Genomic DNA, 56709 nt, shown 5'->3' on the forward strand with positions numbered 1-56709 from the left:
CGCAGCGAGGGGCCGCCCGCCGCGGCAGGGGGCACCGCCCAGCGGTAGCTGGGGGAGGCTGGTGTCACTGCGGCGTCGGGAGCAGGGCGCCCCCTTTGAAGACAGGCCCTAGCTCTCGGCCTGGTCGCGGGGGGCCAGGGAGGCGAATTCGCCGCGGTGGAAGAGGAGGGGGCCGGACCGGGCGGCGAGGTCGTCCGTGCCGAGGGCGCGGACGCGGCCCACGACCACGAGGTGGTCGCCGCCGGTGTGCACGGCGTGGACCGTGCAGTCGATCCACGCCGGGACGCCGGCGAGCCGCGGCGAGCCGGTCACCGGGGACGGCCGGTAGGGGACGCCCGCGAACTTGTCCGGCCGCCGGGAGCCGCTCACCGCGAAGCCACGGCACAGCTCGCCCTGGCCCGCCCCCAGGACGTTGACGCAGAAGACCCCGGCGCGGGCGATGCGCGGCCAGGTCGTGGAGGTGCGGGCGACCATGAAGGCGACCAGCGGCGGGTCGAGGGAGAGCGAGGAGAAGGACTGGCAGGCGAACCCGGTCGGGCCCGCCTCGTCGACGGCCGCGATGACCGTGACGCCGCTCGCGAAGTGGCCCAGGACCCGCCGGAACTCCGCCGGATCCAGCGGAAGGCGCTCGTCCGCGCCGACGGCGCGCAGGGCGGGGCGGCCTGGGCGGGGTGGCGCCGGGTCGGTGGGCGACAGGGGGGCGGGGTGCCGCGCGGCGGCGGTCGGCGAGCCGACCGAGCGCAGGTAGCGGACCGCGGTGGCTGCCATACCGGCGTGTCCCATCATGATTCCATTGAATCTGATGGGCTGTCAGATTGGAAGCCTCGGAGTGCAGGTGCCTGGACGGTCGCGCTTCAGCGGCCCCGGTACCGGGGCGCGCGGCGCTCCGTGAAGGCGCGGACGCCCTCGCGCGCGTCCGCCGTGGTCATGTTGATTTCCTGGGCCGCCGCCTCGGCGGCGAACGCGGCCGCGCGGTCGGCCCCCAGCGACTCGTTCACCAACTGTTTGGTGAGGGCGATGGCCCGGGTCGGGCCGCCGGCCAGGCGCTCGGCCCACTCGCGGGCGGTCCCGGCCAGATCGCCGTCCGGGACGACCCGGTTGACCAGGCCGATCCGCTCGGCCTCGGCGGCGGACAGCGCGTCGCCGAAGAACATCAGCTCCTTCGCCCGCTGCGGGCCCACCAGCCGGGGGAGGAGGTAGGCGCCGCCGCCGTCGGGCACCAGCCCGCGGCGTACGAAGACCTCGATGAACCGGGCCGACTCCGCGGCGAGCACCAGGTCGCAGGCGAAGGCGAGATGGGCGCCGAGCCCCGCGGCGGTCCCGTTCACGGCGGCGACGACCGGCTTCTCGCAGTCCAGCACGGCGGCGATCAGCCGCTGCGCCCCGCGCCGGATCAGCCGGGCCACGTCGCCGGCGACCCGCTCCTGCTCGCCGGTGCCGGTGTCTGTACCGGCACTGGCGCCCGCGCTCGTGCCCGTCCCCGGGGTCGGCCGGCCGCCGCCGCGCAGGTCGGCGCCCGCGCAGAAGCCCTTGCCGGTGGCGGTGAGCACGACGGCCCCGACCGCCGGGTCGGCGGAGGCGTCGTCGAAAAGGGAAATCAGGCGTTCGCGCTGGTCAGGGGTGATGGCATTCATCGCGGCCGGGCGGTTCAGGGTGATCCAGGCCACTCCGTTGTCAGTGGCGTGCCGTACAACGGACTCAGGTGATTCTTCGGGGGAGGACGTCATGGGTGAATTCCTCTGGGCAGGGGCTCGGATGGTGGTCCGGGCGCGCGGGCCGGGCTGCGTCTCAGCGGCACACGGCCAGCGCGTCGAGGGCCACCGCGCCCTGGCCCCGGGGCAGCACCATCAAGGGGTTGACGTCGAGTTCGGCGAGGTCGTCCCCGAGCTCCAGGGCCATCCGCTGGACGCGGAGGACGACCTCGACCAGGGCGTCCACATCGGCGGGCGGCATGCCGCGCACGCCGTCCAGCAGGGCGCGGCCGCGCAGTTCGGTGAGCATCGCGCGCGCCTGGTCCTCGCCGAAGGGCGGCACGCGGACGGCCGTGTCCCGCAGCACCTCGACGAGCACGCCGCCGAGACCGACGGTGACGGTCGGCCCGAAGAGGCTGTCGTGCGTGACGCCGACGACCATCTCCACCCCGCGTTCGACCATCTGGCAGACCAGCACGCCGTCCAGCTCGACGCCTTCGTAGCGGGCGATGTCGGTGAGGTCGCGATAGGTGTCGCGGACCTGGCTCGCGGAGGTGAGACCGAGCCTGACCAGGCCCAGTTCGGTCTTGTGGGCGAGCTGCGGGGCGGAGGCCTTCATGACGACCGGGTAGCCGACCAGGCCGGCGGCGCGGACGGCCGCCGCCGCGCTGGTCACCAGCTGCTCGCGCGGCACCCGGATGCCGTACGCCCGCAGCAGCTGCTTCGCGGCGTGCTCGCTCAGCCGCTCGCCAGGGCGCAGCAGTGCCTGGGCCTTGCGGACCGAGGGGGAGGGGGTGCGGGGGGCGTCGTCGAAGGGGGAGCGGTAGCTCGCCGTGAAGCGGTGGTGGTCCAGATAGGCGCGGACGGCGGTGATGCAGTTGGCGAAGGTCCGGAAGGTGGCGACGCGGGAGGAGCCGAGCAGGGTGGTGCGGTAGGCGGGCTCGGTGCCGACCGGCGAGCCCCACACCACGCACACCAGCTTGTCCGTGTGCTCCGCCGCGTCCACCAGGTCCTGCGCCAGCTTGTCGCTCATCGGGGGAAACGGCCCGGTGATGGGACAGATCAGCACGCCGACGGACGGGTCGGCGAGGATGGCGTCGATGATCTTCCGGCCGCGCCAGTCGCCGACGGGGTGGCCGCCGTTGTCGACCGGGTTGGCGACGCTGAGGTCCCCGGGTATCCACTGGTGGAGTTCGGCCTGCTTCTCGGGGGAGAGCGTGGGCAGCGGAAGCCCGGCGGCGGTCGCGAGGTCGGAGAAGTGGGCGCCGGTGCCCCCGGAGATCGAATAGACCACGACGCCCTCGGCGCGCGGCGGCCGGGCCCGGGCCAGCAGCGCGGCCGTGTCCTGCAGCTCGTCGAGGCCGTCGACCCGGATCACGCCGAACTGCCGCATGGCCGCGTCCACGACCGTGTCCGAGCCGGTCAGCTTGCCGGTGTGGGAGGCGGCCGTGCGGGCCCCGGTCTCGGTCCGGCCGACCTTGACGGCCACGACGGGCACCTTGGCGCGGGCGGCGCGGTCGGCGGCCAGCAGGAAGCTGCGCCCGTCCTTGAGCCCTTCCACGTACATCGCGATGGCGCCGACCTCGGGCCGGGAGGCGAAGTAGGAGATGAAGTCGGCGGTCTCCAGGTCGGCCTCGTTGCCGGTGGGGGCCCAGTGGCTGAGCCGGATGCCCAGCTCCTGGAGGGTGAAGACGGGGCGGCCCTGGTGGCCGGACTGGGTGATGAGGGCGATCGCCGGGCCTTCCAGGTCCTCGCGGAACTCCTCGAAGGCGTTGAGGTTGGTGTTGGGGCCCAGGAGGCGCAGCCCGCCCCGCCGTACGGCGGCGGACAGCCGGGCCTGGGCGGCGGCGCCCTCGGCGCCGGTCTCGGCGAATCCGGAGGCGAAGGCGACCGCGAACTTGACCTTGGCGGAGGCGAGTTCCTCGACGAGGGGGAGGGGGTCGCGGACGAGGAGGACGGCGAGGTCGACCGGTTCGGGCAGGTCGGCCACGGACGGGACGCAGGGGAGGCCGAAGACGGCGGGACGGGAGGGATGCACGGGGTGCAGGCGCGCGCCGACGCGCTCGGCCCAGGCGATCAGCTGCCGGGTGATGCCGGAGTTGGGGCGCCCCTCGGCATCGGAGGCACCGATGACGGCCACCGACTCGGGGCGGAAGAAGCGGTCGAGATCGGGGACGGTGGAATGCAGCGGGCGGCCGCTGACGTCCACGTCCTCGACGGCCGCCGACCTGCCGTGGACATGGACGGCGGGGCCGGGAGGCCGGCCGCAGGCGGCGACACGGGCGTGACGGGAGTTGGTGGTGAGGGTGCCGTGAGTCGATCCAAGCATCGGTATCCGCCACTCCTGCTCGTTGGCGACAAGCCAGATAACTGACGTCGAGTCAGATTACTCGGGAGTCAGATTAACGGAACTGACGGCCTGTCAGGAATGGGGGTGCGTGGACCAAACACAGGTGACGAGGGCCGCCCTCGGGGCGGTGAGGTGATGGTGCCCGGCGGATTCGGGGGTCACGCCGGGCGGGGGCGGCGATATCACGCCGTTGTGCGGTCGACGGCCCTGGCGATTTTGCGTGCGTCGATGGCGAGCTCGCGGAGCATGCCGCTGATCGGGTTCGTATAACCCGTGAAGTGCAGTCCCGGGGCGGAGGGGATCGTGCGCGGGCCGTGGGCCAGCGGTTTGCCCTGCCCGTCGAGCACGTCCAGGTGGCCGACCAGGTCCTCCAGGCCGCGCCGGTAGCCGGTCGCCGCGATCACGGTGTCGGGGCCGACGCGGGAGCCGTCGGCCAGCGCCACCTTGTCCTGCTCGAAGGACTCGACCGCCGCCACCACCTCCACCTTTCCCGTCCGGACCGCGTCGATGAGCCCGACATCCTGCACCGGTATCGCGCCTTGGCGCACCCGTGTGTACAGGCCGGTCTCCGGCCAGGGCAGCCCGCGCTCGCTCAGGTCCGGCATGGTGAGCCGGCACATCGCCCGGGCGGCCCGGTCCACCAGGGGCGCCGGGAGCCGCCGCACCAGGATGCCGGAGGCCTGCGTGGGCCAGCCCGCCGTCGAGCGCCGCAGGATGTGCGGGGCGGTGCGCACCGCCAGCCGCACCCGGGCCGCGCCGCCCTCCACGAGGTCGACCGCGATCTCGGCGCCCGTGTTGCCGACGCCGACGACCAGGACGTCCCGGCCCCGGTACGGGTCGGCGTTGCGGTAGCGGCTCGCGTGCAGCAGCTCGCCGGTGAAGGTGTCCCGGCCCGGCCAGTCGGGCACGCGCGGGGTGTGGTTGTGGCCGGTGGCCACGACCACGACGGGCGAGGTGGGCGTGCGCCCGCCGGTGGCCCGCAGCACCCAGCCCGCGCCGTCCGGCGCCCGGTCGATCCGCGAGACCTCGACCCCCGTGACGATCTCCAGCCGGTGGTGCTCGACGTACTGCTCCAGATAGCGCACCAGGTCGTCGCGGGCGACCCATCGCCCGTAGGCGCGCGGGATCGCGAGCCCGGGGAGGGCGGACATCCGGCGTGTGGTGTGCAGGTGCAGCCGGTCGTAATGGGCGCGCCAGGAGGCGGCGACCGCGTCCGACTTCTCCAGGACCACGGTTCGGATGCCGCGCTGGTGCAGGGCCGCCGCGGTGGCGAGCCCGCCCGGCCCGGCGCCGATCACGTACACGGGGGAGGAGTGCTCGGGGAAGGTCTCGGCCATGGGCGTGAGCGTAGTGAGGAAATTGGCAGGTTTCCGTCAAAACGATTCCGAATCGATTGCGGATCGGTCACGGCCCGCGCCGTGCGGCCTCTGGGGCGACCCCTTGCGCTCCCTGGCGTTCGTCCGGTGAACTGACATACCGTCAGACAGGGTGGTTGGCGGTTGGCGGTAGGTGGTTTCGGCGGACGAGAGGGGGAGCGGTGCGTACGATCTGGCTCGGCCCGCGGTGGCTGGAGAGCCGGCGGCACAATGCGCCGGAGGCCGGGGGGCTGTTCCTGTGAGCGCGCGCCCCGCGGGCGCCCCGCGCTTCGACCTGCCCGAGATCGACGGCTTCACCCACCCCTACTGGGACGCCGCCGCCCGGGGCCACCTGCTGATCCGCCGCTGCGCGGACTGCGGGCTGGCCCACCACTACCCCCGCGAGTTCTGTCCCCGGTGCTGGAGCGAGAGCGTCGGCTGGGAGCGGGCGAGCGGTCGCGCGACCCTCTACACGTGGTCCGTGGTGCACCGCAACGACCTGCCGCCGTTCGGCGCCCGCGTCCCGTACATCGCCGCCGTCGTGGAACTCGCGGAGGGGCCGCGCATGATGACCGAGCTGGTGGGGTGCACCGGTCAGGACCTGCGCGTGGGCATGGAGCTGCGCGTGGACTTCCGCACCCTGGCCGAGGACGCCCCGGACGTGGACGCCCTGCCCGAGGGCGCCCCGGACGTGGACGCCCTGGCCAAGGACTCCCCGGCCAAGGACTCCCCGGTCCAGGACGCCCCGGCCGTCCCCGTCTTCCGGCCCGCCCCCTGACCCCGGGCCATCACGGCCACAGCAACTCCCGCCGCCAGCCGCCGTCTTCGCCCTCCCCGGCGCGTCGGTAGCGCAGCCGTACGTGCCGCCGCCGCTCCTCCTCCTGGTAGAACTCGACCTCGTCCGCGGCCAGGACGTACAGGGTCCAGCTCGGCGCCGTCGCGTCCGGCTCCCGTTCCACCCGCTCCCGCGCCGCCTCGAAGGCGCGCACCAGCTCCTCGTACGAGCCCAGGACCTCGCTCTGCCGCCCGCCCCCGGCCAGCGCGGCGGTCAGCGCCGCCGGTGAGCGCCCGCGCAGATCCGCCGCGCTCTCCTCGGGGCCGGCCGCCGTGACCCGCCCGCCGATCCGCACCTGCCGTCCCTGCTCGGTCCAGTCGAAGCCCAGCGCCGCGTACGGGCGGACGGCCAGCTCGCGGCCCTTGCGGCTGGTGCGGTGGGTGCCGAAGTGCCAGCCCTGCTCGTCGGCGTCGTGCAGCATCACCGTACGCACGGACGGGCGGCCCTCCGCGTCGGCGGTGGCCAGCATCATGGTGTGCGGGCCAGGGACGCCCGCCTCGGCGGCCTCGCGCAGCCACCGCCGGAACAGCGGCAGCGGCTCGCGGGGTGCGGTCGCGGGGTCGAAGGCGGGCAGCTCGCCGCTCTCGCGCACGCGCAGTCCGCGCAGCAGCGCGCGGAAATCCTCGGCGGCCTTGTCGTCGGTTCCACCCATCGGGTTGCCCTGCCTCCTCACTCGTGCCGGATGCACAGGTGAGCAGGGTGGCACAGGGTGCGCCGCCCGTACGGCCGAAGGTCAGCCGTGTCCGACCGCCTGGGCTCCCCGACCACCTGGGCAGCCCCGACCGCCTCAGCCGTGCCCGGCCCCCTCAGCCGCGTCCGAGCACCACCGTCCCCGAGGAGCAGAACCAGCCGCCCGTCCCCGACGCCACGGCCAGCTCCGGCAGCCGTCCGCCCGCCTTGCGGACCTGCCGTCCGCCCGCCTCCCCGCGTAGCTGCCGCACGGCCTCGACCAGCAGGAACAGCCCGCGCATACCGGGGTGGCAGGCGGAGAGGCCGCCGCCGTCCGTGTTCGTCGGCAGCTCGCCGTCCAGCGTCAGCCGCCCCTTGCCCACGAACGCCCCGCCCTCGCCCTTCGCGCAGAAGCCCAGGTCCTCCAGGGTCACCAGCGTCATATAGGTGAACGCGTCGTAGAGCTCGGCCACATCGATGTCCGACGGCCCGACCCCCGCCCGCTCGAAGGCCTGCCGCCCGGAGGCCGCGGCCGGCGAGACCGTGAAGTCGTCCCACTCGGACATGGTGGTGTGCGAGATCGCGGTGCCCGCGCCCAGCACCCATACCGGAGGCTTCGCCGTGTCGGCCACGTACTCCTCGCCCGCCAGCAGCACGGCACAGCCGCCGTCGGAGCGGATGCAGCAGTGGAGTTTGGTGAAGGGGTCGGCGATCATCGGGCCGTCTAGCACCTCGTCCACCGTGATCGGGGTGCGGAACATCGCGTCCGGGTTGTGCGCGGCGTTCGCGCGCGCCTGTACGGCGACGTCCGCGAGCTGCTCGAGCGTCGTGCCGTACTGGTGCATATGGCGGCGCGCGGCCATCGCGTACTTGGCGACCAGCGTGTGGCCGTACGGGACCTCGAACTGCAGCGGTCCGCGCGCCCCGAAGGACAGGTTGGAGGTGCGGCGGCCCGCGCGGATGTCGGCGCGGGCGGTGGAGCCGTAGACGAGGAGCACGGCGTTCGCGTGGCCCGCGGCGATGGCGTCCGCGGCGTGGGCGGCCATGACCTCCCAGGTGGAGCCGCCGACGGACGTGGAGTCGGTCCAGGTGGGGCGCAGGCCGAGGTACTCGGCCACCTCGACGGGGGCCAGCGTGCCCAGCCCGGCCGACGCGAGGCCGTCGACGGCCGACCGGTCGAGCCCGGAGTCGGCGAGGGCGCGGCGGGCGGCCTGGGCGTGGAGGGCGTAGGGGGTCGCGTCGTCGACGCGGCCGCAGTCGGAGAGGGAGACGCCGACGACGGCGACCTTGCGGGCGCGCTTGCGCTTCGCTGCGGGCATGAATCTGACGGTACATCAGATACATCATCAGATGCATCGGGTGCGGGGTTGCAAGGGAACCCGTGTGCGGGGTGGGAAAGTGCGCGTCGACTTCCTAATATGACGGTCCGTCAGTAGCGGAGGTGCTTGCCGATGGACGCCGCGTTCACCGAGGAACAGGACGGGATCCGCCGTACGCTGCGCGGACTGCTGCGGGAGCGATGCGGTCCCGACGAGGTCAAGGCGGCGGTCCGCACCGCGCCCGGCCACGACCCCGCCCTGTGGCGCCTCCTCGCCCGGCAGCTCGGACTGCCCGGCCTGGCCCTCCCCCCGGAGGTCGGCGGCGTCGGCTGCGGGCCCACCGAACTGGCCCTCGCCTGCGAGGAGGCCGGGCGCGCGCTCCTCCCGTCCCCGCTCACGGCCACGGCGGTGCTCGCAGCGCCCCTCGTCGACCGGCTCGGTACGGGCCCCCAGCGCGCAGAGCTGCTGCCGCGCATCGCGGACGGAGAGCTGACTGCGGCGCTCGCGGTGCCCGGCGCGGAACTCGGCAGGGCACTCGGCCTGACCGGCGGGGACCGGGGCGGAGGCTGGGCGGGCGGCGGGCGCGCGGGGGGCGTGCAGGCGCGGGAGTGCGGTAAGGGTGGTGGTGAGGCGGGGAACTGGCGGCTGTACGGGCAGGTGGGCCAGGTCCTCGACGGGCACAGCGCCGGGCTGCTGCTCGTCGCCGCGCGCACGGGCGGCTATACGGGTGGGCGGACGCTGCTGTTCCTCGTACGGGCCGGGGCGCCCGGCCTGGCCCGTACGCGGCTGACCGCGCTGGACGAGACGCGGCCGCAGGGCCGGATCGAGCTGCGGGACGTAGCGGCCGAGCCGCTGGGAAATCCGGACGGCGGGGGCGGGGGCGGGGGCGCGGGGGGCGGCGTGGCGCCGGCGGATGCGCTGGCGCGGCTGGGCACGACGGCGGCCGCCGCGCTGGCCGCCGAGGCGGTGGGCGCGGCGGACGCCGCACTGGGGCGGACGGTCGAGTACGTGCGGACGCGCGAGCAGTTCGGCCGGCCGATCGGGTCCTTCCAGGCCGTCAAGCACCGGCTGGCGGAGGTGTACGTGAAGGTGGAGGAGGCGCGGTCGGCCGCGTACTACGCGGCGTGGGCCGCGGGTAGCGCCGCGGCGGCGAGCGGGCGGGGTCCGGACACCGGGGCGGCCGTCGCGAGCGGCCTCGCGCTGGCGACGGCGCTGGAGGCGCAGCTCGCCGCGGCCGGCGCGGCGGTGCAGCTGCACGGCGGCATCGGTTTCACCTGGGAACATGACGCGCACCTCTACGTCAAGCGGGCCGCCTCCGACGAACTGCTCTTCGGGCCCGTGCACCGGCTGCGGGCGCACGCGGCCGAGCTGGAGGGCCTGTTCGCGCAGCCGGACGGGTCCGGCGCGACCATCGACGGCCATCTGGGCTGGAAGGCGGTGACGGTGTGAAGGCGGACGAAGCGCGCCCGGGCCATGGGGTCCGGCTGATCCAGAAGGTCTCGTCCGGCCGGGCTTTTGCCAAGGTCGCGCCGCACGTCGTCCCGGCGCTCGACCGCGCCGTGCACCGGCTCACACGCGGCAAGGTGCTGCTGAGCGCCCGGATGCTGCCGGGCGTCATCCTGACGACGACGGGCGCGAAAAGCGGTCTGCCGCGGCGCACCCCGCTGGCCTGCATGCCGGAGGGCGACGGCACCTGGCTCCTGATCGGCAGCAACTTCGGCCGGCCGGGCCACCCGGCCTGGACCGCCAACCTGCTCGCCCACCCGGACGCCGAGATCAGCTGGAAGGGCCGCGACATCGCGGTCCGGGCGCGGCTGCTGGAGGGCGAGGAACGCGAGGAGGCCTGGGCGGCGGCGCTCCGCTTCTGGCCGCCCTACGCGGCGTACCAGGCGCGCGTGGAGCGCCGGATCCGGCTCTTCCGTCTGACGCGCGTGAACGCGTGAGGGCAGCGAGCGCGTGAGGCGGGTGACCGCGTCAGGCCGGTGACGCGCGTACCGCCGGCGCCGGATCGCTTCTGCGGCGCGCAGCGGCTGTTCAGGCGCGTGCGGCGCCGTCCGAAGGCGGGGCGGTGGCCGGGTGGTGCGCGCAGCGGGGTGGTGCGGGTGGAGCCCAGGGAGGGAGTGGTGCGCGCAGCGGCGTGGGGCCCGGGTGCGGGCTGCGGGGTGTGACGCGCGGGAGCGTGGTGCGGGCGCGGGCCGGGGAGTGGGCGGCGCGCGCGGCGGGGAGTGTGCGCGGGAGCGTGCTCCGGGCGCGGGCCCGAGGAACGAGCGGTGCGCGCGGGGCGGGAGCGTGGCGCCGGGCGCAGGTGGGGGCCGAGCGGAAGCGAGCCAGGAAGGCGGCCCCGGGGGGCGGGCCGGGGCGGGCCACTCGGGGGTGCCCGGTGGTCCGCCGGGGGGCGCGGGTTCCGCCGTGGGGGGTGACAGGACGTGCGGAACCGCGGAGCCGACCGACCCGCGCTGGTGGGCGAGCGGTACGGGGCCGAAGGGTCGGGCCCGGGCGCTCGCGACGCCGGCGCGCGTGATGCGTGTTACTTGGGGGGCTTTCTGCCGGTGAGACCGAGGTGGACCAGCAGCGTCAGGGCCGGCTTCAGCTCGGCCTGCTTGACGCCCCAGCTCTGGAAGCCCTTCTGGTGACCGGCGACCGCGGCCAGCATGGCGACGATCGCGCCCGCGACGGCCGCCGGGCTGACGTCCTTGTCGTACCGGCCCTTCGCCTGGAGTTCCTTGACGGCGTCGGTCAGGGAATTGGTCACGGCGTTGAGGATCTTCATGCGGATCTTGTAGAACCGCTTGTCCCCCTCCGCCGCGCCGAGATCGACCACGCGCAGGGTGGCGTCATGTTTGCGCCAGAAGGAGAGGAAGCCCTCGACGATCTCCTCCGCCGCCTGGGCCCCCGACTTCCCGGCCCATGAGCGCCCGGCGACCAGATCGGTCAGGCCCGCGCCCTCCTTCGCCATCTCCTCCGCGATCTCGAGGACGGCGCCTTCGACATCGGGGAAGTACTGGTAGAACGTCGCGGGCGAGGTGCCGGCCTTGCGGGCGACGTCGATGACCTTGACGTCTCGGTACGGGGATGTGCTGAGCATCTCGCCGAGGCAGTCGAGCAGCTTCTGCCGCGTCGCCTGCCCGCGGCGACCGGCGACCCGCCCGTCGACGGTGCGTACTTGTCCTGTCATGACGTCAGCTTACCGAGGGGTGATCGAAGCGCGATCCGGCTGCGTGCAAATGGGGCCCGCATCCCGCACGGGTCTCCCGGCACGGCGCTGATCAGCGAGAACGAGCGATCAAGAGCTGCCCGGGAGGCCGCCCGCCGGGCCATCCCCGGCTCACCCGTTCGAGTGGGGCCTATTATCAACAGGCTGTGGATAACTTCGGTGGACAGCGTGACGGCGGGGTCACTCAAGGGCATCGTCGGACGGCCTGAAATAGACGTTGGGGCTCCTTGCGGCGCGCGCCCTCGGCGGGCGCCTGCTCAATGACCCCGAATATGCGCCGTACGGGCGTTTCCCGGTGCTTGCGGACAATCGGGGCGTACTTTTCGCCGCCCTCGGCCCCTCGGCGGCGGGCCCCCGCGCACGGAAAGCGGAGCGTAGCGGGGCCGGGGGCGTGGAGTTCCACGAGGTGGAGGCCGGCCGGGCGGCGCGCCGTGACACGACGAAATCGCCCCCGGGTTCGCAACCGCCGCCTTCGCCAGAGAGAATGCAGGATGCGTGCCGCCGGTTGGTTTGTCGGTGAGACGCTGCAGCGGGGTTGTATTTTTCAAGCCCCACGGGGAGGTGGCAGGCAAGTGGTGGAGCAGCTGACGCAGCACGATCCGAGGCGTATCGGCCCGTTCGAGGTGCTCGGCCGGCTCGGCGCGGGCGGCATGGGGCTGGTCTATCTGGCGCGCTCGGCGTCCGGCCGGCGGGTCGCGATCAAGACGGTGCGCACCGAGCTCGCCGAGGACCAGCTGTTCCGTGTCCGCTTCACGCGCGAGGTGGAGGCGGCGCGAGCGGTCAGCGGCTTCTACACGGCCGCCGTCGTGGACGCCGATCCGCGCGCCGCGGTGCCGTGGCTGGCCACCGCGTACGTACCGGCTCCCTCCCTCGAGGAGATAGTCAATGAGTGCGGGCCGCTGCCGGCTCAGGCGGTGCGCTGGCTGGCGGCCGGGGTCGCCGAGGCGCTGCAGTCCATCCACGGCGCGGGCCTGGTCCACCGGGACCTGAAGCCGTCGAACGTGCTGGTCGTCGAGGACGGCCCGCGAGTGATCGACTTCGGTATCGCCTCGGGGGTCTCCAACACCCGGCTCACGATGACCAACGTGGCGGTCGGCACCCCGGCCTATATGTCGCCCGAGCAGGCGCGCGACTCGCGCAGCGTGACGGGGGCGAGCGACATCTTCTCGCTCGGCTCGACGCTGACCTTCGCGGCGACCGGGCACGCCCCGTTCCACGGCGCCAACCCGGTCGAGACCGTGTTCATGCTGCTGCGGGAGGGCCCGGATCTGACCGGCCTGCCGGACGAGCTGCGGCCGCTCATCGAGTCCTGCATGCAGATGGAGCCCGAGCGCAGGCCCTCCCCGGCCGATCTGCAGTCGCAGCTGGCCCCGCACCTGTTCGCCTCCAACGCCGAGGACAGCGGTACGGCCTCGGCCTGGCTGCCGGGCGGCGCGGTGGCGCTGATCGAGCGCAAGCGCAACGGGCGGAACCAGATCGCGCGCGCCGCGCGGGGCTCGGACGGCCGCCCCGGTGGCGACGGTGTGAGCGGCGACGGCGGGGGCCGGTCGGCCGTGCCGCTGCCGCCGGAGCGCCCGCCGACGCCCGCGCCGGGGTACGAGCCCGCGCGCGGGCCGGGCGCGGGGCGCGGCCGGCACAGCGCGCCTCCCGGCGCCTCCGGGTGGGAGCCCGTGGGCGCGGGCGACCCGCGCGGCGGCCTGCGCACCAACAACGCGAATCCGCCCCACCCGTCGAACGCCCCTCATCCGTCGAATGCCCCCCACCCGTCGAGCGCGCCTCATCCGTCGAGCGCGCCTCATCCGTCGAACCCGCCCGGCCCGCCCGGCCCGCTGAGCGCCATCGGCCCCGGGCGGCACGCCGCACCCGCGGCGGGGGCGCCGTCGGCCGCGCCGTCCGGGCCGCCTTCCGCGCAGGGGCCCACCGGACCCGCCGGCCCCGTCGGATCCACCGGACCCGCCGGCCCCGTCGGCTCCATCGGTCCTGGTCCCGCGGCCGTCGGCTCCGCGGGCCCGGCGCCCGCGGGCGCCGCGCCTGCCGGGGCCGACGCGTCGGTCCGCCTGCCCGGTTCCAAGGTGCCCATCGGCCCGGGCCCCCGGGCCACGGACGGGCGGGGCGCGCCGCAGCAGCACGAGACGGGCCCGGCCACCGGCTGGGTGCGGCCGCCGGGAGGCCATCCCGGCGGGGCCACCGGGGGCGAGGGCGGCATCGCGACGGCCGCCGTTCCGCCGCCGTCCTCCCCGCCCACCTCGGCCCCCTCGCCGGACGCCTCCGAGCCCCCGGGCGGGGGAGCGGCGCCCGGCCGTTGGCGCCCCTGGCGCTTCCGCATGTCCAACGACGTGTGGGGCACCCCGGCCGTGGCGGGCGACCTGCTGTACGTCACCTCCTTCGAGGTGCACGCGCTGGACGTGGCCACGGGCCGCCGGCAGTTCAAGACGCGCGACGTGGCCTGGGCCATGGCCGTCTCGAACGGCCGGATCCACGCCTCGGACGGGCCCACGCTGTACGCGCTGGACGCGGAGGACGGCGCCGAGCGGTGGCGGCTGTCCACGGACGGCTGGGTCTACTCGCTCAAGGTGGACCGCGGCACGGTGGTGACCGGCACGCGCGGCGGCGGCGTCCAGGCCTGGGAGGCCGCGAACGGCGAGCTGCTGTGGGAGATGCACGGCGCCCAGACCGACTTCGAGACCCCGGAGTCCGGGCCCGCCATCCACGACGGCACGGTCTTCGTGTGGGCGGACGCGCGGCTGCGCGCCCTGGAGGCGCGTACGGGGGTGGAGCGCTGGTCGTACCCGATCGGCGACGCGGCGTCCTGCGGCGGGGTGCCGGTCCGGCTGCTGTCGGCCCCCGACGGGGTGGTGTACGTCGCGGCGGGCACGCGCGTGCTGGCGATCGACATCGCGCGCGGAGAGGTGCGGTGGCGCTTCGAGGCGCCCGCCGTCTTCCTGTGCGCCCCCGCGTACGCGCCGGGGCCCGCGGTGACGGGCGGCGGCGTCTACATCGCGGACTACCTCGGCACGGTCTACGCCCTCGACGCGGCGAACGGCCGCGACCGCTGGCGGATCGCCACCGAGGCGCGCCAGTCGATCGAGCCGGTGCTGGTGGTGGACGGATCGGTGCACCTGGGCAGCGGCAGCGCGCTGTACACGCTGGACGCGGTCACCGGCACGCCGAAGTGGCGCTTCGCGGCGGGCGGCGAGGTCATCGGCTCCCCGGTGGTCGCGGACGGGCGGGTCCACTTCGGCTCGGCCGACCACTGCCTCTACACGGTCGACGCCGCGGGCGGCCAGCTGCGCTGGAAGCTCGCGACGGGTGGCGAGATCACCGGCTCGCCGGTGGCCGCGGGCGGCGTGGTGTACGCGTGCAGCAAGGACCGCTGCGTCTACGCGCTGGACGCGGTCAAGGGCACCGGGCAGTCGCGGGCGTCGGCCCGTCAGAGCTAGCTCGCGGCGCTCCTGGCGCCCGGCGGGAGAGCCGGCTCCCGGCGAGACGCAATGCTGTGTACCTGACAGCGCCTGCTACCGTGGCGGGCGCTGTCCCGGACCCGGTGGGGCCCGGGAGATCGACGCGGAATCGGGGGCTGGACACATGATGCGGCGTGGTCTGCGGCTGACGGCCGTGGTCGCGGTGGTGCTGGTGGCGCTCACCGGCTTCAAGAGCCGTGGCGGACGGCACGGTTCGGGCGGCGGAGGCGGCTGCTCCAACTCCAGCTCCAGCTCCCACCACTCCAGCTCGGGCTCCGGCTCCGGCGGCTACTCCGACTCCGACGACTACAACTCCTCGACCGGCTCCTCCGGCGCGGACTCGGGCGGCTACCGCTACAACGACCGCTACGACAGCAACGACTCCTCGTCGAGCAGCGGTTCCTCGTCCGGCTCCGCCAAGTCGGACCGGCCCGTGTCGACCGCGACCGTCGTCAGGTGCGCCGGCAAGGACAAGAGCGGCGATCCGGCCGCGACGGTGAAGGTGCGCAACGACACGGGCACGTCCCGGACGTTCGTCGTCGAGATGGAGTTCCGCGACAAGCAGGGGGCGAAGGTGACCTCGGGCAGCGCGTACGCCCGCGTCCCCGCGAAGAAGACGAAGAGCGTGAAGGTTCTTCTGGATGATCCCGGGGTTGTGGGAACCGTAGTGACGTGTGAGGTCGTCTCCGTCGACTGAAAGGGCCGTGCCGCTGAAACGGCCGTGCCGCAGCCCCTCTTGAGGTGACGTCGGGGGAGGGGACTCCCCTGCGTAGGGTGGCGTGCACTCGTCAATGGCTCGGGTCGACTCATATCTGTCTTTTCATCGGGGGTAATTCATGCATCGCCGCTCCATGCGCCTTGTCGCCGTCGCCGCGATCGGGTTGTTGGCCCTGACCGGCTGCGGCAAGAAGGGCAGGCACAGCAGCGGGTCCGGCGGCTTCGTCTCCGGCGGCGCGGGCGACGCGCCGCTGTCCACCCCCAGCGGGCTCCCGACCGATCTGCCGACGGGCCTCCCGTCGGGGGTCCCGTCGTACACCCCCGGCTACACCCCGTCGTACACGCCGTCGCCGTCGTACAGCTACTCCACGGCGCCCAGCTACGACACGGACGCCAGGAACGACATCTCCGCCAGCGGCTGCGACTACAACGAGTCGACCAGCTCTCTCGAGTACACGCTGACCGTCAACAACAACGAGACGCAGTCCATGCGCTTCTCGATCAGCATCGTCTGGAACGACAACGCCGATCAGGGCCTACTCGGCTCGGACTACCAGTCCGTCACCGTGGCGCCCGGCAGCAGCCAGACGGTGAAGGCCACCTCGTACCGCACCCTCTACAAGGCGACCACCTTCACCTGCAAGATCCAGTCGGCCTACAAGTTCGCGAACTGACACGCTGTTCCCACCCACCCTCACCGCCTGCGGAACCCGGGCGTACGGGCGGCGAACAGCCCGGCCTGGCGCTCCGGCGGCAGGTTCCCCAGCGCGATGAGGTGCGGGGCCTGCGCCAGGGCCTGGGCCAGGGTCGCCTCCTTGGCCGCCCACACCGCACGTACCGTCCCCTGCACGGCCGCCGTCGGATACGACGCGATGACGGCGGCGGCGCGCAGGGCGGCGGCGACCGGGTCGGCGCCGGCCTCCGTCACCTCGCTGACCAGGCCGATCTCATACGCGCGCCGGGCCGTGAGCCGCTCGGCGGTGCCCATCAGCGCCATCCGGGCGACCTCGCCCATCGGCATGCGCTGCGCCATGTAGACCGCCTCGTAGGCGCTGACCATGCCATAGCTGGTGTGCGGGTCGAAGAACGTGGCGTGCTCGGCGGCGACGATGAACTCGGCCTCGCCCAGCAAGTAGAACGCCCCGCCGCAGGCCATGCCGCCGACCGCGGCGACGACCGGCTTCCACAGGTCGTTCGCCTTGGGGCCGATGGTCAGCAGCGGATCGTCGACCGAGTACGGCGAGGGCGGCTGGGCCACCCGCACCGCGCGGTCGATGCCGGTGCAGAAGGCGCGGTCGCCCGCCCCGGTGAGCACCACGGCCCGCACGGACTCGTCGAACCGGAAGCCGCGCCAGACGGCGGCCAGCTCCTCGGCCGTCTCCAGGTCGATGGCGTTGTGCCGCTCGGGCCGGTCGAGCGTGACGACCGCGACGCCGCCGTCCTCGACCCGCGTCCGCACCGTCATGACCGCTCCAGGTCCCGCGTTCGCACCGTCATGACCGCTTCTCGACCCGCGTTCGCACCGTCATGGCCGCTCCAGTACCCAGCGCGGCACCGTGATCCCGCCCGCCACCTCGTGGAAGACCGCCTTCACCGGGGCGTTGATCCGGATCCGGGCCGGGTCGACCGAGTCGAGGGCGGCGTCGGCGGCGGCGACCAGGTTGCCCACCAGCCGGACCCGGGGGGCGTCCGCGAGTTCGACGAGGATCACGTTGTACGGCGCCCGCGCGGCGTACGCGGGCAGCAGCGGCGGGTGCGGCACGACGTAGGACCAGATCCGGCCACGGCCGCTGGTCCGGATCCACTCGCTCGCGAAGGACTGGCAGTGCGGGCAGCAGGGGCGGGGCGGGAAGCGCGGCTCGCGGCAGTCGGCGCAGGCCTGGACGCGCAGTTCGCCGCGCGCCGCGTACGTGAAGAACGGCGCCCCGTCGTCGTCGGGCACGGGCGCGAGAAGCCCCTCTTGCCCCTCTTGCCCCTCACGCCTCTCGTCCGTCTGTGTCATCTCCTGGATCAACTCCTCAACTCCTCAGTTCCGCAGCAGCAGGGCCGAGGTGGGCACCCCCTCGCCCGCCGTGACCAGACAGGTCGCGGCGCCCGGCACCTGCGCGGTGCCGGTTCCGCGCAGCTGTCTGACCCCCTCGGTGATGAGGTTGAACCCGTGGACGTACGCCTCGCTGAGGCCGCCCCCGCCGGTGTTGAGCGGCAGTCGCCCGCCGATCTCCAGCGCGCCGCCCTCCGTGAAGGCGGCCCCCTCGCCGCGGGCGCAGAAGCCGTAGCCCTCCAGGGACAGCGGGATCAGCGGGGTGAAGGCGTCGTAGATCTGGGCCACGTCCACGTCCTGCGGCCCGAAGTCGGCCGACTTCCACAGCTGGCGGGCGGCGGTCCAGGCGGGCCCGGTGAGCGGGTCGTCGTTCCAGTAGTTGACCATGCCGTGGTGTTGGGCGGGCAGGCCCTGTGCCGCGGAGTGGACGTACACCGGCCGGCGCCGGCAGTCGCGGGCCCGCTGCGCGGAGACGACGACGCAGGCCAGCGCGCCGTCGGTCTCCAGGCAGTTGTCGAAGAGGCACAGCGGCTCGCTGATCCAGCGGGCGGTCATGTACATCTCGCGGGTCAGCGGGCGCTCGTACATCATCGCGGCCGGGTTCTGGTTGGCCCGGTTGCGGCAGGCCAGCGCCACATTGAAGAAGTGGTCGCGGGTGGCGCCGTACTCGTGCATGTAGCGGCGGGCCAGCATGCCGATCTCGTCGGCCGGCCGCAGCAGCCCGTACGGCCGGGTCCACTGCGCGGGGGTGGGCAGCTGCACGCGGGTGTCCGTCCACGGGCGCGGGCCGCTGCCGCGCTTGCGCGAGCGCCAGGCCACCCCGACGCTCGCCTGGCCGGTGGCGATCGCGGCGGCCAGGTGCGCGACGGTGGCGCAGGAGCCGCCCCCGCCGTAGCCGACCTTGCTGAAGAAGGTCACATCGCCGGCGCCGATGGCCTTGGCGACCTCGACCTCGTCCGTCTCCTCCATGGTGTACGAGGCGAAGGCGTCCACCTCGGAGGGGGCGATGCCGGCGTCGTCGAGCGCGGCGAGGATCGCCCGGCAGGCCAGGGTCTTCTCGGACTCGGGGAGGCGTTTGGCGAAGGGGGTCTGGCCGATGCCGGCTATCGCTGTCGCGTCTTTCAGGGTCGCCCCCATCGCCACCTCCGTGGTCGCGGCCGGTCACCGGTGCGTCGGGCATTGGCGCATCGGCGTCGGCGCATTGGCGCATCGGCGCAGCGCTGCGTCTCGCGCATCGGTACTGACAGCCGGGAAGGCTACCGCTAATCTGACGGACAGTCAGCTACGCGGTGCCGGATTGCGGGAGGCGACCCGATGCGCGAGACCATCCCGGCGCTGGTGCGGACGGCGGCGCGGCGGTACGGCGAGGCCGAGGCCGTCGTGGAGGGCCGCACCCGGATCTCGTACGCGGAGCTCGGCGAGCGCGTCGAGCGGGCCGCGGCGGCCTGCCTCGCCTCGGGCGTCGAGCCGGGCGACCGGATCGCGATCTGGGCGCCCAACACCGCCGACTGGATCGTCGCCGCGCTCGGGGCGGTCACGGCGGGCGCGGTGCTCGTCCCCGTCAACACCCGCTTCAAGGGCGCCGAGGCGGCGTACGTCCTGCGCCGCACCCGCGCCACGCACCTGTTCGTCACCGGCACCTTCCTCGGCACCTCGTACGTGGCCTCGCTGCGCCGCGCGGCGGGTGAGGGGCCGGGCCGCGGCCCCCTCCCCGGCCTGCCCTATCTCCGCGACGTGATCGTGCTCGCCGACGACGCCCCCGCCGACTTCCGCACCTGGAAGGACTTCCTCGCCGCGGGCGAGTCCACGCCCGCCGAGGCGGTACGCGCCCGGGCCGCCGCCGTACGCCCCACCGACCCCTCGGACATCACCTTCACCTCCGGCACCACCGGCCATCCCAAGGGCGTGGTGATCACCCACGCCCAGACGCTGCGCGTCTACACCACCTGGAGCGAGATCACGGGCCTGACGGAGGGCGACCGCTACCTCATCGTCAACCCCTTCTTCCACACCTTCGGCTACAAGGCGGGCGTCATCGCCTGCCTGACGCGCGGCGCGACGATGGTTCCGCAGTCGGTCTTCAACGTGGACACGGCCCTCGCCAACATCGCGGCCGAACGCATCAGCGTCCTCCCCGGCCCGCCCACCCTCCACCAGGCCCTGCTCGACCACCCGGCCCGCGCCGCGCACGACCTGTCCACCCTGCGGCTGGTCGTCACCGGCGCCGCCGTCGTCCCCCTCACCCTGGTCGAACGGCTCCGCTCCGAACTCCGCGTCGACACCGTCCTGACCGCCTACGGCCTCACCGAGGCCTCCGGCACCGTCACCATGTGCCGCCGCGGCGACCCGCCCGACGTCGTCTCCGCCACCTCCGGCCGCGCCCTCCCCGACACCGAGGTCAAGGTCGTCCGCCCCACCGGCGCGGAGCTGCCCCCGGGGCAGCCGGGCGAGGTCTGGGTGCGCGGCTACCACATCACCCGCGGCTACTTCGAGGACCCCGTCGCCACCGCCCGGGCCATCACCCCGGACGGCTGGCTGCGCACGGGCGACGTGGGCGTGCTGGACGCGGACGGCAATCTGCGGATCACCGACCGCGTGAAGGACATGTTCATCGTGGGCGGCTTCAACGCGTACCCGGCGGAGATCGAGCAACTGATCGCCCGCCACCCCGACATCGCGGACGTCGCGGTCATCGGCGTTCCGGACCCGCGGCTGGGGGAGGTGGCCAAGGCGTACGCGGTGCGGCGCGCGGGCTCCACGCTGACCGCCGACGACCTGATCGCCTGGTCGCGGCGGGAGATGGCCAACTACAAGGTGCCGCGGCAGGTCGAGTTCCTGACGGAGCTGCCGCGCAACGCGAGCGGGAAGGTGCTCAAGACGCGGCTGCGGGGGCGGTGACGAGTCGGCGGGGGATCAACCGAGCAGGGTCAGGAGCTGCTCGGCGAACTCCTTCGGGTGTTCCGTGGGGCCCACGTGCCCGCCGGGGAACTCCTCGAACTCACCGCCGACCCGCTCCGCCAGCCGCCGGGCCGGCCCGTACAGCGCCTCCTGCTCGCGCGAGTCCCGGCCCGCGGCGAGCACCAGCCGGCCGGCGGCGGCGTGGCGCAGGGCGGCGACGTCCGGGACGGTGGCGGTGAACGGGCACAGCACGTGTTCCAGGAAGACGGGCAGGTTGGCGTGCATACGGGCGGCCATCTCCTGGATCTCGGGCGGCAGTTCGGCCGGCCGCTCCCCCGGCCGCCCCCCGAGCCCCTCGCTGAACCGCGCCATTGCCGGGCCGACCCCGTCCGCGCGGAGCGTCTCGCGCACCCCGGCGAAGAGGCGGCGGTGCGGGGCGGGGTCGTCCAGGACCTCGACCAGCGGCGGCTCGTGGGCGACCACGCGCCGCAGCCGTTCGGGGTGGCGGGCCAGCAGGTCGAGGGCGACGACGGCGCCCGAGCTGCATCCGAGCACGGAGGCGGGCTCGTCCGGCGAGAGCAGCTCGATCAGCCGGCGCGCGTCGTCGCTCCACACGTCCACCCGCTGGTCGGTGAGCGGGCCGTCGAGGGGGCTGCGGGAGAAGCCGCGGGGGTCGTAGGAGGCGACGGTGCGGTGGGCGGCGAGGTCGTCCGCCATGCCCGCGTAGAGCCCGGCGTCGGCCGCGCCGCCGGGGATCAGCAGCAGGAGGGGGCCGCTGCCGCGCGTCTCGTAGTGGAGGGTGGCGCCGGGCACTTCGAGGGTTCCGGTCGTGGGTGTGGGTGCGGGCATGGCTCGGTCGCCTCTCTTTCCTAGGGCTTCTAGGTTCAACCTAGCAGCCCTAGGTTTGGAGGGCCGGGGAATTTCTTTCGGGCCTGTTCAGGCCGTCCTGATCCAGGTGCCCAGCGCGTCGTGCAGCCCGTCGGGCGTGGTGCCCTGCCAGGCGACGTAGCAGTCGGGCCGGAGCAGCAGCGCGGTGTCGAGTTCCGGCACGGTCACGGTGTCGACGTACGGCGCCCAGGGGCCCGCGTCGAGGGTGCCGGTGGGGTCCAGCAGCAGGGGGCGGCCGGCACGGGTCGCCTCGCGCAGGCCCGGCAGGTCCGGCGCCCACCGGCCGACGAGCGGCCCGGTCGCCGGGCCCATGTCGTACGTGATGTCCGCGCCGGACATCAGATCCGCGATGTGCTGCCGGGACGCGGGCTGGGCGAGCAGCTCGCCGAACAGCTCGCGCAGCGCCGTGACCTGGCCGCCCGGCTGGACCAGCAGCGACTGCGCCTGGGTGTGCATGGCCACGCGCCGCGCCGCCGGGGCCCGTTCCGACTCGTAGGTGTCCAGCAGTCCCTCCGGCGCGTGGCCGCGCAGCTCCGCGGCCAGCTTCCAGCCGAGGTTCACCGCGTCCTGAAGGCCCAGGTTGAGCCCTGGCCCGCCGATCGCCGAGTGCACGTGCGCGGCGTCCCCGAGCAGCAGGACGCGGCCCGCGCGGTAGTGCTCCGCGATCCGGGTGTTGCCGCCGAACAGCCGCCTCATCACATGCGGCCCCGGCCCGGTCGGCGGGGCCAGCGGCACGTCTGCGCCGAGCACCCGGGAGGCGCTGGCCCGCAGCTCGTCCAGGGAGGCCTCGCCCTCGGCCGGCTGGTCCCACTCCATCGTGGTGATCACCGGGTCGCGGTCCGGGAACGGCGCCCAGGCGATCAGGCCGCGTTCGGTGCGCAGGTGCTGGAACGGCGGTACGGTGCCGAAGCCGGGCACGACCAGGCCGCCATCGGCACCGACCATGCCCGGGTCCACGCTCACCTGCCCCGTGCGCGACACCGAGTCGTCGGCGGTCACGCCGGGGAAACCGATCCCGGTGAGCTTGCGGACCGCACTGCGCCCGCCGTCGGCGCCGACCAGGAACGCCGCCTCCACCGGCTCCCGGCCGCGCAGTTCGACCGTCACCGACTTCTCGTCCTGCGTCAGGCCGATGACCTCGTGGTCGCGGCGTATCTCGATGCCCAGTTCGGCGGCGCGCTCGGCGAGCATCCGCTCGATCCGGCGCTGCGGCACCATCAAGGTATAGAGCGGGTTGTCCGGCAGGTCGCTCAGGTCGAGCGGGAACGCGCCGAACACGTAGCCGGACACCGGCTCGGGCGTGGCCCCGGGCCCGGCCAGCCGCTCGTACAGGCCGCGCCGGTCGAGCATCCGCACGACCTGGCCGACCAGGCCGTTGGCGCGCTGCTCGGTGGACGGTTCGGTGAAGCGTTCCAGGACGAGCGGGCGGATGCCGGCCAGGGCGAGTTCGCAGGCGAGCATCAGGCCGTTGGGTCCGGCGCCCGCGATGGCGACGTCGATCATGAGCAGGGTCCTTTTCGGGTGGATGCGGGAAGATTCAGGGCAGGGCGTATCGGCCCGGCTGCGTGCCAGGCTTTACGTGTATGTGCGTGCGCGTGTTGGGGGTCTAGAGGGTCAAGGGGCCTGGAGGGTGAAGGGGCCTGGAGGGTCTAGGGGCCTGGAGGGTCTAGGGCCCTGGAGGGTCTAGGAGTTCGGCGCGGGCAGCCCGGCGGCGAGCTGGGCGAGGGCGTCCGTGAGCAGGCCGCTCACCGGCACCGGCGGGTCGCTGCGGAGGTGGTGGGCCATGGCGGCGTTCGTCACGGCCATCAACGCGGACGCGGCGAGGTGCGGATAGAAGTCCTGGCGCGGATCGGTGCCGGTGCGGTCGGCGATGGCCGCGGCGATCTCGGCCTCGGCGATGGCCCCGGCCCGCAGCATCTCGCCCTGCACGGCCGGTTCGGCGAGCACCACGCGCACCCCCGCCGTCCACCGCGCCGCGTCGGTGACCGGATGGGCGGCCACCGCGGCGTCGGGTCCGAACCGGGACAGCACGGCGCGGAGGACCGCGTCCCACAGCGGCTCCGCCGGGCGCTCGCGCAGCGCCTCCGCGACGCCCAGGCACCGGTCGAGGTGGCGGGCGGCGATCGCCTCGGCCTTACTGGAGAAGTAGTTGTTGAACGTGCGCGGCGAGACCCCCGCGGCCTCGGCGATGTCCTCCACCTTGACGTGGTCGAAGCCGCGCTCGACGGCCAGCCTGATCGCGGCCCAGCTCAGCGCCGCACGTGTCTCGGCCTTCTTGCGCTCTCGCAGCCCCATGTCGACGAGAGTAGCGAACTTTGCGCGTCACGAAAAGATGCACGTCCCGCAAAAATGCGTGACGCGCAACTTTTTCCTTCCTGTCTACCCCTGTCTCCGATTCAGGCTCAGCCCTCCAGCCCCACCGCCTCGGCCAGCGCCCGCATCCGCCGCCGGAAGCCGTCGCCCTCGACGGAGCCGAACCACACGGCGAGATGGTCCGCCTCCACGGCCCGCCATGCCTCGACCTCCTCGCGCACCTCCCGGACGTCGCGCCCGTCGTCGTCCCAGCCGATCCGCGTCCCGGCCTTGATCCGCCGCTCCCCGCCCAGCTCCCGCAGCCTCGCCCGCCGCTCGGCGAACTCCCGCGGCTCCAGCGCCACCCCCTGCCACCAGTCGCCCACCTCGGCCGCCCGGCGCAGCGCGGCCTTCGAGTTGCCGCCGATGAGGAACGGCACCGGGCGCTCGGGTACGGGCTGGAAGACGGCGCGCTCGTCGAAGGAGTGGAGCGCGTCCTGGTACGGCCCGCCGCCGCTCTGGTGCAGATGCCGGATCACCCGCAGCGCACTGGTCGTCCGGGCCCCCCGCGCCGCGAAGTCCACCCCCGCCGCGTCGAATTCGTAACGCTCCCACCCGGCCCCCACCCCCAGCACGAACCGCCCCCCGCTGGCCCGCGCCAGCGTCGCCGCCTGCCGGGCGACGAGCAGCGGGTCGCGCAGGGGCAGGATGAGGACGGAGGTGCCGAGGGTGACCTTGCGGGTGACCGCCGCGAGATACGCGAGCGCGGTCAGGGGTTCGTACACCCCGCCGTACTTCTCCGGCCCGTACGGGCCGGGCGGCAGCAGGTGGTCGGGCAGCCAGACGCCGTCGAATCCGAGGCGCTCGGCCTCCTGGGCGAGGTCGGCGAGCCGGCGGATGTCCATCTCGGGGGACTCGGCGGGCAGGACGACGTGCAGTTGCATGGTGAGGCTCCTCGGGCGGGTGGCCGTTGCGGCGGACCTTTGGAGCCTTTGTAGACCCTGACATCGGTGCGAGGGTCAACCCGCGTGGCAACGCGAAGAGGCCGGGCTCTTCGGCCCGGCCTCTCAGGAGGAATGACCCTCAGCCCTTCACCTCGGGCCCGGGTTGGGGAAGTGACCCTCGTCGGTGGTCGTGGCGCTTCCCGCGGTGTATTCAACAGCGTTGGCGCCGATATTAGGGAGGTGGCTGTCGTCTGCAACTGCGAACGCAGTGGACTGGAGCGCAAGGCCGATGGATGCGAATATCGCAATCCCCAAGGCAGTGATAGCTTTTCTGGTACGAGTCATTCCGGTTCCTCCGGCTGAGGGCGAGTTATTTATTTTGTATTGCAAACTTGCCAATGATGGGTACGTATGTTCGGCCATGTGGCCCGAAATGGCCGAAGCCTGGCTGGAAGGCGGTGCCTGGCACACGGAGGGGCCGATGTCGACGACCTCCCCTCCGCGCCGTCGACATCGGCCCCCCGTGGTGTGCCACCTCATGGCTGGATGACGGTGGTCAGCCTTTGCCGCCCGACGGCATGTGGCTCTCCATCGACCTGATCGTGCTCGGGTCGATTCCTTCGCCGCCGTCCGCCTCGGCCTTCGTGCTCTTCTCGGGCTTGTCCTCGTCTTTGGCGGCGAGTGGCTTGGGCACCGGCATGTGACTCTCCTGTGCCACGAGGGGCGTGGGGGCCGGCATGTGGCCCTCGTCCATCGTCGTGACAGGGGTGGGAGCCGGCATGTGGCCCTCGTCCGTCGCGGCGAGAGTCGTGGGAACAGAATCGGCTTCCAGGGGTCGATAGGCGTCGGATTGGGGCTTCTTGTCTTGGTTTGTCACACTGAACTCCATCGGAAGCAGGTGGGAACGGCGTCCGTAACGCCCGCCCGGCGACTCCCCCGTGGGTCGCCGGACGGGCGCCGCAGGGGCCGCCCACCTTACGGTGAGACCTCACAGCCGACCCGTCTGCCCCCCGCGGGGACGGATCGACTGCTTCAAGAGTTCCGTACGGCGATAAACGAACGATGAACGAGACGTTCGGCGGCGTTATGCCGCGGCCGCGAGTGTAAGGAGCCCCTGAACTTCCTCCGCCTCGGGCGCGTTCAACTGCTCGTGAATGGCCAGCGCCTCGCGCCAACAGGCGTCAGCGCGTCCAGCCTGCCCGAGTTCCAGCAGTGCCTTACCCAGTACGGTGAGCACGATGGCGCGCCTCCACTCGCCACCGATGCCGCGCAGCGCGAGGGCCTGTTCGGCGTGCTGGGCTGCCTGGGGAGCGTGACGCATCACCAGATGGGCCTCCGCCAAGCGCTGATGGGTCATCCCCTCCCACAGGGGCTGACGGTTCTCGCGGAACAAGTCAAGCGCCTCTTTGAGCTGTTCGAGCGCCTCGACCGCCTTCTCCGCACGGGTCAGCACCATGCCGAGCGCGTACTTCGCGTTGGCCAGGCGCAGTGTCCGCCCAAGACTCTCGTAGATCTGGACGCCCTCCCGCGCCAGCTCTACAGCACTGTCGGTGCGTCCCATCTCGATACGCACACGCGCCAGGTTGCACAGGGCGCTCGCCTCGCAGGGGCGGTCTGCGATGGCGCGGTAGGCCTCAATGGCTTTGAGGAAGTGGGTTTCCGCGTCGTTGAGGGCCCTTCGAGTGACCCCTGCGATGATGCCGCGTTCGGTGAGGGCGCGCCCGACGGACACCGGGTCATCCGCCTGGGAGATCAGCATCAGAGCGCGCTCGGCCTCCGCGTCGGCCTCCTCGAACCTGCCTGTCAATCCACGAACCTTGGACAAGCACGTACGGGCACGCCCTTCCGTCCTGGTATCGGCCGAGGCGTGTGCGGCTTCGCTGATCGTCACGGCGACAGCTTCGTAACGAGGCGCATTGGCTCCCGATTCGGCGAGGTCGACGGAGGCCGCCAACAGGTCCGCGGCGCGGCGCAGCGTCGCGCCGGAGGCGGACTGCTGGGCGCAGGCCAACAGGCAGTCGGCCTCGGTGAACAGCCAGTCGAGCGCGGCGTCGTGGTCCGCGAAGTCGAGCCCCGTCTGCTCGGTGGGCGACAGATGGTCCACCAGCCGGTCCCCCGGCCGCTCCAGTGCGTACACGCGCGCGGCCGTGGCGAGGTAGAAGTCCAGCAGCCGCGACATCGCCGCCTCACGGTCCGCCACGGGCTGATCCCGTTCCGCACAGTCACGCGCGTAGAGGCGTACGAGATCGTGGTAGCGGTAGCGCCCGGGGGCCGCGGATTCCAGCAGCGAGGCGTCGACGAGGGACTCGATGAGTTCCTCGGCGTCGATAGGGTCCATGTCGAGGACGACGGCGGCCGCCGCCAGTGAGATGTCCGGCCCGTCGGCGAGCCCCAGCAGGCGGAACGCCTCTCCCTGGGCGGGCTCCAGCTGACCGTATCCGAGCTCGAAGGTGGCCTTGACCGCCAAGTCGCCCGCTCGCAGCTCGTCCAGCCGGCGGCGCTCGTTGCCGAGCTTGCGGGCCAGCGTGGACACGGTCCATGTGCGGCGCGCGGCGAGCCGGGAGGCGGCGATGCGGATGGCCAGGGGCAGGAAGCCGCACGCGGCCACCACGTCCATGGCCGCGTCCCGCTCGGAGGCGACCCGCTCCTCGCCGACGATGCGGGTGAAGAGGACGAGCGCCTCCTCAGGGCTCATCACGTCCAGGTCGACCAGGTGGGCGCTCTCCAGGTCGACCATGCGGACGCGGCTGGTGATCAGCGCGGCGCAGCCCTCCGTCCCGGGCAGCAGGGGACGCACCTGCGCGGCGTCGCGGGCGTTGTCCAGGAGGGTCAGCACACGTCGGTTGTCGAGGGTGGAGCGGTAGAGCGCGGCGCGCTCCTCGACGCCGTCCGGGATGGCCGTGTCCGGGACGCCGAGGGCTCGCAGGAAGGCCCCCAGGACGGCTTCCGGCTCGGCGGGGACGGGCCCCGCGCCCTGGAGGTCCACGTAGAGTTGGCCGTCCGGGAAGTGGTGGCGGGCCGCGTGCGCGACATGGACCGCCAGGGTCGTCTTGCCGACGCCGCCGATGCCCGCGACCGCTGACACGGCCATGACATGCCCCTCCGCGGTGGCGAGCTGGTCGCTCAGTTCCTTGACGAAAGCGGCGCGTCCCGTGAAGTCCGCCACGGTCGCGGGAAGCTGGGCCGGTCGTACGAAGACGAGTCCCGCGGGCGCCCGGCTGTCCACGGGCGCGGCCAGTTGGGCGTCCGCCTGCAGGATGCGCTGATGCAGCTCGGACAGCTCCGCGCAGGGGTCCACCCCGAGGTCCTCGGCCAGCAGCCGCCGGGTGTCGTTGTACACGGCCAGCGCCTCGGCCTGACGCCCGCTGCGGTAGAGCGCCAGCATCAACAGCTCGCGCAGCCGCTCGCGGAGCGGGTGGGCGGCGGTGAGGGCGGTGAGTTCGGAGACCGCTTCCATGTGGTGGCCGAGTTCCAGGTCGAGGTCGAGCCTGGCCTCGATGAGGGAGAGGTGCCACTCCGTGAGCCGGGTGCGCTGGGCCTCCGCGTACGGCCCGGGCACATTGGCCAGGGACTCGCCGTCCCAGAGGTCCAGCGCCTCGCCGATCAGTTCACGGGCCCGGGCCCGGTCGCCGGAGTTCCTCGCCTTCTCTGCCTCCGTGACCAGGCTTTCTGCCACTTCGGTGTCTAGCGCGCCCATCCCCACCTGGACGGCGTAGCCCCCCGACTCACTGATCAGGACGTCCGAGTGCGGGGCGAAGGCCTTGCGGAGTCGGGAGGCGTAGGTGCGCAGCGCCGCGATGGCCGCGTCCGGGGGGTCGTCGCCCCACAGGGCGTCCACCAGCTCCGGGGCGGTCGCGGTGCGTCCGCCGCGCAGCAGCAGGGCGGCGAGCAAGGCTTTCTGCTGCGGTGAACCCGTGTTGAGCTGTTCCTCGCCTCGCCAGGCCCGTACCGGTCCGAGCACGGTGAAGCGCAAGGGCTGTTCCTGCCCTCGCCCCTTCTCGCCGGCCATGGTCTCCCCCTGCCTATGCCTCCCAGTTGCACGGGCCAGTTTGCCCTGCCGGTGCCCCTTACGTCAGTAGGGGCAAGGCGTCTCCACAAGGCCTGCCAGAGTTGGCGAGGCGGTGATCTGGCGAATCGTCAGATGGCTGGATCGCTTTCAGTCAGGTGCTTGGCGTCCCGCAGGGGAGTGGGATGGCTGAGAAAGGGGGGCTGGCGTGAGGAGATACCGGGTGCCGTGGTCGACAATCGGTCCATATTCCCCGGATCGGCCACCTCGAGCCGCTTCCGGATGGCCTGTGCCTCGCTCCAGCACTCCTCCGCCAGGGCTCGCTGTCCCAGGGCCGTCAGAGCCTTGGCGTGCACCGTAAGAAAGGACAGGCGGCGCCATTCACCGCCGAGGCCGCCCAGGGCGAGTGACCGCTCTGCGTGCGCCACCGCCTGGGCGGGGCGATTCGCTGCCAGATGAGTTTCGGCCAGCCGGAAATGCGTCATGCCCTCCCACAGCGGTTGACGCGCCTCGCGAAATGTGACGAGCGCGTGGGTGAGTTGGTCGAGCGCCTCGTCCAGGCGGCCTGCGCTCGTCAGCGTTATCCCCAGTGTGTACATCGCGTTGGCGAGCCGCAGCGGGGCGCCGAGCCGCCGGTAGATGGAGACGCTCTGCTCGGCCAGCTCGACGCCCGTCCGGGTGCGGCCGCGGTGCACATGGAGGCGGGCCAGGTTGGCCAGGGCGCTCGCCTCGCCGGCCTCGTTGCTCTCGGCGCGGAAAGCGGCGAGCGCCTGCATCATGAACGTCTCGGCGTCCTCGTACCGCTCCTGGCTGTAGGCGACGATGCCCAGTTGGTTGGGCGCGCGGCTGGCGACCACCGGATCGTCGGGCGCCAGTTCCAGTGCCCGGCGCAGTTCCAGGTCCGCCTCGGCGAAGCGGCCGGCGAAGCTATGCAGATGGCCCAGCGCGGAGCGTGCCCGGGCCTCGGTCCGGAAGTCCCGCGCGTCGTGCGCGGCGTCGCTGATCGACCGTGCCGCGTCCTCGTACTGGGGCGACCGGGCCCCGGATTCGGCGAGGTCGAGCGCGGCCATCAGCAGGTCGGCGGCGCGGCGGCGGGTGCTCGCGCCGACGCATCGCAGCGCGCAGGCGATCAGGCAGTCGGCCTCGGTGAACAGCCAGTCGAGCGCGGCCCCCGAGGACTCGAAACGCAGCCCCGGATGGCCTGTGGCCCGGAAGTGGCCGACTGTTCTGTCCCCGGGGCGCTCCAGCGCGTACACGTGGGCCGCCGTGGCGAGGTAGAAATCGAGCAGCCGCGACAGCGCGGCGTCCCGCTCGGCGACCGGCTGAATGTCGCGCCCCGCACACGCCCGCGCATACAGCCGCACCAGGTCATGGAAGCGGTAGCGCCCCGGCACGGTGGGTTCCAGCAGCGAGATGTCCACGAGGGACCCGAGAAGCCCGGCGGTGTCCTCCTCGTCCAGGTCCAGCAGGGCCGCCGCGGCGGGCAGCGAGATGTCGGGCCCGTCGGCCAGCCCCAGCAGCCGGAAGGCCCGGGCCTGCCGCGGCTCCAGCTGCCCGTAGCCCAGCTCGAAGCTGGCCTTGACCGCCAGGTCCCCGGCCCGCAGCTCGTCCAGCCGGCGCCGCTCGTCGGCCAGCTTGCGGGCGAGGACGGAGACCGTCCAGGTGCGGCGGGAGGCCAGTCGGCAGGCCGCTATGCGGATGGCGAGTGGGAGGAAGCCGCAGGACGCCAGGACGTCCATGACCTCCTCGCGCTCGACGCTCGCCCGCTCCTGGCCGACGATCAGGGCGAAGAGCGCGAACGCCTCCGCCGGGCTCATCACGTCCAGGTCGACCAGGTGGGCGCCCTCCAGGCCGGCCATGTTGGTCCGGCTGGTGACCAGCGCGGCGCAGCCGCCCGCGCCGTCGCCCGGGAGGAGCGGGCGGATCTGGGCGGCGTCGCGGGCGTTGTCCAGCAGGACCAGGACCCGGCGGCCCTCCAGGGCCGAGCGGTAGAGCGCCGCGCGCTCCTCCGCGCCGTCCGGGATCGCGGCGTCGGGGGTGCCCAGGGAGCGGAGGAAGGCACCCAGCGCGGCTTCCGGCTCGGCTGGGGAGGAGCCCGCGCCACGGAGGTCGATGTAGAGCTGGCCGTCGGGGAAGTGGCGGCGTGCGGCGTGGGCGATATGGACGGCCAGGGCGGTCTTGCCGATTCCTCCGGTGCCGGCGATGGCCAGGACGGCCGGCCCGCCGCCCCGGGCGGTCAGCAGCTCGCTCAGCGTCCGTACGGCCTCGGCGCGGCCGGTGAAGTCGGCCACGGCGGCGGGCAGCTGGGCGGGGCGCACGACGGAGGCGCCGGCGCGGTGGCCGTCGTGCAGCGCGGTCGGCGCGGCGAGTTCGGCATCGTCGCGGCGGGTCTGCCGCCCTGGCCCGGCGGAGGCGGGGGCGGGTGGCGGCGCCGTGGCCTCCGTGGCGGATGCGGCGCGGCCGCTCCGTTCCAACTCCAGTTCGATCCGGGCCTCGGAGAGGGCGAGAGCCGCCTCCTCGTCGCGCCAGGTGGTGTCGCTCCCTGGCGCGCTGCAACCCTCCTGCTCCCCAAGCCGCTTGTCGCCGACCACGGTGCCCCCCGCACGTACTTTTCCCTGCACCGGCAAGTCTGCCCTGCCTCGGCGCGTACGTCAGCAAAGACCGCGCCTTGTCCTGGGCCGACCCTGGTCCCCGGCCTCTTGAAGCGCGCGCGGGCGCACTAGCTGACGCGTCGTCAGATCGGCGCTACCGTGACACGCATGGAGAGCTTCCCGAAGATAATCTCGGTGGACGACCACACGGTCGAACCCCCTCACGTCTGGCGGGACCGCCTCCCGTCGAAGTACCGCGACATCGGGCCCCGCGTCGTCCGCGCGCCGCTGAAGGAGATGACCTTCGTCGGCGGGAAGTTCGCCCCGAAGATGGGCGCCCCCGGCGACGACGGGCCGATCGCGGACTGGTGGGTGTACGAGGATCTGACCCGGCCACTCACCCGCCTCGACACCGCCGTCGGGTACGACAGGGACGAGGTCAGGCTCGAGGCGATCACCTACGAGCAGATGCGGCCCGGCTCCTTCTCCGTCCCCGACCGGCTCGCGGACATGGACGTCAACCACGTGCAGTCCGCGCTGTGCTTCCCGACCTTCCCCCGCTTCTGCGGGCAGACCTTCACCGAGGCCAAGGACCACGAGCTCGGGCTGCTGGCGCTGCGCGCGTACAACGACTGGATGGTGGAGGAGTGGTGCGGGCCCGAGGCGCGGGGGCGGCTCATACCGCTGACCCTCATCCCGCTGTGGGACGCCGAGCTGGCCGCCGCGGAGGTGCGGCGCAACGCCGAGCGCGGGGTGCGGGCCGTGTGCTTCTCGGAGATTCCGCCGAACCTGGGGCTGCCGTCGGTGCACACCGACGCGTGGGACCCCTTCTTCGCGGCGTGCGACGAGACCGGGACGGTGCTCGCCATGCACATCGGGTCGTCCTCCCGCATGCCCTCGACCTCGGCGGACGCGCCCCCGGCGGTCGGTTCCACGATCACCTTCGCCAACTGCTGCTTCTCGATGGTCGACTGGCTGATGAGCGGCAAGCTGGACCGCTTCCCCGACCTGAAGATCATGTACGCGGAGGGCCAGATCGGCTGGATCCCGTACGTCCTGGAGCGCGCCGACGTGGTGTGGGAGGAGAACCGGGGCTGGGGCGGAGTGGCCGACAAGGTGCTGCGGCCGCCGTCCGAGCTGTTCGCCGAGCACGTCTACGGGTGCTTCTTCGACGACGCCTTCGGGCTGCGCAACCTGGACGCCATCGGGGTGGGCAACGTCCTGTACGAGACGGACTACCCGCACTCCGACTCGACCTGGCCCAAGTCGCGGGAGGTCGGCGAGGCCCAGATGGGCCATCTGCCGCAGGACGTCGTGGAGCGGATCGTGCGCGGCAACGCGATCGAGCTGCTGGGGCTCACGGAGGACGGCCTGTGGGCCGGTCCCGGGGCGTGAGCGCGGAGGAGGAGGAGGCGGCGGCGTGCGGGTTCTGCCCGAAGGGCGGCTGAGCTACGGGATCCAGCTTCCGGTCCAGTCGCAGAGCACCATGTTCGCCGAGCCGTGGGAGGCGCGGGCCGGCCCGGCCGACCTCGTGGAGATCGCCCGCGCCGCCGACCGGCTCGGCTTCGCGTACATCGCGGTGTGCGACCACGTCGCGATCCCCAGGCGGCTGGCCGCCGCCATGGGCACCGTCTGGTACGACCCGGTGGCCACCCTTGCCTATCTGGCCGCCGCCACCGAGCGGGTGCGGCTGCTCAGCCATGTCGCGGTGGCCGCGCTGCGGCACCCGCTGCTGACCGCCAAGCAGTACGCGACGCTCGACCGCCTGAGCGGCGGGCGGCTGATCCTGGGGGTCGGGGCCGGGCACGTGCGGGAGGAGTTCGAGGCGCTCGGGGTGGACTTCGCCGCGCGCGGCGCCCTGCTGGACGAGACCGTCGACGCGCTGAAGGCCGCGCTGGGCCCCGAGGAGTTCCCCGCCTTCCGCGGCGAGCGGTTCGCGTTCGCGGGGCTGGGGCAGGCTCCGCGCCCCGCGCAGCTGCCCCGGCCGCCGCTGTGGGTGGGCGGGTCCTCGGCCGCGGCGGTGCGCCGGGCGGCGGAGCGGGGGGACGGCTGGCTGCCCCAGGGCGATCCGCGGGACCGGCTGCCGGGGCAGATCGCCAGGCTGCGCGAGCTGCGCGAGCGGGCCGCCCGGCGCGACCCCGGCTGCGCCGAGCCCGCCGAGATCGGGGCCATCGCGGAGCCCCTGTACGTGGGCGCCCCCGGCTGGGAGGTCGGCCGGCGGACGCTGACCGGGACGCCGGACCGGCTCGCCGAGTCGCTGCGCGCGTACGCGGCGATGGGGGTGGACCAGATCCAGGTGCGGTTCCGCTGCCGCGACCGGGCCGAACTGATCGACCAGATGGCGGCCTTCGCCGCCGAGGTCGCTCCGCACCTCGACGACTGACCGGGATTTCACGGACGAGGAGGCAACAGTGGGCAAGCTGGACGGGCGGGTCGTCATCGTCACCGGGGCGGCGCGCGGGCAGGGGGAGCAGGAGGCGCGGCTGTTCGTCGCCGAGGGTGCGCGGGTGCTGCTCGGCGATGTGCTGGACGAGCAGGGCGAGGCGCTCGCCAAGGAGCTGGGGGACGCGGCCCGGTACGTCCACCTGGACGTGGGGCGGGAGGAGGACTGGGCCGCCGCCGTCCCGGCCGCCAAGGACGCCTTCGGCAAGGTCGACGGGCTGGTCAACAACGCGGGGATCCTGCGCTTCAACGAGCTGGCCGGCACCCCGCTGGAGGAGTATCTGGCGGTCGTCCGGGTCAACCAGGTCGGCGCGTTCCTCGGAATGCGGGCGGTGGTGCCGGAGCTGGAGGCGGCCGGTGGCGGGACGATCGTGAACACCGCCTCGTACGTGGCGCTGTCCGGCATGACGTTCCTGACCTCGTACGCGGCGACCAAGGCCGCCGTCCTCGGGATGACGCGGGTGGCCGCGATGGAGCTGGCGCCCAAGGGGATCCGGGTCAACGCGATGTGCCCCGGGGCGATCGACACCCCGATGACCAACCCCGCCCAGCTCGACCCCGGCGCCGACCTCGCCGAGGCGTCGGAGGCGGTGGACGAGCTGTACAAGAAGCTGGTGCCGCTGGGGCGGATCGGGCGGCCGGAGGAGGTCGCCCGGCTGGCGCTGTTCCTGTCCTCGGACGACTCCTCGTACGTCACCGGCCAGCCGTTCGTCGTGGACGGCGGATGGCTCGCGGGGGTCTCCGTCTTCTGAGGGGTTCTTCTGAGGGGCGGGGCGCCCGAACGCCTTATGCGGCCGCTCCTGGCCTTGACGGTCACACCTCGCGGTGCCAGAGTCAATCAAAATCTGACGGAGCGTCAGATGCGATCCAAGGCGGTGACCCTCCATGGAATTCGGGCTCTTTGTGCAGGGATACGTGCCCAGGAGTCGGCAGGAGGCCGACCCGGAGGCCGAGCACCACGCGCTGATCGAGGAGACCGAGTACGTCATCCAGGCGGACCGGTCGGGATTCAAGTACGCGTGGGCCTCCGAGCACCACTTCCTGGAGGAGTACTCCCACCTGTCGGCCAACGACGTCTTCCTCGGCTATCTCGCCCACGCGACCGAGCGGATCCACCTCGGCTCGGGAATCTTCAACCCGCTGCCGCAGGTCAACCACCCCGTCAAGGTCGCCGAGAAGGTCGCCATGCTCGACCACCTCTCCAGCGGGCGCTTCGAGTTCGGCTCGGGGCGCGGGGCGGGCAGCCACGAGATCCTCGGGTTCCTGCCGGGTGTGACCGACATGAACCACACCAAGGAGATCTGGGAGGAGACGATCGCCGAGTTCCCCAAGATGTGGCTCCAGGACGAGTACCAGGGCTTCACGGGCAAGCATTGGTCTCTGCCGCCGCGCAAGGTCCTGCCCAAGCCGTACGGGGCCGCGCACCCGGCCATGTGGTACGCCGCCGGGTCGCCGTCCTCCTACGCGATGGCGGGCGGCAAGGGGCTCGGGGTGCTCGGCTTCTCCGTCCAGAAGGTCTCCGACATGGAGTGGGTCCTCGACTCGTACAAGAACGCCGTCAAGGAGGCCGAACCGGTCGGCGGATTCGTCAACGACAACGTGATGGTGACGTCCACGGCGATCTGCGCGGAGACCCACGCCAAGGCGGTCGAGATCGCGGTCGGCGGCGGGCTCAACTACCTCCAGTCGCTGCTGTTCCGCTACCACGACACCTTCCCGCGCCCGGAGGGCATCCCCGAGTGGCCCGAGCTGCTGCCCGAGTACACCGAGGAGATCATCGAGCTGCTCATCGCGGAGGAGCTGATGATCTGCGGCGACCCGGACGAGGTCTTCCGGCAGTGCAAGCGGTGGGAGCAGGCGGGCGCGGACCAGCTGTCCTTCGGGCTGCCGATCGGGATCGGCCGCGAGGACACGCTGAACACGATCAAGCTGATCGGCGAGCACGTGATCCCGAAGATCGACACCGACCCGGTGCACCGCACGACCCGCTTCCGCCAGGCGGCCCGCGGTTGAACCCGATCCGCGGCTGGACGGGATCCGCGGCTGAACCTGATCCGCGGCTGAGCATGTCCCGCGACTGGGCATGAAGGGAGAACCACCGTGCTCGACCACCTCATTCGGGCGGCGACCGTCGTGGACGGCACCGGCGCCCCCTCGTACGTCGCCGACGTCGGCCTGCGCGACGGGCGGATCGCGGCCATCGCCGAGCCCGGCACCGCGACCGAACGGGCCCGGAGCGTCGAGGACGCGACGGGGCTCGTGCTCGCGCCCGGGTTCGTCGACCCGCACACCCACTACGACGCGCAGCTGTTCTGGGACCCGTACGCCACCCCCTCCCTGAACCACGGCGTCACCACCGTCGTGGGTGGCAACTGCGGCTTCACGCTCGCGCCGCTCAACCCGAAGCGGCCCGAGGACGCCGACTACACCCGCCGGATGATGAGCAAGGTGGAGGGCATGTCGCTGGTGGCGCTGGAGGAGGGCGCGCCGTGGAACTGGCACTCCTTCGGCGAGTACCTGGACGCGCTGGACGGGCGGATCGCGGTCAACGCGGGCTTCATGGTGGGGCACTGCGCGCTGCGCCGTCATGTCATGGGGCCCGACGCGATCGGCGGACGGCCCACGGCCGCGCAGATGGACGAGATGCTGCGGCTCTTCCACGAGGCCATGGACGCCGGGGCCTGGGGCCTCTCCACCACCCAGTCCTCCACCCACTCGGACGGGGACGGCAAGCCGGTCGCCTCCCGCCACGCCGGGCCGGAGGAGCTGATCGCGCTGTCGCGGGCGGTCGGCGAGCACGAGGGGACACAGATCGAGGCGATCGTCGCGGGCTGCCTGGACCGGTTCTCGGACGAGGAGATCGACCTCTTCGTGGCGATGACCACCGCCGCCGGACGGCCGCTGAACTGGAACGTCCTCACGATCGACGCGGCCGTGCCGGAGCGGGTGCCGCGCCAGCTGCAGGCGAGCGAGCGGGCCCGTGAGGCGGGCGGCCGGATCGTCGCGCTCACCATGCCGATCCTCACCCCCATGAACATGTCGCTGGGCACCTTCTGCGCCCTGAACCTCATCCCCGGGTGGGGTGAGATCCTCGGTCTGCCGGTCCCGGAGCGGATCGCAAAGCTGCGCGACCCCGTCGTCCGCGAGGAGATGCTGCGGCGGGCGCACAGCCCCGAGGCCGGGGTCTTCCGGCGGCTGGCCACCTTCGAGCGGTACGTCATCGGCGACACCTACTCCCCGGCCAACGCCGGGCTGACCGGGCGGGTCGTGCGGGACATCGCCGCCGAGCGCGGCACGGACGCCTTCACCTGCCTGGTGGAGATCTGCGCCGCCGACGAGCTCCGTACGGTGCTGTGGCCGATGCCGACCGACAACGACCCGGCGAGCTGGGAGCTGCGGCGGCGGACCTGGGAGCACCCGGACGTGCTCCTGGGAGGCTCGGACGCCGGGGCCCACCTGGACCGGATGTGCGGGGCCCCGTACACCACCCGCTTCCTGGGCGACTGCCTGCGCGGCCGGCGGCTGGTCGGCCTGGAGCAGGCGGTGCGGATGCTCACCGACGATCCGGCCCGCCTCTTCGGCCTGCGGGAGCGCGGCCGCGTCGCCGAGGGCTACCACGCGGACCTGGTGCTCTTCGACCCCGAGCGGATCGACGCGGGCCGGGCGAAGCTGGTCCACGACCTGCCGGGGGACAGCCCCCGGCTGGACTCCCGCGCGCTGGGCGTCGTCAGCGTGCGGGTCGGCGGGGTCGAGACCATCCGGGACGACCACGTCACCGGCGCGGTCCCGGGCCGCCTGCTGCGGTCCGGACGCGACACGAGGACGGTCAGCACGAAGGGATGAACCCGCCCGCGCGCGGCCGGTCCCCGGCGGGGCGCGGGTGCCGGTCCCCGGCGGGGCGGAGGTGCCGGCCCGCACCCGGGCCGGCCCGGGCCGAGGCTGGCCCGGCACCCCGGCAGGGCGCGGGTGCCGGTCCCCGGCGGGGCGCGGGGTGCCGGTCCCCGGGCGGGGCGAGGCCGGTCCCGTGTCCCGGTGGTGCCGACGCCGGTCCTGAGTGGCGCGCGGGTGCCGGCCCGCGCCCGGGCGGGGCCGAGGCCGGCCCCGCGTGCCGACGGGCCCCGCTACGCCGCGTTCAGCCGGGTTACGCCTCGCCCAGCCATATCGGGTTGGTCATCGCCGCCATCGGTCCCGGCACCCCCGACGCTCCGCCGTCCTTCGGGGCGCGGCGGACCTCGGCGCGTACGTAGGCCGCGTACGAGGCCGTGGTGCGCCACTCCACGTCGGCCGAGCCGGAGTCGGGGAGTGCCGTGGCGTAGAGCTGGCCCTGGTCGGTGATGAGCCGGACCGAGCAGCCGGGGCCGGCGCCGGAGACCTTGAGGCGGACCGTCACCTCGTCGCGGCGGGCGACGTGCAGCCGCTCGCCGATGCCGGCGTGCTGCCCGCGGCCGCCGACCGCCGAGAAGGAGAGGTCGATCGCGGAGGACTCCGCGATCCAGCAGCGCCCGGCCCGTATGCCCTCCTGGATGGCCGTGCGGGACAGGTCGTCGGCGAGCACCACCGTCTGCGGCAGCCCGACGACCTGGGGCTCGCGGTGGGCGTCGCTGTGGCCCACGGCGGGCAGCCAGCGGCCGTCGCCGCGGGCGGCGGCCACCAGGGTGTTGTCCCACTCCTGGACCGTGACCTCGTCGTCCGGGGTGAAGTCCGCGTTCCACACCTCGACCGCGTCGGCCTCGTTGAACCCGAACTTCCAGTTGCAGCCGACGCAGGTGCCGTGCGGGTGGGCGGGGATGACCAGGCCGCCGGCCTGCCTGATCTTGCGGGCGTAGCGCCCGAACGCGTTGTCCCGGGCGCGGTAGCGCCAGTCGATGAAGACGCCGGGGTCGGTGCCGAGGGCCACCACGTGGCCGTTGCGCGTGGTGATCTCCTCGCCGGTGAGGATCAGCAGGTCATCGCCCCAGAGGCCCTCCCACGCCGGATGCGAGGAGGTGGTGTTGTGCTCGGTGGTGGTGATGAAGTCGAGCCCGGCCGCCCGGGCGGCGGCGGCCACCTCGGCCGGGGTGCGCTTGCCGTCGGAGTGGACCGTGTGCAGATGGGAGTCGCCCCGGTACCAGGCCCGGCCGCGCCCCTTGGCCCGCTGCGGCGGGTATGCGGGCTTCGGCGTCTCGCCCGGCTCGCCGAACCGGAGCGTGACGGTGACCTTGTAGTCGAGCCCCTGCGGGGCGACCGTGTACGGGCCGAGCACGACATGCCAGGTGCCCGCCTTCACCGGCCCCGCCAGATACCCGGGCGTCGCCTGCTCGGCGCTGATCGCGAACTCGGTGCGGGCGCCTCCGGACCAGCCGCGGAAGCCGCGCCCGCCCAGGTCCGTGCCGCGCTCGTCGAAGATGCCGATGTCGCAGGCGTTTCCCTGGGTGCCGGCCGGAACGGTCGGCTTGTCGTAGGAATACGAGACGGCGATCTCGCGGACGCCCCGCGGGACCTCCACCGGGAGGTACACGAAGTCGGGGGAGCCGGTGGGCAGATGCCCCGTGACCGTCCTGGCCTGCTCGCGGTCCGAGCTGTCCGAGCTGTCCGCGCTGCCCCCGCCGTCGCGCTCCTGGGCGTGGGCGAAGGTCACCGGGTCGAGTGTGAGCACGCCCGCCGCGCCCGCAAGGGCGGAGAGTCTGAGTACCTCGCGTCGCTGCATGCAGTGCCCCCTGAGGCCGTCGTGTCGCGTCCGTCACCGTCACCGTCATCGCCGCCGTCACCGTCATTGTCGCTGTCGGTGCCGCCGGCGCTCACACCGTTGTACGCGTGAGTGACGCGCGCGGAAAGGCCTGTGGATAACTCGATGGCCGCGAGGGGACATGCGCACGGCGGCGCGGTCACCGGACGAGCGCGGGCTCGCCGGTGACGACCGGGCGGACCTTGGTGAGCATGAGGTCGAGGAACCGGTCGGGGTGGCGGAAGGACGCGAAGTGGCTCGCGTCGCGGATGACCGCGAAGTCCTTCACCGGCGCCGAGACGTCGTCGAAGAACCGCTTGGCCGGCTCGGGCGGGGTCATGACGTCGTGTTCGCCCTGGAAGACGAAGAACGGGAGCCGGAAGTCGGTGCCGTCGGCCCATTCGTCGAAGGCCACGGTCTGGGGTGCGAGCCGCTCCGAGAAGTCCATGCCCTTGAGGTAGCGGCGCAGCTCGCCGAGCCGGTGGAGCGGTGAGAACCACAGCGACCGGATCACCACGGTCTTCATGGTGTCGTAGGTCAGCGGGTCGGACACCACGACGAGCTTGTGGTACTCGGTCCACTGCCGCGCGGTCCAGCGCGCCGCGTCGGGGCCCATGGCGGTGACGGCGTCGAGTTCCTTGCGCTTGCCGGCGGCGCGCAGGCGGTGCACCAGGGCGTGGTACGCCGAGCGGTCGCGGCCGCCCGCGATGATGTTCTGGTCGGTGCCGACGTAGGCGGAGTACAGCTCGGGGTGGCTGCGGGCGAGCCGCAGTCCGAAGACGGTGCCGAAGGAGTTGGCGACCAGCAGGACCTTCTCGACGCCCATCCTGGCGCGCACGTGCTCGGTGACCTCGAGCGCGTCCTGGAGGATCCGCTCGAAGGTCATCTCGCCCTGCCCCTCCGGGCCGCCGTGGCCGAAGGTCCGGCCGCCGCCCCGCATGTCCCACCGCGCGATGGTGAAGTGCCGCTCCCAGGCGCGGGTGCGGGGGAGGTAGATGGAGTTGGCGGCGCCGGGGCCGCCGTGGATCTCGAGGATCACCGGGTTGCGGCGGTCCTCGCCCCGGATCGAGACCCACTGGTCGATGCCGCCCACGCGGATGAACCCGGACTCGTCGATGCCGCCGGGGGTGGCGATGCGCAGCAGCTTGGCGTTGGCCGCGCGCTTGAGCTGCCGGTAGCCGAGCAGACCGGCCGCGGGGGCGGCGAGCACGGTGGCGGCGGAGGCGGCGATGACGGTACCCAGCATGGGTTACTCCCTTAAACTGTTTATGCCATAAGCGATGCTGTTTAAGCTATATACAGTTGGTGGTGCCTGTCAACGCCACGAGAGAGAACGCCATGCGAGCGACCGCCGCGAGAGAGAACGCCACGAGAGAGGGAGCACCGTGATGGCCAGGAGCAGGGAGAAGAAGCGCGATCTGCGAGCGGGCGTCGCGCTGCTGTGGGGCGAACAGGACCAGCCCACCCGGGGTCCCAAGCCCAGCCTCGAACCCCGCCGCATCGCCCAGGCCGCCGTGGCCCTCGCCGACGCCGAGGGGCTGGAGGCGATCTCCATGCAGAAGGTCGCCGCCGAGTTCGGCGTCTCGGCGATGGCCCTCTACCGCTATGTGCCCGGCAAGGCCGAACTCGTCGAGCTGATGGTCGAAGCCGTCCTCGCGGGCGGGCCCGACCTGTCGGCCGCGGGCCCCGGCTGGCGGCCGCGGCTGGAGGAGTGGGTCCGCCAGTGCTGGGCCGTCTACCGGGCCCACCCCTGGCTGCTCGCCGCCACCGCGATGCGCCGCCAGGTCATGGGCCCGCACCAGCTCGGCTGGCTCGACGCCGCGCTCGCCGCCCTGGCGCCCACCGGCCTGACGGCCGCTCAGCAGCACCAGGTCTTCCTGCTCGCCATCGGGCTCGTCCGCAACCTCGCCCAGCAGCTCTCCGACGCGGACGAGTCCCACAGTGAGGAGTGGCGCCGGCTGACCGGCGAACTGCTCGAACGGCACGCCGACCGCTTCCCCGCGCTGACCCGGGCCATCGCCCACGGCCTCTTCGCCCCCGACGGCACCGACCCGCTCGAATTCGGCCTCGAACGGATCCTGGATGGCGTCGAAGCGCTCATCGCCCGCACGGGAGCCGGGCCCGAGGCCGCCACCGGGCAGGCCGTCTCCTGAACGCCCGCTCCCGCAGCCCCGCGCCCGGCATTCCCGCCCGGTATTCCCGCCCGGGCGCTGAACCGCCGTGAGGAGACCCACAAAACCGCTGGCCCAGCCGGTCTGGCGGTGTCGGACCCCCCTCGTATGCTCGGAGGATGACCACCAGCGCGCAGGGATCCGAGCCGTCCGCCCAGACTGCCCCCACCCCCACGGCGATGCGCCGCGCGCTCAAACGGGCCCGGGACGGCGTGGCGCTGGACACCACCGAGGCGGCGGTGCTGCTCCAGGCGCGCGGAGCGGACCTCGCGGACCTGACGGCCTCCGCCGCCCGGGTCCGCGACGCCGGCCTCGAGGCCGCGGGCCGCCCGGGGGTCATCACGTACTCCCGCAGCGTCTTCATCCCGCTGACCCGCCTGTGCCGGGACAAGTGCCACTACTGCACCTTCGCCACCGTGCCCGGCAAGCTCCGCCGGGCCGGCCACGGGATGTTCATGTCTCCGGACGAGGTCCTCGCCATCGCCCGGCGCGGGGCCGAACTGGGCTGCAAGGAAGCGCTGATCACCCTGGGGGACCGGCCCGAGGACCGCTGGCCCGAGGCGCGCGAGTGGCTGGAGGCCGAGGGTTACGACGACACCATCGCGTACGTCCGGGCCATCTCCATCCGGATCCTGGAGGAGACCGGGCTGCTGCCCCACCTCAACCCGGGCGCCTTGACCTGGACGGACTTCCAGCGGCTCAAGCCCGTCGCCCCCTCGATGGGCATGATGCTGGAGACCACCGCCGAGCGGCTGTGGAGCGAGCCCGGCGGCCCGCACTACGGCTCCCCGGACAAGGAGCCCGCCGTGCGGCTGCGCGTCCTGGAGGACGCCGGGCGCAGCTCCGTCCCCTTCACCAGCGGGCTGCTGATCGGGATCGGGGAGACCTACGAGGAGCGTGCGGAGTCGCTGTTCGCGCTGCGCCGCGTGGCGCGCGCCTACCACGGCATCCAGGAAGTCATCATCCAGAACTTCCGCGCCAAGCCCGACACGGCGATGCGCGGCATGCCCGACGCCCAGCTCGACGACCTGGTCGCCACCGTCGCCGTCGCCCGCCACATCCTGGGCCCCGGCGCCTGCATCCAGGCGCCGCCGAACCTGGTAGACGGGGAGTACGCGCGGCTCATCGGCGCGGGCATCGACGACTGGGGCGGCGTCTCCCCGCTCACCATCGACCATGTCAACCCCGAGCGCCCCTGGCCGCAGGTGGACGAGCTCGCCGAGCAGTCGGCCGCCGCCGGCTTCCGGCTGCGCGAGCGGCTCGCGGTGTACCCCGAGTTCGTCCAGCGCGGCGAGCCCTGGCTCGACCCCCGGCTGCTGCCCCACGTCAGCGCCCTCGCCGACCCGGCCACCGGCCTGGCCCGGGAGGACGCCACCCCCGCCGGCCTGCCCTGGCAGGAGCCCGACGAGGGCTTCGCCGCCTCCGGCCGCACCGACCTGCACCGCACCATCGACACCGAGGGCCGTACGGGCGACCGCCGCGACGACTTCGACGAGGTGTACGGCGACTGGGAGGCGCTGCGCGAGGCGGCGGCGCCCGGCATGGCCCCGTCCCGGATCGACGCGGACGTCCGCGCCGCCCTGTCCGTCGCCGCCGACGACCCCACCCGGCTGACCGACCCCGAGGCGCTGGCCCTCCTCCACGCCGAGGGCCCGGCGCTCGACGCGCTCTGCCGGATCGCCGACGACCTGCGCCGCGCCACCGTCGGCGACGACGTGACGTACATCGTCACCCGCAACATCAACTTCACCAACGTCTGCTACACCGGCTGCCGCTTCTGCGCCTTCGCGCAGCGCCGCACCGACGCCGACGCCTACAGCCTGTCGCTGTCCCAGGTGGCCGACCGCGCCCAGCAGGCCTGGGACGTGGGCGCGGTCGAGGTGTGCATGCAGGGCGGCATCCACCCGGATCTGCCCGGCACCGCCTACTTCGACATCGCGCGCGCCGTGAAGGAGCGCGTGCCGGGGATGCACGTCCACGCCTTCTCCCCGATGGAGGTGGTCAACGGCGCGACCCGCACCGGCCTGTCCATCCGCGAGTGGCTGACCGCCGCCCGCGAGGCCGGTCTCGACACGATCCCCGGCACCGCGGCGGAGATCCTCGACGACGAGGTGCGCTGGATCCTCACCAAGGGCAAGCTGCCCACCGCCACCTGGGTGGAGGTCATCAAGACCGCCCACGAGCTGGGCATCCGGTCCTCCTCCACGATGATGTACGGCCATGTGGACCAGCCCCGCCACTGGCTGGGCCATCTGCGGCTGCTCGCCCGCATCCAGCAGGAGACCGGCGGCTTCACCGAGTTCGTCACCCTGCCCTTCATCCACACCAACGCCCCGGTCTACCTCGCCGGCATCGCCCGCCCCGGCCCCACCGCCCGCGACAACCGGGCCGTCACCGCCATGGCCCGCCTGCTGCTCCACCCGCACATCCCCAACATCCAGACCAGCTGGGTGAAGCTGGGCGCGGAGGGCGCGGCCGAGATGCTCCGCTCCGGCGCCAACGACCTGGGCGGCACCCTGATGGAGGAGACCATCTCCCGCATGGCGGGCTCCTCCTACGGCTCGTACCGCTCCGTCCGGGACCTCGTCGCCATCGCCGAGTCCGCGGGCCGCCCGGCCCGCCCCCGCACCACCACCTACGGTCCGGTCCCCGCCGACCGCCAGGCGGCGGCCCTGGCCTCGGACGGCCACCTGCCGGAGCTGCTGCCGGTGCTGGGCGACTGAGCGGGCGCGCGCGGGTCAGGAGAGCCAGTCGGCGTAGCGGGTGGGGGCGAGCCGGGCGTTCTGGTCGGTGAGGACATCGCCCTTGACGGCGGCGAACATGCCGGCGGTGGGGTCGGTGACGACGGTGCGGGGGTCACCCTTGTGCGCCAGGGTGATCCGGCCCAGCTCGTCCAGGGCGAAGACCTCGGGCCCGCCGATGTTGCGGATGCCGTTCAGCGGGGGACCGGCGGCGACTTCCGCCACCGCGGCCGCCACGTCCTTGGCGGCGATCGGCTGGATCGGCGTGGCGGGCAGCCGGACGGTGCCGTCGTCGGCGGTCCAGGTCAGGACGGCGTCCATGAACTCCATGAACTGCGTCGCGCGGACGATCGAGTAGGGGATCGGCCCGGCCGCGAGGATGTCCTCCTGGAGCACCTTGGCCCGGTAGTAGTCCAGCTCCGGCACCTGGTCCGCGCCGACGATGGAGAGGATGACGACGTGTCGGACGCCGCCCTTCCGCGCCGCGGCCAGAAGGTTGTCCATCGAGGTCCGGAAGAACGCCGGTGAGGCCTCGTCGAAGGTCGGGGAGTTCGTCAGGTTGACGACGACGTCGGCTCCGGCCACCGCCTCGTCCAGTCCCCGGCCGCTGATCACGTCGACTCCGGTGGACAGCGCGTGCGGTACGGCCTGGTGGCCGGCGGCGTTCAGATCCCTGACGACCTGCGAGCCGATCAGCCCGGTGCCGCCGATGACTGCGAACTTCATGACACGCCTTTCATGGGGGTAGGTGCGGGTATGTGTCCTCTCTGCCGATCTCTACCCCCGCGTGGGCGGCACGCTCGCGACCAACCCAGTGGTACGGCTGGTCGGTGGTACGGCTAGTCGGTGGAGCAGTCGCGGACGACGGCGGCGAAGTTGCCCGCCAGCTGGCGCGCGGTGTGCGTCGCGGCCGGCTCCGCGGCCCGGGCCTCGGCGCGCAGGGCGGCCAGGTCGAGACCCTTCTCGGCCAGCGCCGCCTCGTCCCAGCCGTCGAGCCGGTCCGCGCCGGCCTCGGGGTGGAACTGCACGCCCCAGGCACACTCCCGGACCCGGAACGCCTGCACCGGACACGCCTCGCTCCGCGCCAGGTGGGCCGAGCCGGGTGGAAGCCGGGTGATCTGGTCGCGGTGGTTCTGAATGGCGCGGAACCGCCGCTCCACCCCCGCCAGCAGCCGATCCCCCGCCGCCTCCCCGCGCAGCTCGACGGCGCACGACCCGCGCTCCGGCCGCCCGTACGAACCTTCCACCGCGCCGCCCTCCGCCAGCGCCAGCACCTGGGCCCCCAGACAGATCCCGAGCAGCGGCACCCCTTCCGCCACGGCCCGGCGGGTGAGGGCGCGCTGAGCGGGCAGCCAGGGTGCATGCGCGTCGTCGTCCGGCAGGAACCCGCCCCCGAGCAGCACGACCGCGTCGTACCCGGCCGGCCGGTCGGGCGCCTCGGAGCCCGCCAGCTCCGCCACGGCCAGCCCCTCCTCGCGCAGCCACGGCAGCAGCCGGCCCGGCCCGCTGCCTTCGGAGTTGCGGACCATCAGCACCCGGGGCGAGTTCATCGCGCGTCCCCGCCCTCGGAATCCGCGTCGATCGGCGCGCCCTCGGCCGGGGCCAGACCGTCGGCCTCCGCGTCCAGCCGCCGCCGCTCCTCCTCGCCGAGGAACGGCAGCAGGGCCCCGCAGTCCCGGCAGGCCCGCGCGAAACCGGCGTGGAACGTCGGCCGTGACTTGAACGCCCCCAGGCGGGGGAACCGCAGCCGCAGCCGCTTCTGCATCGAGTCGGACGAGGTGAGCTCGCCGACCGGACTCAGTCGGCCGGACCCGCATATCCCGCAGCGCATGGCCGGAACGATACGCCTGCCCGCCGCCCGTCAGGAGCGTATTGGGGCCGAGTCCGGCTCCGGCGCCGAAACCTCCGCCGGGCGGGAGGCGTCCGACGCGGGGGCGGGGCGGCGGGTGAGGTCGGGGAGGACGGTGGCCAGGCCGAGGACGGCCATGGCGGCGCCGAGCCAGAGCGGGGCGCGCAGGCCCCAGGCGTCGATGACGACGGCGCCCAGGGAGGAGGCGAGGATGATGCCGAGGGTGATGAAGGAGGAGTGGACCGTGTTGACCAGCGGGCCCGCGTTGCCGGTGCGCTGGACGCGGGTGGCCATGGCCGGGTTCATGGTGACGCCGACCAGGCCGATGCCCATCATGCAGACGACCGCGGGGGCGGGCAGGTCGGCGAAGAGGGCGAAGCCGGTGAGGAAGAGCAGGTTGAGCACGAGGCCGAGGGTGAGCACGGGGACGGTGTGGCGGTCGGCGAAGCGGCCGACGACGGTGTTGCCGACGACGGTGGCGGCGCCGTAGGCGATCAGCAGGACGGGGACGGTGCCGGTGGAGAAGCCGGTGAGTTGGGTGAGGATCGGGTTGAAGTAGCTGAACGCGGCGAAGGTGGCGCCGATGATGAGGGTGCTGGTGGACAGCGCCAGCCACAGCCGGGGGTTCTTGAAGACGCCGAGCTCCTCGCGGAAGCCGCCCCCGGCCCGGGCGCGCTCCAGACGCTCCACGCCGGCCAGGGTGGCCACGGCGGCGACCAGGGTGAGCGCGGAGATGGTCCAGAAGGCCGCGCGCCAGCCGAACCGCTCGCCGACCAGGGTGGACAGGGGCAGGCCGAGCAGGGTGCCGAGCATGAGGCCGTTCATGGCGACGGCGATCGCCCGGCCGCGCACCTCGGGGCGGGTGAGCTGGGCGCACAGTGAGATCCCGACGCCGAAGAAGGCCTGGGAGGCGATGCCGGTGACGATCCGGGCGGCCATCATGACGGGGTAGCCGGTCGCGGTGGCGGCCAGCACGTTGCCGGCCAGGAAGACGGCGAACAGCACCATCAGCGCGGTCCGGGGCGGCAGTTTCATCACCGCCACGGTCAGGAACGGCCCGCCGGCCGCCATGGCCACCGCGAACGCGGTGATCAGGTACCCGATCTGGGGGATGGTGGCGTCCAGCCCGTCGGCCATCTGCGGCATCAGCCCGGCGACCACGAACTCGCTGGTCACCATCGCGAAGATGCCGAGCGCCAGGACGTACACGGCACGAGGCACGGTCGAACTCCTTCGAGAGTTATGTATTGATCAGTTCAAAACGCGGGCGTGAAAAGGCGCCGCCGTGAGGCGGTGAGGCGGTGCGGGGGTGCGGCAATGGGGCCGCGGCGGCGGGGGATCAGTGGGTCAGGGCGTCCATGACGACCTCGGCGATCGCCTCCAGGGTGGCCCGGTCCGCGCCGCCCTGGCTGGACACGCGCATGCCGCCGATCGTCGCGTTGATGAAGCGGGCCAGCGCGCCCGCGTCCCGTGTGGAGGTGATGCTCCCGTCGCGCCTGCCCTGCTCGATCACCGCGCGGAGGGCCGCCAGCCGGCGGGACGTGTCACGCTCCAGCAGCCCCGCCGCCCTGGCGTCGCGCCCGGCCAGCTCCACCGTGGTGTTCACGGTCAGACAGCCCAGGCTGCGGCCGCCGGAGCGGTACTCGGTCTCGTTGTCGACGATCGTGGCGAGCAGGGCCCGGACACGGTCGGCGCCCGACCGCTCCGGGTCCTCCAGGATGGCCAGTTGAGCCGTGGTCATGGTGTCGATGTACCGGGCCAGGGCGCGCTCGAACAGGTCGTGCTTGCTCTTGAACGTGTTGTAGATGCTGCTGCGCCCCAGCCCGGTGGCCTCGCACAGGTCCTGGGTGGAGGTGGACTCGTATCCCTTCTCCCAGAACGTGCGCATCGCCGCGTCCAGGGCCCGCTCCTCGTCGAACATCCTCGGTCGGGCCATGGTGTGACCGTAGCAGTTTCGGATCGGTCAGTTCAATACTTCACTCGCGGGTGAGGGGCCCCACTGCGGCGGCCAGGGTTTCGGCGAGCTTCGCCTCGGTGGCCGCCTTGTCGATGCCGAGCCCGGCCAGGACGCCCGAGCCGTCCTCGAACTCCAGGAGGGCGAGCAGGACGTGCTCCGTCCCGATGTAGTTGTGACCGAGCCGCAGGGCCTCGCGGAAGGTGAGTTCCAGCACCTTGCGGGCGGCCGCGTCGTACGGGATGAGGTCGGGGACCTGGTCAGCCGCGGGCGGAAGGGCCGCGGTGGCGGCCTGGCGGACGGTGTCCAGCAGGACGTCCTGCGCGGTGATGGCCTTCGCGGCGAGGCCCTCGGGCTCGACGAGCAGGCCGAGCAGCAGGTGCTCGGGGCGGATCTCGGGGTTGCGGGCGGCCTGGGCCTCGTTCATGGCGGCCATGACGACGTTCTTGGCGCGGGGGGTGTAGCGGCCGAAGCCCTGGCTCGGGTCGAGCGCGGAGGGCTCGCCGGGGTCCTTGGGGACGAAGCGCTTCTGGGCCGCCTGCCGGGTGACGCCCATGCTCTTGCCGATTTCGCTCCAGGAGGCGCCCGAGCGGCGCGCCTGGTCGACGAAGTGGCCGATCAGGTGGTCGGCCACCTCGCCGAGGTGGTCTGCGGCGATGACCGCGTCGGAGAGCTGGTCGAGGGGTTGGGAGTGGACCTTCTTGATGGCATCGATCAGTTCGTCGAGGCGGACGGGGACCGTCATGCCGACTGGATTCGTCATGAGGCAACCCTAGGTTGACGCCCCTGAGGGCGTCAACCCGAGGTTGACGCTCGCCGACCCGGGGGTAAGTACGCACTTATTTGTGCGTACTTGAGCCGGGGGCCGGCGGGCCACAGGATCGAGGAGAGCCCGGCGCGCAGGGCGTTTTGTCATGGATTCCGAGCAGGAAACAGGTGGTGCTGTCATGGCAGGCGAAAACCGGGCGCCGGTGACGGTGATCGGGCTGGGCGCGATGGGTCAGGCACTGGCCGGGGCTTTTCTGGCGGCAGGCCATCCCACGACCGTGTGGAACCGGACCGCGCGGAAGGCCGACGCCCTCGTCGCACGCGGCGCGGTACGGGCGGGGACGCCCGCCGAGGCGGTGAAGGCGGGCGATCTCGTGATCGTGTGCGTCGTGGACTACCAGGTGAGCCAGGCGATCCTCGACCCGCCGGCCGCGGAGTTGGCGGGGCGGACGCTGGTCAACCTCACCTCGGACACCCCCGAGCGGGCCCGCGAGGCCGCCGTGTGGGCGGCGGAGCACGGCATCGACTACCTCGACGGGGCGATCATGGTGCCGACCCCGGTCATCGGCTCGCCGCAGGCCCTGCTCCTCTACAGCGGGTCGCGGACCGCGTACGAGGCGCACGAGGCGACGCTGAAGGCGCTGGGCGGCAACGGCCGGTATCTCGGCGCGGATCACGGGATCGCGCCGCTCTACGACCTGGCCCTGCTCAACGTCTTCTATTCCAGCATGGCGGCCATGGTCCATTCCCTCACGATGGTGGGCGCGGACGGTGTCACGGCGGAGGAATTCCTGCCGTACATCAAGCAATTCTTCGCGCTGCTGCCCGGAATGGCGGATCAGGTCGCGCACGGAATCGACACCGGCAGCTATCCCGGGGATCTGGGCAATCTGACGATGGAGGCGGTGGGGGTCGACCACATCGTGGAGGCGAGCGAGAGCCGGAACCTCGACACCGGCCCGATCGCGGCCGTCCGAGCCCTGATGGGGCGCGCGATCGCGGACGGCCGGGGCGGGGACGGCTTCGCGGCCGTCACCGAGGTCATCAGGAGGGCGATCGGCTAGCGAGAGGGCCCGAGAACGAGACGCCCCGAGAACGGGAGGCCCCCGGAACGAGACGCCCCGGAATGAGGCGCTCCGGGGAGCCCCCCGTGTCGACGCCTTCACAATCATCGCCGGGCAGAAGGCGATCTTTCGGTGTCCATTACAGTGCAAAGCCAGTCCAATGGCGGTGCGTGCATCGAAGGAAAGGGGCAAGGTCGTGACGGCAACCGCGAGTGCGGCGACCGGCGTGTGGGGCCGCGCCGAGCAGCAGGACTTCCGCAGCCGGGTGCGCGGCTGCCTGCTCGGCGGCGCCATCGGCGACGCCCTGGGCGCGGCGGTCGAGTTCTCCTCGCTCGCCGACATCCGGGCGGAGCACGGCCCCGAGGGAGTGACGGACTTCGTCCCGGCGTACGGGCGGCGCGGCCGCGTCACGGACGACACCCAGATGACGCTGTTCACCGTGGACGGGCTGATACGCGCCCAGGTGCGGCGCGACACCGGGGCCTGGCACCCGCCCACTGACATCCACGCCGCCCACCGCCGCTGGTACGCCACCCAGCGCGACTGGGGGCCCGACGAGCGCCGGCAGGACGCGGGCTGGCTGGCCCGCGAGGAGTGGCTGTACGCCCAGCGCGCGCCCGGCCGGGCCTGTCTGACCGGGCTGGCCGACGAGACCATGGGCACCCTGGAGAGCCCCAAGAACCCCGACTCCAAGGGGTGCGGCGCGGTCATGCGCTCGGCGCCCTTCGGGCTGCTGGTGGGCTGGGAGCCGCAGCTGGTGTTCCAGCTGGCCATCGAGTGCGCCGCCCAGACCCACGGGCACCCCACCGGCTATCTGTCGGCCGGGGCCTTCGCCCTGATCGTGCACGGGCTCGCGCGCGGCGAGGCGCTGGACGGCGCGGTGCAGCGGGCGCTGGCCCATCTGGCCACCCGGCCCGGCCACGAGGAGACCACCGACGCGCTGCGGCACGCGCTGGGAGCCGTACGGCAGGGGCTGCCCACGCCCGAGCGGGTGGCGTCCCTGGGGGAGGGCTGGACCGGCGAAGAGGCCCTGGCCATCGGGCTGTACTGCGCGCTGGTCGCCGAGGACGTACGCCACGGCCTGCTGCTCGCCGTCAACCACGGCGGGGACAGCGACTCCACCGGGGCGGTGTGCGGCAACATCCTGGGCGCGCTGCACGGCGAGACCGCGCTGCCGCCGGCCTGGCTGGCGGAGCTGGAGGGGCGCGGCACGATCCTGGAGCTGGCCGACGACTTCGCGATGGAGATGACGCAGGGCCCGGCCCTGCACGGCCCGGCGGCCTCCGCCCCCGCCTGGCTGGCCCGCTACCCCCGCGCGTAGCCCGCCGCCGCGTCGCCACCCCCACGCGCACCGCCGCCGCTACCCCCGCGCGTAGCTCGGCTCCGTGCGCCGCGGGGCGTCGGCGGGAGGGTGCGGCGGCGGGGTGCGCAGGGCGCGTACGGTCAGCCGCCCGGCGACGGCCAGGAAGACGGCGCCGATGATCGGGTAGACGGCGGTGAGCAGCATCTGACCGGCGTTCTGGTGCAGCTCCACCCGGCTCGGCCGGTCGTGGGGCACGTACCACATCATGTACGAGCAGAACAGCAGGGCGGTCACCGCCGTGAGGCACCGCCATGGCGCGGTGCGGCGGCGCAGCGCCTCGGCGCCCAGCAGCAGCACCATGGGCACGGCCCACACCCAGTGGTGGGACCAGGAGACGGGGCTGACCATGAGCGCGGTGACGCCGCAGGCGACGGCCGCCCACGCCCGGTTTCCGGGCAGCCGGCCCTCCGCGAGCTGGGCGGCGACCGCGGTGGCCAGGCCGGCGCAGGCGACCAGGGCGGCCGCGGCGAGCCACCACCCGCCCGGGTCGGGGGTGTGCAGGAGCCGGGCGAGGACGCCGCGCAGGTTCTGGTTGCCCGCGCCCTCGACATCGCCGGGCCGGTCGGTCGCGAACAGGATCTCGGTCCAGTAGCGGTGCGAGTCGTGCGGCAGCGCCAGGCCGGCCAGGACGGCGGTGGCGAGGAACGCCCCGGTGCCCACCGCCGCGCGGCGCAGGTGCTCGTTGCGGAAGCGCCCCGCGGACCGCGGCCGCCGCAGGGCCTCGACCAGCCCGGCCAGCGCGAGGAAGGCGAGGAAGAGCGCCGGGGTGATCTTGATGCCTGCCGCGACGCCGGTGCCGGCGCCGGCCCAGTGGTGGCCGCGGCGGCCGGGCCGCCGGGTCAGGTCCCACAGCACCAGGGCGGTGACCAGCAGGTTGATCTGCCCGTAGCGCAGCGTCGTCCACACCGGCTCGCACCACACGCCGAGCCCGGCCAGGGACAGCACGGCGGCCGCCCGGGGCACCACGCGCGGGCGGCCGATCAGGCGCAGCGCCAGGTGGACCAGCGCGACCAGCAGGGCGAGGTTGAGCGCGGTGGCGAAGGTCCGCATGACCCCGGTGTCCAGGAAGGTCAGCGGGGTGAAGAGGAGCGAGGCGAAGGGGGGATAGGTGTTGGGCAGGTTGTGCACGGTGGCCCGCATTTCGTACAGGTCCATGGCGTTGCGCACGGTCCAGCCCTCCGCGCGGTACACCAGCAGATCGACCATGGACACATGGGCCGCGCGCTGGGCGATCCAGAAGCCCGTGAAGGAGAGCAGGCAGAACACGGCCGCGTAGCGGGTGGGGTGGCGGAGAAGCGCGGCGCAGGCCCCGCGCGCACGGGAGTCGGTGATCGTCGGTTTCGCGGTCACGGGGAGAAGCTCCAGGTCCACGGTGCGGCGGCGGTCGACGGGGACGATACGGACGGCCGACGATAGTACGTACACAAGATCCGTACGGAAGAGGGGCGTGGGTCCCGCACCCCCTCACCTCCTCACCGTGCCCCGCCGGCCGGTGAGGGCATTACCTCGCCGGTAATCGACGTCCCTCCCGCGCCGCGCGAGCATCGTGCACAGCGCAGCACCGCACAGCGCGGGACGAGCACCGAAGGGGACCGACATGGCCGAGACCGCCACCGCCGCCGCCACGACCACCGAGCGCACCCGCGCCACCATCCAGGAGTTCCTGACCCGGATGGCGACCGGTGATGTGGAGGGCCTCCGCGAGCTGTTCGCCGAGCGGGTCGACTGGCTGATCGCCGAGAACCCGGACGTCCCCTGGATCCGCCCCCGCGCCACCCGCGCCGACGCCGTCGCCCACTTCCGCGAGCTGGGCGAGTCCCTGATCCCGGACCCGGACGGGAACACGGTCGACGCGATCGTGGTGGAGGGGGCCGAGGCCGTGGTGACGGGCACCCTGGCCGGCACCGTACGCGCCACGGGCAGGCGCTACTGGTCGCCGTTCGCGGTGCGGGTGACCGTCGAGGACGGGCTGATCACCCGCTACCGCGTCTACGAGGACAGCCGGATGTTCGCCGCGGCCTGCGCGCCTCGTTCTTAGGGCCCGGCACCGACAGCGCCCGGGCGGCGGGTTGGACGCTCGCTTATGCGAGCGATCCTTTCGACCATGGCCCGTCTCGCCGTCCGGCGGTTGGCTGGAGGGCATGACGAACAACCACGCCCTGCAGACCCCCGTACTGATCGCCGCCACCGTGGCCACCGGCCTGAGCGCGGGCCTGTTCTACGGATACGCCTGCTCCGTGATGCCCGGCCTGGGGCGGGCCGACGACCGTACCTTCGTCGACGCGATGCAGCGGATCAACGTGGCGATCCTCAACGGCTGGTTCGCCCTGGTCTTCGTCGGCGCGCTGCTGCTGTCCGTGGGGGCCGCCGTGCTGCATCTGCGTGGCGAGGGGCGGCCCGCGCTGCCGTGGATCGTGGCGGCGGCCGCGCTGTATGTGGTGATGCTGGTCATCACCTTCCGGGTCAATGTGCCGCTGAACGACGCGCTGGCGGCCGCCGGTCACCCGGACCGGATCACCGATCTGTCGGCGGTGCGCGAGCGGTTCGAGGACCGGTGGGTGCGCTGGAACGCGGTCCGGGCGGTCACCTCCACGGCGGCGTTCGGCCTGCTGGTCGGGGCCCTGGTGGTGAGCGCGCGGGGGCACCGCGGGGTGGGATGAGCGATCCCGGCCCGCGGCGCCCCCCGGCCGTGCGCCGGTCCATGAAGCGTCAATCCACGAAGCGTCGGTCCACGGAGCGTCAGTCCGTCGCCCCGGCGACCGGACGACTGTCGGCCGCGCCCTGCTCCGGCACCGGCAGCGCGGCGCCGGCCGGACCCGGGCCGTCGTCGTCCGAGTTGAGCGAGTCGAGGATGGCGTCGCGCTCCGGGGTGTCCTCCGGCTTGAGGTAACCGATCACGACGAAGAGCACGAGCGAGACCGCGAGCGGGATGGAGACCTGGTACTCCAGGTTCACGCCCCCGTCGATCGCCTCGTTGATGGGGTAGTTGACCAGGTAGAAGGCGAGCAGCCCCAGCGCCCAGCTGACCAGCGCCGCCGTCGGGCCCGACGTGCGGAACGGGCGCAGCAGCCCGAGCATCAGCGGGATCGCGATCGGGCCCATGAGCCCGGCGACCCACTTGATCACCACGGTGATGATGTCCCCGAAGAAGTCCGAGTTGACCTGGGTGGCGATGGCCATGGACAGGCCGAGGAAGAGCAGCGTGGCCCAGCGGGCCGCGATCAGCCCGGTGCGGGAGCTCCACTGCCGGACCTGCTTGAAGATCGCGGGCATGATGTCGCGGGTGACGACGGCCGCGATGGCGTTGGCGTCCGAGGAGCACATGGCCATGGTGTGGGAGAAGAAGCCGACGATGACCAGGCCGAGAAGGCCGTGCGGCAGCAGTTGCTCGGCCATCAGCGCGTACGAGTCGGCGGGCTTGTCCGTCTCGACCACCAGCGGCGCCACCCACATGGGGAAGAACAGCACCAGCGGCCACACCAGCCACAGGGCGGCGGACAGCCGGGCGGAGCGCTTGGCGGAGCGGGCGCTGTCGGTGGCCATGTAGCGCTGGGCCTGGTTCCACATGCCACCGTTGTATTCAAAGGTCTTGATGAACAGATAAGCGAGCAGGAAGGTCATCGTGTACGGGCCGACGGTCGGCTCCGTGTGGGTGTCCGGCAGGTCGTCCCAGGCGCTCCACAGCGTGCTGACGCCGTCCAGCTCGTTGAGCACGGCGATCAGCATGGCGATGCCGGCCACGAACTGGATGATGAACTGGCCGAGTTCGGTGAGCGCGTCGGCCCACAGCCCGCCGACCGTGCAGTACACGGCGGTGACCGCGCCGGTGATCAGGATGCCCTGGTTGAGGGAGACGCCGGTGAAGACGGACAGCAGCGTGGCGATGGCGGCCCACTTGGCGCCCACGTCGACGATCTTCAGCAGCACCCCGGACCAGGCCAGCGCCTGCTGGGTGGGCAGGTTGTAGCGGTTCTTGAGGTATTCGAGCGGGGAGGCCACGCGCAGCTTGCTGCGCACCCGGTTGAGCCGGGGCGCGAAGAGGTTGGCGCCGATGGCGATGCCGATGGCGATCGGGAACGACCAGGTCACGTAGGACGTGATGCCCCATTGATAGGCGATGGCCGCGTAGCCGGTGAACATGACCGCGCTGTAGCCGGACATGTGGTGGGAGATGCCGGAGAGCCACCAGGGCATCTTGCCGCCGGCGGTGAAGAAGTCGCTGACGTTGTCCACCCGCTTGTGGGACCAGACGCCGATGGCGACCATCACGCCGAAGTAGCCGATGAGTACGGCCCAGTCGAGACTGTTCATGCCCCCTCCAGGGGTCCGTCTTATGAACGGGACCGCACTTCGCCGCGACGTTCGTCATGGGCGGATTCCCCCGAGCGGGAGCGGGGTACTTCCGGGATTGAACCGCTTGTTCGGGTGGACGGTCAAGAGACTTCCAGTCATGAATGTGAACGAAAATCAGAGCGCAGAACGATTTTGCTTGTTCTTGACCTTCCCGGCGGTTGTCGTGCACGCGTCCGCGAACCCACCATGAGCGGGCACTTCGCCAGACGCACGCCCACGCTCGACCGCACCAACGGACGGGCCGTACGGGAGCGGGATCCCGTCAGGCCGGAGAAGGAGGGCGCAACCCCCGTGCAATCCCTCTGCAAGACCCCTGTGTGAACCCTCGCGTCACAGCGTCACCGCGTCACAGTGCCACCGCGTCACAGCGTCACAGTGCCACCGCGTCACCGCATCAGCTCACCGGCGTTGACCAGCAACGACTGGCCGGTAATCGCCCGCGCCCGGTCGGAGGCCAGGAACACCGCGGCCTCCGCCACATCCCCGTCCGTCGCCAGCTCGGGCAGCGCCATCCGGTCGGCGAGCCGGGCCAGCACCTCGGCCTCCGGTACGCCCTCCGAGTCCGCGGCGAACGCGACGTACGCCTGCACCGGCGGACCCCACATCCAGCCGGGCTGCACGGTGTTCACCCGGATCCGGTGCGGGCCCAGCTCGCGCGCGAGCGAGTACATCGCGGAGACCAGCGCGCCCTTGGACGCGGCGTACGCGGCCTGCCGCACCTGGGTGGGGGCGGCGACCGACGACTGCGTGCCGATCATCACCACCGAGCCCCCGTGGCGCTTGAGCGCGGGCAGGCAGGCCCGGGTCATGCGGAGCGTCCCGAACAGATTGGTGTCGACGACCCGGCTCCAGGAGGCGAAGTCGGCGTCCTCCAGGCCGCCCATGTAGCTGTCCAGCGCGGCCACGTGGATGACCGCGTCGATCCCGCCGAAGCGCTCGACCGCGAGCGCGGCGAGCGCCTCGCACTGCCCCTCGTCGGCGATGTCGGTCGCCCGCCATGCGGTGTGCCCGCCCCCGGGGTCGGCCTCG

Annotated in this window: 46 protein-coding genes (1 of these 46 only partly in view); 18 read left to right on the top strand and 28 right to left on the bottom strand. The window is 73.0% G+C overall.

Going from position 1 to position 56709, the window contains the following annotated elements:
• Nucleotides 1–108 precede the first annotated feature (108 nt).
• From BBH68_RS16700 to BBH68_RS16715, 4 genes are all read right to left on the bottom strand, one after another.
• A complete protein-coding gene (locus BBH68_RS16700) occupies nt 109–768 on the bottom strand; it encodes a flavin reductase family protein (RefSeq protein ID WP_065963365.1) in 660 nt (219 codons plus the stop codon).
• An 86-nt stretch (nt 769–854) separates the two neighbouring features.
• Complete coding sequence (locus tag BBH68_RS16705) at nt 855–1727, bottom strand: enoyl-CoA hydratase/isomerase family protein (RefSeq protein ID WP_065963188.1); 873 nt, start codon at nt 1725–1727, stop codon at nt 855–857.
• Between the two features lie 61 nt (nt 1728–1788).
• Nucleotides 1789–4020 carry an acetate--CoA ligase family protein gene (locus BBH68_RS16710; protein ID WP_065963190.1) on the bottom strand — a complete coding sequence of 744 codons (2232 nt, stop codon included), beginning with the start codon at nt 4018–4020 and terminating at the stop codon, nt 1789–1791.
• 203 nt (nt 4021–4223) lie between these two features.
• A complete protein-coding gene (locus BBH68_RS16715; protein ID WP_065963191.1) occupies nt 4224–5378 on the bottom strand; it encodes a flavin-containing monooxygenase in 1155 nt (384 codons plus the stop codon).
• A gap of 277 nt (nt 5379–5655) precedes the next feature.
• On the opposite strand from BBH68_RS16715, the gene BBH68_RS16720 reads away from it, so the two are divergent.
• On the top strand, nt 5656–6174 hold the full coding sequence (locus tag BBH68_RS16720) for a Zn-ribbon domain-containing OB-fold protein (protein ID WP_079151024.1): 519 nt from the start codon (nt 5656–5658) through the stop codon (nt 6172–6174).
• A 10-nt stretch (nt 6175–6184) separates the two neighbouring features.
• Here BBH68_RS16720 and BBH68_RS16725 read toward each other — a convergent pair whose 3' ends face one another.
• Both BBH68_RS16725 and BBH68_RS16730 read right to left on the bottom strand, forming a co-directional pair.
• The gene (locus BBH68_RS16725; RefSeq protein ID WP_065963192.1) at nt 6185–6883 is read right to left on the bottom strand and encodes a pyridoxine/pyridoxamine 5'-phosphate oxidase; all 699 of its coding nucleotides are present in this window, start codon (nt 6881–6883) and stop codon (nt 6185–6187) included.
• Between the two features lie 154 nt (nt 6884–7037).
• The gene (locus tag BBH68_RS16730; RefSeq protein WP_065963194.1) at nt 7038–8219 is read right to left on the bottom strand and encodes a thiolase C-terminal domain-containing protein; all 1182 of its coding nucleotides are present in this window, start codon (nt 8217–8219) and stop codon (nt 7038–7040) included.
• Nucleotides 8220–8351: 132 nt separating this feature from the next.
• Between BBH68_RS16730 and BBH68_RS16735 the strand changes: the two genes are divergently transcribed.
• Nucleotides 8352–9668 carry an acyl-CoA dehydrogenase family protein gene (locus BBH68_RS16735; RefSeq protein ID WP_065963196.1) on the top strand — a complete coding sequence of 439 codons (1317 nt, stop codon included), beginning with the start codon at nt 8352–8354 and terminating at the stop codon, nt 9666–9668.
• The gene (locus BBH68_RS16740) at nt 9665–10162 is read left to right on the top strand and encodes a nitroreductase family deazaflavin-dependent oxidoreductase (RefSeq protein ID WP_065963197.1); all 498 of its coding nucleotides are present in this window, start codon (nt 9665–9667) and stop codon (nt 10160–10162) included. Before BBH68_RS16735 ends, BBH68_RS16740 begins: the two co-directional genes overlap by 4 nt.
• 584 nt (nt 10163–10746) lie before the next feature.
• Here the strand turns inward: BBH68_RS16740 and BBH68_RS16745 are convergent.
• Entirely contained in the window at nt 10747–11394 is a 648-nt protein-coding gene (locus BBH68_RS16745) for a TetR family transcriptional regulator (protein ID WP_065963199.1), read from the bottom strand.
• A gap of 611 nt (nt 11395–12005) precedes the next feature.
• Here BBH68_RS16745 and BBH68_RS16750 point away from each other — a divergent pair.
• The 3 genes from BBH68_RS16750 (at nt 12006) to BBH68_RS16760 (ending at nt 16285) form a co-directional block, all read left to right on the top strand.
• Nucleotides 12006–14873 (top strand): serine/threonine-protein kinase, encoded by a 2868-nt coding sequence (locus tag BBH68_RS16750; RefSeq protein WP_065963202.1) that lies wholly within the window; start codon nt 12006–12008, stop codon nt 14871–14873.
• Between the two features lie 145 nt (nt 14874–15018).
• Complete coding sequence (locus BBH68_RS16755) at nt 15019–15591, top strand: hypothetical protein (protein WP_065963203.1); 573 nt, start codon at nt 15019–15021, stop codon at nt 15589–15591.
• A 154-nt stretch (nt 15592–15745) separates the two neighbouring features.
• Nucleotides 15746–16285 (top strand): hypothetical protein, encoded by a 540-nt coding sequence (locus BBH68_RS16760; protein ID WP_245738083.1) that lies wholly within the window; start codon nt 15746–15748, stop codon nt 16283–16285.
• A 20-nt stretch (nt 16286–16305) separates the two neighbouring features.
• Here the strand turns inward: BBH68_RS16760 and BBH68_RS16765 are convergent, their stop codons facing one another.
• The 3 genes from BBH68_RS16765 to BBH68_RS16775 are packed head-to-tail and all read right to left on the bottom strand — an operon-like array spanning nt 16306 to nt 18789.
• Nucleotides 16306–17076 carry an enoyl-CoA hydratase/isomerase family protein gene (locus BBH68_RS16765; RefSeq protein WP_065963208.1) on the bottom strand — a complete coding sequence of 257 codons (771 nt, stop codon included), beginning with the start codon at nt 17074–17076 and terminating at the stop codon, nt 16306–16308.
• Nucleotides 17077–17136: 60 nt separating this feature from the next.
• On the bottom strand, nt 17137–17613 hold the full coding sequence (locus BBH68_RS16770) for a Zn-ribbon domain-containing OB-fold protein (RefSeq protein WP_065963366.1): 477 nt from the start codon (nt 17611–17613) through the stop codon (nt 17137–17139).
• A 24-nt stretch (nt 17614–17637) separates the two neighbouring features.
• Entirely contained in the window at nt 17638–18789 is a 1152-nt protein-coding gene (locus BBH68_RS16775) for a lipid-transfer protein (protein WP_065963212.1), read from the bottom strand.
• 177 nt (nt 18790–18966) lie between these two features.
• Between BBH68_RS16775 and BBH68_RS16780 the strand changes: the two genes are divergently transcribed.
• Complete coding sequence (locus tag BBH68_RS16780; protein WP_065963215.1) at nt 18967–20550, top strand: FadD3 family acyl-CoA ligase; 1584 nt, start codon at nt 18967–18969, stop codon at nt 20548–20550.
• 15 nt (nt 20551–20565) lie between these two features.
• Here the strand turns inward: BBH68_RS16780 and BBH68_RS16785 are convergent, their stop codons facing one another.
• The 7 genes from BBH68_RS16785 to BBH68_RS16815 all read right to left on the bottom strand — a co-directional run bounded on the left by BBH68_RS16785 (nt 20566) and on the right by BBH68_RS16815 (nt 31271).
• Nucleotides 20566–21399, bottom strand: a complete 834-nt coding sequence (locus BBH68_RS16785; RefSeq protein WP_065963217.1) for an alpha/beta fold hydrolase — start codon at nt 21397–21399, stop codon at nt 20566–20568.
• Between the two features lie 87 nt (nt 21400–21486).
• Entirely contained in the window at nt 21487–22941 is a 1455-nt protein-coding gene (locus BBH68_RS16790) for an FAD-dependent monooxygenase (RefSeq protein WP_065963219.1), read from the bottom strand.
• Nucleotides 22942–23121: 180 nt separating this feature from the next.
• Nucleotides 23122–23733 (bottom strand): acyl-CoA-like ligand-binding transcription factor, encoded by a 612-nt coding sequence (locus BBH68_RS16795; protein ID WP_065963222.1) that lies wholly within the window; start codon nt 23731–23733, stop codon nt 23122–23124.
• Nucleotides 23734–23840: 107 nt separating this feature from the next.
• Nucleotides 23841–24674 carry a TIGR03619 family F420-dependent LLM class oxidoreductase gene (locus BBH68_RS16800; RefSeq protein ID WP_065963224.1) on the bottom strand — a complete coding sequence of 278 codons (834 nt, stop codon included), beginning with the start codon at nt 24672–24674 and terminating at the stop codon, nt 23841–23843.
• Nucleotides 24675–25230: 556 nt separating this feature from the next.
• Complete coding sequence (locus tag BBH68_RS16805; protein ID WP_141713009.1) at nt 25231–25551, bottom strand: hypothetical protein; 321 nt, start codon at nt 25549–25551, stop codon at nt 25231–25233.
• A 207-nt stretch (nt 25552–25758) separates the two neighbouring features.
• Nucleotides 25759–28683 carry an SARP-family global regulator AfsR gene (gene afsR, locus BBH68_RS16810; RefSeq protein WP_065963229.1) on the bottom strand — a complete coding sequence of 975 codons (2925 nt, stop codon included), beginning with the start codon at nt 28681–28683 and terminating at the stop codon, nt 25759–25761.
• Nucleotides 28684–28811: 128 nt separating this feature from the next.
• On the bottom strand, nt 28812–31271 hold the full coding sequence (locus BBH68_RS16815) for an ATP-binding protein (protein WP_104531321.1): 2460 nt from the start codon (nt 31269–31271) through the stop codon (nt 28812–28814).
• Nucleotides 31272–31439: 168 nt separating this feature from the next.
• Between BBH68_RS16815 and BBH68_RS16820 the strand changes: the two genes are divergently transcribed.
• The 5 genes from BBH68_RS16820 (at nt 31440) to BBH68_RS16840 (ending at nt 37556) form a co-directional block, all read left to right on the top strand.
• The gene (locus BBH68_RS16820) at nt 31440–32666 is read left to right on the top strand and encodes an amidohydrolase family protein (protein ID WP_065963231.1); all 1227 of its coding nucleotides are present in this window, start codon (nt 31440–31442) and stop codon (nt 32664–32666) included.
• A 25-nt stretch (nt 32667–32691) separates the two neighbouring features.
• Nucleotides 32692–33654, top strand: coding sequence for a TIGR03619 family F420-dependent LLM class oxidoreductase (locus BBH68_RS16825; protein WP_174589034.1), 963 nt, complete (start codon nt 32692–32694; stop codon nt 33652–33654).
• Nucleotides 33655–33682: 28 nt separating this feature from the next.
• The gene (locus BBH68_RS16830; protein WP_065963233.1) at nt 33683–34465 is read left to right on the top strand and encodes an SDR family NAD(P)-dependent oxidoreductase; all 783 of its coding nucleotides are present in this window, start codon (nt 33683–33685) and stop codon (nt 34463–34465) included.
• 133 nt (nt 34466–34598) lie between these two features.
• Nucleotides 34599–35726, top strand: a complete 1128-nt coding sequence (locus tag BBH68_RS16835; RefSeq protein WP_065963234.1) for an LLM class flavin-dependent oxidoreductase — start codon at nt 34599–34601, stop codon at nt 35724–35726.
• 87 nt (nt 35727–35813) lie between these two features.
• Nucleotides 35814–37556, top strand: coding sequence for an N-acyl-D-amino-acid deacylase family protein (locus BBH68_RS16840; RefSeq protein ID WP_065963236.1), 1743 nt, complete (start codon nt 35814–35816; stop codon nt 37554–37556).
• A 298-nt stretch (nt 37557–37854) separates the two neighbouring features.
• Here the strand turns inward: BBH68_RS16840 and BBH68_RS16845 are convergent, their stop codons facing one another.
• Nucleotides 37855–39399 carry a CehA/McbA family metallohydrolase gene (locus tag BBH68_RS16845; protein WP_174589035.1) on the bottom strand — a complete coding sequence of 515 codons (1545 nt, stop codon included), beginning with the start codon at nt 39397–39399 and terminating at the stop codon, nt 37855–37857.
• Nucleotides 39400–39577: 178 nt separating this feature from the next.
• A complete protein-coding gene (locus tag BBH68_RS16850) occupies nt 39578–40663 on the bottom strand; it encodes an alpha/beta fold hydrolase (RefSeq protein ID WP_065963239.1) in 1086 nt (361 codons plus the stop codon).
• A gap of 142 nt (nt 40664–40805) precedes the next feature.
• Here BBH68_RS16850 and BBH68_RS16855 point away from each other — a divergent pair, with 142 nt between their 5' ends.
• Both BBH68_RS16855 and BBH68_RS16860 read left to right on the top strand, forming a co-directional pair.
• A complete protein-coding gene (locus BBH68_RS16855; RefSeq protein WP_065963244.1) occupies nt 40806–41570 on the top strand; it encodes a TetR/AcrR family transcriptional regulator in 765 nt (254 codons plus the stop codon).
• Nucleotides 41571–41707: 137 nt separating this feature from the next.
• Nucleotides 41708–44311 (top strand): bifunctional FO biosynthesis protein CofGH, encoded by a 2604-nt coding sequence (locus BBH68_RS16860; protein WP_065963245.1) that lies wholly within the window; start codon nt 41708–41710, stop codon nt 44309–44311.
• A 15-nt stretch (nt 44312–44326) separates the two neighbouring features.
• Here BBH68_RS16860 and BBH68_RS16865 read toward each other — a convergent pair whose 3' ends face one another.
• From BBH68_RS16865 to BBH68_RS16890, 6 genes are all read right to left on the bottom strand, one after another.
• Nucleotides 44327–45055, bottom strand: coding sequence for an SDR family oxidoreductase (locus BBH68_RS16865; protein ID WP_065963247.1), 729 nt, complete (start codon nt 45053–45055; stop codon nt 44327–44329).
• 113 nt (nt 45056–45168) lie between these two features.
• Nucleotides 45169–45879, bottom strand: a complete 711-nt coding sequence (locus BBH68_RS16870) for a type 1 glutamine amidotransferase (RefSeq protein WP_065963248.1) — start codon at nt 45877–45879, stop codon at nt 45169–45171.
• Nucleotides 45876–46160, bottom strand: a complete 285-nt coding sequence (locus tag BBH68_RS16875) for a hypothetical protein (protein ID WP_065963250.1) — start codon at nt 46158–46160, stop codon at nt 45876–45878. Before BBH68_RS16875 ends, BBH68_RS16870 begins: the two co-directional genes overlap by 4 nt.
• A 30-nt stretch (nt 46161–46190) precedes the next feature.
• Nucleotides 46191–47399, bottom strand: coding sequence for an MFS transporter (locus BBH68_RS16880; RefSeq protein WP_065963251.1), 1209 nt, complete (start codon nt 47397–47399; stop codon nt 46191–46193).
• Nucleotides 47400–47517: 118 nt separating this feature from the next.
• The gene (locus BBH68_RS16885) at nt 47518–48114 is read right to left on the bottom strand and encodes a TetR/AcrR family transcriptional regulator (RefSeq protein WP_065963252.1); all 597 of its coding nucleotides are present in this window, start codon (nt 48112–48114) and stop codon (nt 47518–47520) included.
• Nucleotides 48115–48154: 40 nt separating this feature from the next.
• Entirely contained in the window at nt 48155–48895 is a 741-nt protein-coding gene (locus tag BBH68_RS16890) for a Clp protease N-terminal domain-containing protein (RefSeq protein WP_065963254.1), read from the bottom strand.
• 184 nt (nt 48896–49079) lie between these two features.
• On the opposite strand from BBH68_RS16890, the gene BBH68_RS16895 reads away from it, so the two are divergent.
• Together BBH68_RS16895 and BBH68_RS16900 are read left to right on the top strand one after the other, a co-directional pair.
• Nucleotides 49080–49964, top strand: a complete 885-nt coding sequence (locus tag BBH68_RS16895) for an NAD(P)-dependent oxidoreductase (RefSeq protein WP_076970838.1) — start codon at nt 49080–49082, stop codon at nt 49962–49964.
• 160 nt (nt 49965–50124) lie between these two features.
• Nucleotides 50125–51285, top strand: a complete 1161-nt coding sequence (locus BBH68_RS16900; protein WP_065963261.1) for an ADP-ribosylglycohydrolase family protein — start codon at nt 50125–50127, stop codon at nt 51283–51285.
• Nucleotides 51286–51324: 39 nt separating this feature from the next.
• Here BBH68_RS16900 and BBH68_RS16905 read toward each other — a convergent pair whose 3' ends face one another.
• A complete protein-coding gene (locus BBH68_RS16905) occupies nt 51325–52659 on the bottom strand; it encodes a glycosyltransferase 87 family protein (protein WP_425428818.1) in 1335 nt (444 codons plus the stop codon).
• Between the two features lie 265 nt (nt 52660–52924).
• Between BBH68_RS16905 and BBH68_RS16910 the strand changes: the two genes are divergently transcribed.
• Both BBH68_RS16910 and BBH68_RS16915 read left to right on the top strand, forming a co-directional pair.
• A complete protein-coding gene (locus tag BBH68_RS16910; protein WP_065963262.1) occupies nt 52925–53365 on the top strand; it encodes a nuclear transport factor 2 family protein in 441 nt (146 codons plus the stop codon).
• 103 nt (nt 53366–53468) lie between these two features.
• Nucleotides 53469–53987 carry an anthrone oxygenase family protein gene (locus BBH68_RS16915; RefSeq protein WP_065963263.1) on the top strand — a complete coding sequence of 173 codons (519 nt, stop codon included), beginning with the start codon at nt 53469–53471 and terminating at the stop codon, nt 53985–53987.
• 79 nt (nt 53988–54066) lie between these two features.
• Here the strand turns inward: BBH68_RS16915 and BBH68_RS16920 are convergent, their stop codons facing one another.
• Both BBH68_RS16920 and BBH68_RS16925 read right to left on the bottom strand, forming a co-directional pair.
• Nucleotides 54067–55638 (bottom strand): sodium:solute symporter family protein, encoded by a 1572-nt coding sequence (locus BBH68_RS16920; protein WP_065963265.1) that lies wholly within the window; start codon nt 55636–55638, stop codon nt 54067–54069.
• A 428-nt stretch (nt 55639–56066) separates the two neighbouring features.
• Nucleotides 56067–56709, bottom strand: the 3' portion of a protein-coding gene (locus BBH68_RS16925; RefSeq protein WP_065963266.1) for an SDR family oxidoreductase. It continues 140 nt past the right edge of the window; 643 of the gene's 783 nt are visible here — the last part of the coding sequence; its start codon lies off the right edge, out of view — the gene reads right to left on this strand; it ends in the stop codon at nt 56067–56069.

This window comes from Streptomyces sparsogenes (genome assembly GCF_001704635.1).
GTDB classification, from domain to species: Bacteria; Actinomycetota; Actinomycetes; order Streptomycetales; family Streptomycetaceae; genus Streptomyces; species Streptomyces sparsogenes.

Excerpts from the sequence above, each read along its gene's own strand:
- BBH68_RS16700 (WP_065963365.1), bottom strand. The coding sequence starts at position 768 with ATGGCAGCCACCGCGGTCCGCTACCTGCGCTCGGTCGGCTCGCCGACC.
- BBH68_RS16705 (WP_065963188.1), bottom strand. The coding sequence starts at position 1,727 with ATGACGTCCTCCCCCGAAGAATCACCTGAGTCCGTTGTACGGCACGCC.
- BBH68_RS16710 (WP_065963190.1), bottom strand. The coding sequence starts at position 4,020 with ATGCTTGGATCGACTCACGGCACCCTCACCACCAACTCCCGTCACGCC.
- BBH68_RS16715 (WP_065963191.1), bottom strand. The coding sequence starts at position 5,378 with ATGGCCGAGACCTTCCCCGAGCACTCCTCCCCCGTGTACGTGATCGGC.
- BBH68_RS16725 (WP_065963192.1), bottom strand. The coding sequence starts at position 6,883 with ATGGGTGGAACCGACGACAAGGCCGCCGAGGATTTCCGCGCGCTGCTG.
- BBH68_RS16730 (WP_065963194.1), bottom strand. The coding sequence starts at position 8,219 with ATGCCCGCAGCGAAGCGCAAGCGCGCCCGCAAGGTCGCCGTCGTCGGC.
- BBH68_RS16735 (WP_065963196.1), top strand. The coding sequence starts at position 8,352 with ATGGACGCCGCGTTCACCGAGGAACAGGACGGGATCCGCCGTACGCTG.
- BBH68_RS16745 (WP_065963199.1), bottom strand. The coding sequence starts at position 11,394 with ATGACAGGACAAGTACGCACCGTCGACGGGCGGGTCGCCGGTCGCCGC.
- BBH68_RS16755 (WP_065963203.1), top strand. The coding sequence starts at position 15,019 with ATGATGCGGCGTGGTCTGCGGCTGACGGCCGTGGTCGCGGTGGTGCTG.
- BBH68_RS16760 (WP_245738083.1), top strand. The coding sequence starts at position 15,746 with ATGCGCCTTGTCGCCGTCGCCGCGATCGGGTTGTTGGCCCTGACCGGC.
- BBH68_RS16765 (WP_065963208.1), bottom strand. The coding sequence starts at position 17,076 with ATGACGGTGCGGACGCGGGTCGAGGACGGCGGCGTCGCGGTCGTCACG.
- BBH68_RS16770 (WP_065963366.1), bottom strand. The coding sequence starts at position 17,613 with ATGACACAGACGGACGAGAGGCGTGAGGGGCAAGAGGGGCAAGAGGGG.
- BBH68_RS16775 (WP_065963212.1), bottom strand. The coding sequence starts at position 18,789 with ATGGGGGCGACCCTGAAAGACGCGACAGCGATAGCCGGCATCGGCCAG.
- BBH68_RS16780 (WP_065963215.1), top strand. The coding sequence starts at position 18,967 with ATGCGCGAGACCATCCCGGCGCTGGTGCGGACGGCGGCGCGGCGGTAC.
- BBH68_RS16785 (WP_065963217.1), bottom strand. The coding sequence starts at position 21,399 with ATGCCCGCACCCACACCCACGACCGGAACCCTCGAAGTGCCCGGCGCC.
- BBH68_RS16790 (WP_065963219.1), bottom strand. The coding sequence starts at position 22,941 with ATGATCGACGTCGCCATCGCGGGCGCCGGACCCAACGGCCTGATGCTC.
- BBH68_RS16795 (WP_065963222.1), bottom strand. The coding sequence starts at position 23,733 with ATGGGGCTGCGAGAGCGCAAGAAGGCCGAGACACGTGCGGCGCTGAGC.
- BBH68_RS16800 (WP_065963224.1), bottom strand. The coding sequence starts at position 24,674 with ATGCAACTGCACGTCGTCCTGCCCGCCGAGTCCCCCGAGATGGACATC.
- afsR (WP_065963229.1), bottom strand. The coding sequence starts at position 28,683 with ATGGCCGGCGAGAAGGGGCGAGGGCAGGAACAGCCCTTGCGCTTCACC.
- BBH68_RS16820 (WP_065963231.1), top strand. The coding sequence starts at position 31,440 with ATGGAGAGCTTCCCGAAGATAATCTCGGTGGACGACCACACGGTCGAA.
- BBH68_RS16835 (WP_065963234.1), top strand. The coding sequence starts at position 34,599 with ATGGAATTCGGGCTCTTTGTGCAGGGATACGTGCCCAGGAGTCGGCAG.
- BBH68_RS16845 (WP_174589035.1), bottom strand. The coding sequence starts at position 39,399 with ATGCAGCGACGCGAGGTACTCAGACTCTCCGCCCTTGCGGGCGCGGCG.
- BBH68_RS16850 (WP_065963239.1), bottom strand. The coding sequence starts at position 40,663 with ATGCTGGGTACCGTCATCGCCGCCTCCGCCGCCACCGTGCTCGCCGCC.
- BBH68_RS16855 (WP_065963244.1), top strand. The coding sequence starts at position 40,806 with ATGGCCAGGAGCAGGGAGAAGAAGCGCGATCTGCGAGCGGGCGTCGCG.
- BBH68_RS16860 (WP_065963245.1), top strand. The coding sequence starts at position 41,708 with ATGACCACCAGCGCGCAGGGATCCGAGCCGTCCGCCCAGACTGCCCCC.
- BBH68_RS16865 (WP_065963247.1), bottom strand. The coding sequence starts at position 45,055 with ATGAAGTTCGCAGTCATCGGCGGCACCGGGCTGATCGGCTCGCAGGTC.
- BBH68_RS16870 (WP_065963248.1), bottom strand. The coding sequence starts at position 45,879 with ATGAACTCGCCCCGGGTGCTGATGGTCCGCAACTCCGAAGGCAGCGGG.
- BBH68_RS16875 (WP_065963250.1), bottom strand. The coding sequence starts at position 46,160 with ATGCGCTGCGGGATATGCGGGTCCGGCCGACTGAGTCCGGTCGGCGAG.
- BBH68_RS16885 (WP_065963252.1), bottom strand. The coding sequence starts at position 48,114 with ATGGCCCGACCGAGGATGTTCGACGAGGAGCGGGCCCTGGACGCGGCG.
- BBH68_RS16890 (WP_065963254.1), bottom strand. The coding sequence starts at position 48,895 with ATGACGAATCCAGTCGGCATGACGGTCCCCGTCCGCCTCGACGAACTG.
- BBH68_RS16895 (WP_076970838.1), top strand. The coding sequence starts at position 49,080 with ATGGCAGGCGAAAACCGGGCGCCGGTGACGGTGATCGGGCTGGGCGCG.
- BBH68_RS16900 (WP_065963261.1), top strand. The coding sequence starts at position 50,125 with ATGGCGGTGCGTGCATCGAAGGAAAGGGGCAAGGTCGTGACGGCAACC.
- BBH68_RS16910 (WP_065963262.1), top strand. The coding sequence starts at position 52,925 with ATGGCCGAGACCGCCACCGCCGCCGCCACGACCACCGAGCGCACCCGC.
- BBH68_RS16915 (WP_065963263.1), top strand. The coding sequence starts at position 53,469 with ATGACGAACAACCACGCCCTGCAGACCCCCGTACTGATCGCCGCCACC.
- BBH68_RS16920 (WP_065963265.1), bottom strand. The coding sequence starts at position 55,638 with ATGAACAGTCTCGACTGGGCCGTACTCATCGGCTACTTCGGCGTGATG.